Source organism: Streptomyces sp. BK022 (assembly GCF_004217355.1).
GTDB lineage: Bacteria > Actinomycetota > Actinomycetes > Streptomycetales > Streptomycetaceae > Streptomyces > Streptomyces griseoluteus.
Window position 1 is genome coordinate 1,140,091 of sequence record NZ_SHKU01000002.1, and the last position, 52,396, is coordinate 1,192,486.

Genomic DNA, 52,396 nt, shown 5'->3' on the forward strand with positions numbered 1-52,396 from the left:
GTGTGCCCGGTGACCGCGAGGTCGACATGGGCAAGGTCGAGGAGCACTTCGCCCCGGCCGCCGTCGAGCTGGTCACCGCCGAGGACTTCGTCGGCCGCCCCGACCTGGTGCGCGGCTACGTCGGCCCGCAGGGTCTGGGTGAGAAGGTCAGGTACATCGCCGACCCCCGCGTGGCCCCCGGCACCGACTGGATCACCGGCGCCAACAAGGAGCACACGCACGCCAGGAACGTCGTCGCGGGCCGTGACTTCGAGGTCGACGAGTACGTGGACGTCGTCGTCGTCCAGGAGGGCGACCCCTGCCCCCGGTGCGGCGCCGGGCTGAAGCTGGACCGGGCCATCGAGATCGGCCACATCTTCCAGCTCGGCCGCAAGTACGCCGACGCCCTCAAGCTCGACGTGCTCGGCCAGAACGGCAAGCCCGTCCGCGTCACCATGGGCTCCTACGGCATCGGTGTCTCCCGCGCCGTCGCCGCCCTCGCCGAGCAGACCGCCGACGAGCACGGCCTGTGCTGGCCCAAGGAGGTCGCCCCGGCCGACGTGCACGTGGTCGCCGCGGGCAAGGCGCTCCAGACCGAGCTGGCCCTCGACGTCGCCGAGAAGCTGTCCGCCGCGGGCGTCCGCGTCCTGGTGGACGACCGGGCCGGGGTGTCGCCGGGCGTGAAGTTCACCGACGCCGAGCTGATCGGCGTCCCCCAGATCCTGGTCGCCGGGCGCCGCTCCGCCGACGGCGTGCTGGAGCTGAAGGACCGCAAGACCGGTGAGCGCGAGGAGCTGACGGTCGAGGAGGCCATCGCCCGCCTCACCGCCTGAGCGGAAACGTGAGAAGGCCCGGCCGCACCACGCGGCCGGGCCTTCCTCTGTATCGCTACAGCCAGGTGGCGAACTCCAGCAGCAGGTCCGCGTCCTGCTCACGGCCGACCCGCCGGGCACGCACTCCGGACTCCACGGCCCGGAACAGCGTCCAGCCGCGCAGCCGCTCCTGGTCCACCTCCAGCGACTCCGCGAGCCGCTTGATCCGGCGCCGGGTCACCGCCGCGCCGGAGGGCACCGCGATCAGGTCCTCCACCCGGTCCCGCACCAGCCGGGCCAGGTCGAACGCGGACTCGCCGACCACCGGGTCCGGGCCCACCGCCAGCCACGGCAGACGCTCTCCGCCGAGCACCTTGCTCTGCCGGAACGTGCCGTGCAGCAGCCGGTGGTCCGGCGCCCCGGCCAGCAATTCCTCGCGCACCGCCAGCGCCGCGTCCACCAGGGGCGCCGAGTCGGGGTCCGTCAGGGCGCTCGCGGCCATCGCCTCGGCCTGCCGTCCCGTACGCTCGGCCACCGTCTCGAAGCGGTGCGCGCCCTCGCCGGCCGGCGGGTCCACCCACAGGCGGCGCAGCGTCCCGGCCGCCTCCAGCAGCGCCTTGGCCTCCGGCAGCGAGCGCACCGACACGTCCGGGTGCAGCCGCTCCAGCAGCAGAGCACCCTCCGCCACGTCCTCGGGCCCACCGTCCAGGAGCTGTACGGCACCCAGGCCGCCCCAGTGCGCCAGCGCGGCTCGCTCGCTCTCCGGCCGCGCGCGTGCGGGCGCCAGCTTCAGCACGGCGGGGCTGCCGTCCGCGCGCCGCACCAGCAGCACCAGGCTGCTCCGGCCGCCCGGCACCTGCACCCGGTCCACGGTCAACTCGCGTCCGGTGACGGCCCGTTCGGCCGCCTCGGGCAGTCCCGCCAGCCAGTCGTCACCGGGCGGCGCGGTCTCCCGGCTCGCCCGGACCAGTCGCCGGGGCGGTTCCAAAGCCATGCGCGAGTCGTTCCCCTTCTCCTGCGTCCGCCTGCTGTTCCCCACGGACCCCCGCAACCGAAGGCCCAGGGAAGGCTACGCCTTCCACGTACCCCCTCAGAGCCGCCGGTCCGGCCCGGGGGGCACGGCTGGGGTGCCCGCTCAGGCCGTCGGGGACCCGGAAGGAGCGGTGTCCGCCGCGCCGGCCCGGCCCGTGGTGTCGTCGGTGCGTTCCGCGAGGCCGGGGAAGGCGGGGGTACGGCCGGACCAGCGGGCCGCGCGTACCGCGGACTCGCGCAGGGACGCGGTGGCGGTGGTACGGCGGGAGCCGCTGGTGGCGCGGACCAGGTCGGCGTAGACCCCGGCGAGACGTTCCTCCAGCTCCGCGGCGAGGCGCAGCGCGGCCGAGGAGTCCGCCACCGAGAAGGGCAGCGCGTACGCGGGGCTCGCCGCCACCGGCTCCCCGCCCAGGTCGCGGACCGAGCGGGCCAGGGTGTCGCGGGCCGCGCGGTGGGCGTCGTAGGCGGAGCGGGCCTCGCCCCGCCGGGGCGTGCCGATCCGGCCGCCGACGACCCCGTAGCCGTACACCGCCGCGTGCTCCGCCGCCAACGCGGCCTGGAGAGCGGTCAGTTCGGCCTGCTTCGTCTTCTCGCCGTCACTCACTTCGCCGCCTCCGTCAGCAGATAGGCGTGCGCGGCTCCGGCCGCCGACACCGATGCCATCAGCCGGGCCAGCTCGCCCGGCACCTCCAGCAGCGCCGCCGCGCGCCGGTCCGCCACGGTCCGCTCGGCGGACGCCAGCGAGGTCAGCGCCTCCTTGCGGTCGGCCGACGCGGTGGGCGCCGGCGAGGGCGACTTCGGCGCCTTCGCGCCCTTCGGCGTCTTGCCGGCCGGCGTCTCGGGCGCGCCGCCGAAGGCGTCCCGGTGCGCGGCCACCGCGGCCCGCAGCGGGGACAGCCGGTCGGCGAGCGCCGGGTGCGCGTCGAGCACCGCGTCGTAGCGCGCCAGCAGGTCGGCGCTGTCCCGCGCCGCCCGCGCGCGGGCGCGGGTGGCCGCCGAGGCCGCGCGCTCGGCGGGGTCCGAACCGGCCGAGCAGCCCGTCAGCAGGGCCGTGGCACCGGCCAGGGAGGCGAGCAGGGTTCTTCTGCGCGGCCCCGAACGGGCGCGCGGCGATGGGGAGTACGACACGGCAGACGTCCTCGGGGAACTCGTACGGGGAGGGACGGGGCAGACGCGGGGGCGAGGCGGGGGAAGGCACCGGAGAGCGGGGCCCTTCGAACAGGCCGCCCGCCCGTGATCACCGTACCCGCGCCCCGTCCCCGCACCACTCACCGGCACCGTTCCTCACCCCCGGCCGCCCACCGGACGGACGCGCGGGAGGTGCGGGCCCGCCGAGGGTGGACGGCAACACCCATCGCGACCGGATACCCTTTGACCAGACACGCGACCATCCCACAACAGCACACGCGGCCGAGGAGTCACCCGGATGAGCACCACCCAGAGCGAGAGGCTGCGAGAGCTGCTCGAACCGCTCGTCACCTCCCAGGGGCTGGATCTCGAGGAGATCGCCGTCGACTCCGTCGGACGCAAGCGTGTGCTGCGCGTGGTCGTCGACTCCGACACCGGAGCGGACCTGGACCGGATCGCCGATGTGAGCCGCGCGCTCTCGGCGAAGCTCGACGAGACCGACGCGATGGGCGACCAGGCGTACGACCTGGAGGTCGGCACCCCGGGCGCCGAGCGCCTCCTGACCGAACCCCGCCACTACCGGCGCGCCGTGGACCGGCTGGTGAAGTTCCAGCTCGCCGACGGCGGCGAAGTGGTCGCGCGCATCCTCGGCACGGACGACGAGGGCGTGGACCTGGAGGTCCCCGGTGTGAAGGGCCGCAAGGCCACCAACCGCCGGCTGACCTTCCCGGAGATCGCCAAGGCGCGGGTGCAGGTCGAGTTCAACCGCAAGGACAAGACGGACATGAAGGAAGAGGAGGAGGCGTAGCCGTGGACATCGACATGAGCGCCCTGCGGGGCTTGGTCAGGGAGAAGGAGATCTCCTTCGACCTGCTGGTCGAGGCGATCGAGTCGGCCCTCCTCATCGCGTACCACCGCACCGAGGGCAGCCGCCGCCACGCGCGCGTGGAGCTGGACCGCCAGAGCGGTCACGTGACCGTGTGGGCGAAGGAGGACCCGGAGGACGTCGAGGAGGGGCAGGAGCGCCGCGAGTTCGACGACACCCCCTCCGGGTTCGGCCGGATCGCCGCCACCACCGCCAAGCAGGTCATCCTGCAGCGGCTGCGCGACGCGGAGGACGACGCCACGCTCGGTGAGTACGCCGGCCGGGAGGGCGACATCGTCACCGGCGTGGTCCAGCAGGGCCGCGACCCGAAGAACGTGCTGGTGGACATCGGCAAGCTGGAGGCCATCCTGCCGGTGCAGGAGCAGGTCCCCGGCGAGACCTACCAGCACGGCATGCGGCTGCGTTCCTACGTGGTCCGCGTCGCCAAGGGCGTGCGCGGCCCCTCGGTCACCCTCTCGCGCACCCACCCCAACCTGGTGAAGAAGCTCTTCTCCCTGGAGGTGCCGGAGATCGCGGACGGCTCGGTGGAGATCGCCGCCATCGCCCGCGAGGCCGGCCACCGCACCAAGATCGCCGTGCGGTCCACCCGTTCGGGCCTGAACGCCAAGGGCGCCTGCATCGGCCCGATGGGCGGCCGGGTGCGCAACGTGATGGGCGAGCTGAACGGCGAGAAGATCGACATCGTCGACTGGTCGGACGACCCGGCCGAGATGGTGGCGAACGCCCTGTCACCCGCTCGGGTGAGCAAGGTCGAGGTCGTGGACCTCGCCGCCCGCTCCGCGCGGGTCACCGTGCCGGACTACCAGCTGTCGCTGGCGATCGGCAAGGAGGGCCAGAACGCCCGGCTCGCCGCCCGCCTCACCGGCTGGCGTATCGACATCCGGCCGGACACCGAGCAGGTCAACGACTAGCTCGGCCCGTCCGCCGACGCGATCCGGTCCGGGGCCTGCCTTGATCACCGAAAAGATCAGGACAGATCCCGACCGGATCGTGACCGTTCACCACACTGCAACTGTTCGATCTCTGCCCCAAAGGGGTGAGGTCGGTACGGGGAGGTAGACTTAACCGTGTCTGGCCGGACGCACACCCGAGCATGCCCTGAACGCACCTGTGTGGGGTGCCGGAAGCGAGCGGCCAAGAACGATCTACTGCGGATCGTGATGATCGAGGACGCCTGCGTCCCCGATCCTCGCGGTACGCTGCCCGGCCGGGGTGCTTATGTACACCCGGCACCGGTCTGTCTGGACCAGGCGGTTCGCCGCCGGGCGTTCACGCGGGCACTGCGCGCCCCGCGAGCGCTCGACACAAACGCGTTGCGCCGATACGTCGAGCAGACAACAGTTGCCGAACAGGCAACACCGTAAGAAGTGCCGCCCGGAACACCGCGGCGGCCTGGTACCTCGCGAGTCGAAAGCAGGTCGAGATTGCGATGAGCACTCGATGAGTACGCGATGAGTACGCCCATGAACTAGCGACGGTCCGGCATCACCCGGACCTCAAAGGAGCGAAGTGGCTAAGGTCCGGGTATACGAACTCGCCAAGGAGTTCGGTGTCGAGAGCAAGGTCGTCATGGCCAAGCTCCAGGAACTCGGTGAATTCGTCCGTTCGGCGTCTTCGACGATCGAAGCGCCTGTCGTACGCAAGCTGACCGACGCCTTCCAGGGCGGTGGCAACGGCAAGTCCGCCGGCAAGCCCGCCCCGCGCAAGGCGACCCCCAAGCCCGGCGCGCCCTCCCCGGCGCAGTCGGCACGTCCGGCTGCCCCGAAGCCGGGCGCCCCCAAGCCCGCCGCGCAGCAGCCCGCTGCCCCGGCGGCTCCCTCGGCTCCCGCGCCGGCCGCTTCCGGCCCGCGTCCGGTGCCGGGTCCCAAGCCCGCGCCGCGCCCGGCCCCGGCCACCCCGGAGTTCACCGCTCCGCCGGCCGCCCAGGCTCCGCAGGCCCCCGCCGCGCAGGGTCCCGCCACGCAGGCCCCGCGTCCCGCCGGCGCCCGTCCCGGCGCCCCCAAGCCCGGTGGCGCCCGTCCGGCCGCTCCCGGCCAGGGCGGTCAGGGTCAGGGCCAGTCGGGCCGTCCCGGCCAGGGTGCCCAGCGCCCCGGTGGCCAGGGCCAGCGCCCCGGCGCCCGTCCGGCCGGTCCCCGTCCGGGCAACAACCCCTTCACCTCCGGTGGCTCCACCGGAATGGCGCGCCCGCAGGCGCCCCGTCCGCAGGGCGGCCCCCGTCCGGCCGGCGGTCCCGGTGCCCCCGGCGCCGGTCCCCGTCCGCAGGGTCCGGGCGCTCAGGGCGGCGGTCCCCGTCCGCAGTCCCCGGGCCGTCCCGGTCCGTCGCCCGCCGGCATGCCCCGCCCGCAGGGCGGCCCGCGTCCCGGCCCGGCCGGTCCGCGTCCGAACCCCGGCATGATGCCGCAGCGTCCCGCTGCGGGTCCGCGTCCCGGCGGCGGTGGCCCCGGTGGCCGCGGTCCCGGTGCCGGCGGTCGCCCCGGTGGCGGCGGCGGTCGTCCGGGCGGCGGCGGCTTCGCCGGTCGTCCGGGTGGCGGTGGCGGTGGCGGCTTCGCCGGCCGTCCCGGTGGTCCCGGTGGCGGTGGCGGCGGCTTCGCCGGCCGTCCCGGCGGTGGCGGCGGTGGCCGTCCCGGCTTCGGCGGTCGTCCCGGTGGTCCGGGTGGCCGTGGTGGCACGCAGGGCGCCTTCGGCCGTCCCGGCGGTCCCGCGCGTCGCGGTCGCAAGTCGAAGCGTCAGAGGCGCCAGGAGTACGAGGCCATGCAGGCCCCGTCGGTCGGCGGCGTGATGCTGCCTCGCGGCAACGGACAGACCGTCCGCCTGTCGCGCGGTGCGTCCCTCACCGACTTCGCGGAGAAGATCAACGCCAACCCGGCGTCGCTCGTCGCCGTGATGATGAACCTCGGCGAGATGGTCACTGCCACGCAGTCCGTCTCCGACGAGACGCTGCAGCTCCTCGCCGGCGAGATGAACTACATCATCGAGATCGTCAGCCCGGAGGAGGAGGACCGCGAGCTGCTCGAGTCCTTCGACATCGAGTTCGGCGAGGACGAGGGTGGCGAGGAATACCTCGTGCCGCGTCCGCCGGTCGTGACCGTCATGGGTCACGTCGACCACGGTAAGACCCGACTGCTGGACACCATCCGCAAGACGAACGTCGTCGCGGGCGAGGCCGGCGGTATCACGCAGCACATCGGTGCGTACCAGGTCACGACCGAGGTCAACGACGAAGAGCGCAAGATCACCTTCATCGACACCCCGGGTCACGAGGCGTTCACCGCCATGCGTGCCCGTGGTGCGAAGTCGACCGACATCGCCATCCTGGTGGTCGCGGCCAACGACGGCGTCATGCCGCAGACGGTCGAGGCGCTGAACCACGCCAAGGCGGCCGACGTGCCGATCGTGGTCGCGGTCAACAAGATCGACGTCGAGGGCGCCGACCCGACCAAGGTGCGCGGTCAGCTCACCGAGTACGGTCTGGTGGCCGAGGAGTACGGCGGCGACACCATGTTCGTCGACATCTCCGCCAAGCAGGGCCTCAACATCGAGAGCCTGCTCGAGGCCGTGGTCCTGACCGCGGACGCCTCGCTCGACCTGCGGGCCAACCCGGAGCAGGACGCGCAGGGCATCGCGATCGAGTCCCACCTCGACCGCGGCCGCGGCGCCGTCGCGACCGTCCTGGTCCAGCGAGGCACCCTGCGGGTCGGCGACACCATGGTGGTCGGCGACGCGTACGGCCGTGTCCGCGCGATGCTCGACGACAAGGGCGAGAACGTGGAAGAGGCGGGTCCCTCGACCCCGGTCCTCGTCCTCGGTCTCACCAACGTCCCGGGCGCCGGCGACAACTTCCTGGTCGTCGACGAGGACCGTACGGCCCGTCAGATCGCGGAGAAGCGGGCGGCGCGCGAGCGCAACGCCAACTTCGCCCGGCGCGGTGTCCGGTTCTCCCTGGAGAACCTGGACGAGGCCCTCAAGGCCGGTCTGGTGCAGGAACTCAACCTCATCATCAAGGGCGACGCGTCCGGTTCGGTGGAGGCCCTCGAGTCCTCGCTGCTCCAGCTCGACGTCGGTGAAGAGGTCGACATCCGCATCCTGCACCGCGGTGTGGGTGCGGTCACCGAGTCCGACATCAACCTGGCGACCGGCTCCGACGCCATCGTCATCGGCTTCAACGTCCGCGCTGCGGGCCGCGCGGCGCAGATGGCGGAGCGCGAGGGTGTCGACGTCCGGTACTACTCGGTGATCTACCAGGCCATCGAGGAGATCGAGGCGGCCCTCAAGGGCATGCTCAAGCCGGAGTACGAGGAGGTCGAGCTCGGCACGGCGGAGATCCGCGAGGTCTTCAAGTCGTCCAAGCTGGGCAACATCGCCGGTGTCCTGGTCCGGTCGGGCGAGGTCAAGCGCAACACCAAGGCGCGCCTCCTCCGCGACGGCAAGGTCATCGCGGAGAACCTCAACATCTCCGGTCTGCGTCGCTTCAAGGACGACGTCACCGAGATCCGCGAAGGCTTCGAGGGTGGTATCAACCTCGGAAACTTCAACGACATCAAGGTCGACGACGTCATCGCGACCTACGAGATGCGCGAGAAGCCGCGAGCGTAACGCTGCGCTGTGCGTCGGCCGACGGGTCCTGGACCTGTCGGCCGACGCGCCGTCCCTGGGGGCTCCGCCCCCAGACCCCCGTTCACCTACCCGTTCCACCCGTCCCGGTCGGCCGTTCAGCCGACAGTGTCGGGTGGCGGGTGGGCACAGGCCGGAGGTCTGGGGGAGGAGCCCCCAGGTGGCGCGGAAACCCTGTCGAGCCACCGGCGGGTAAGCGGTACGGTGCTTAGACCACCGATCCCGTACCGGCGGGTCAACCGGTTACACATGTACGTGGGGACTCTGTCCTTCGACCTCCTCCTCGGCGACGTCCACTCGCTGAAGGAGAAGCGCTCCGTCGTCCGCCCGATCGTCGCCGAACTCCAGCGGAAGTACTCCGTGAGCGCGGCCGAGGTGGACCACATGGACCTGCACCGGCGAGCGCTCATCGGCCTCGCCACGGTGTCCGGCGACGCGGCGCACCTCACCGACGTACTGGACCAGTGCGAACGGCTGGTCGCCGCCCGCCCCGAAGTGGAGCTGCTGTCCGTGCGACGGCGCTTCCACGGCGACGACGACTGACCGAAGAAACGCGACGAACGCGAAGAAGAAGAAAGAACGGGAGACGGACCAGTGGCCGACAACGCTCGGGCGAAAAGGCTGGCGGACCTCATCCGTGAGGTGGTGGCCCAGAAGCTGCAGCGTGGGATCAAGGACCCGCGGCTCGGCTCGCACGTCACCATCACGGACACGCGGGTCACGGGTGACCTGCGGGAGGCGACCGTCTTCTACACGGTCTACGGCGACGACGAGGAGCGGCAGGCCGTCGCCGCCGGCCTGGAGAGCGCCAAGGGCATCCTGCGCTCCGAGGTCGGACGTGCGGCCGGGGTGAAGTTCACGCCGACGCTGACCTTCGTCGCGGACGCCCTGCCGGACACGGCCCGCAACATCGAGGACCTCCTCGACCGGGCCCGGCAGTCCGACGCCCAGGTGCGCGAGGCGTCCTCGGGCGCCGCGTACGCCGGTGGCGCGGACCCGTACCGCAAGCCGGAGTCCGACGACGAGACGGACGACGCCGCAGAATGACAGCCAAGCCCACCCCGCCCGACGGCCTTGTCATCGTGGACAAGCCGTCGGGCTTCACCTCGCACGACGTGGTCGCCAAGATGCGCGGGATCGCCCGGACCCGCCGCGTCGGCCACGCCGGCACCCTCGACCCCATGGCCACCGGTGTCCTCGTCCTCGGTCTGGAGCGCGCGACCAAGCTCCTCGGGCACCTCGCCCTGACCGAGAAGGAGTACCTGGGCACCGTCCGGCTCGGCCAGAACACCCTCACCGACGACGCCGAGGGGGAGATCTCCTCCTCCACGGACGCGTCCAGGGTGACCCGTGAGGCGATCGACGCCGGGATCGCCAAGCTCAGCGGCGACATCATGCAGGTGCCGTCCAAGGTCAGCGCCATCAAGATCGACGGTGTGCGCTCCTACAAGCGGGCCCGTGAGGGCGAGGACTTCGAGATCCCGGCCCGGCCGGTGACGGTCTCCTCCTTCACGGTGTACGACGTCCGGGACGCGGTCGCCGAGGACGGCACCCCCGTGCTCGACCTGGTCGTCTCCGTGGTCTGCTCCTCCGGCACCTACATCCGCGCCCTCGCCCGAGACCTGGGCGCCGACCTGGGCGTCGGCGGCCACCTCACGGCGCTGCGCCGGACGCGGGTCGGCCCGTACAAGCTGGACTCCGCGCGGACCCTGGACCAGCTCCAGGGGGAGCTGACCGTGATGCCGGTCGCCGAGGCCGCCTCCGCCGCGTTCCCGCGCTGGGACGTGGACGCCAAGAGGGGCAGGCTGCTGCTCAACGGCGTCCGGCTGGAGATGCCCGAGGTGTACGCGGGCGCCGGTCCCGTCGCGGTGTTCGACCCCGAGGGCCGCTTCCTCGCGCTGGTCGAGGAGCAGAAGGGCAAGGCCAAGAGCCTCGCCGTCTTCGGCTGAGCGGGTCTTGTGCCCGTGGAGCGGCGGTCACGGGGTACATGCCACATCCGCCGCTCCACGGTCCCCCCTCGGTTCCCCCACCCCTGAGGTCTATCCACTCCGCACGGCCGATTCACCCGTCCGGCCGGGCGCTCGGAGTGAACCGGGGGAGCGGAAGGGGGCGCTTTCTCCCCGTGCCCTGTTCCGGTGATCATCGCGCGCCTACCGTCGAGGCGAGACGAGGGCGCACGGCTGGGGAGGCGGGACGATGGCGGGAGAGGGGCCGCGACCGGGGAGCGGCGGCTTGGGTGACGGCGCGGACGCCCTGGTGCAGATCCGCGATCTGTCCGGGCGGCTGCGCGGCGTCGGCTTCCTCGCCGACCACCAGGGCACCCTGCTCACCAGCCACGAGGCCGTCGAGGGCGCGGACCGGCTCGTGCTGCGCGCGGCCGACGACCGCACGCGCGCGGTCGACGCCGAGGCCGTCGTGCCGCTGCCGCGCCACGGGCTCGCGCTCGTCCGTACCGAGAACCTGGGCGTCGCCCCGCTGCCGCTGACCGTGCGCGACCGGATCGAGGCGGGCACCTACGTACGTCTCGCCGCCGGCGGCTGGCGCGAGGCGCGGGTGCTCACCGCCGCCCCGGCCGCCTGTCCCGTCGGGGACGGCGGCCTGGTGCTCAACGACGCCCTGGAACTCGCGCTCGGCACCGCGGCCCGCGACGCGCTCCGGCCCGGCGCGGGCACCACCGGCGGCCCCGTCCTCGACGCCCGCACCGGCGCGGTCCTCGGCGTCCTCGGGGCCTCTCTGCGCTCCACCGACCGGGACTGCGGCTTCGCCGCTCCCGTACGCCCCGCCGACGAGACGGACCCCGAGCTCACCGCGCTGCTCGTCCGCAACGCGACCACCGTCCCGGCCTACGGCGCCGATCTCAACCTCGCCGGGGTCCTCCAGCTCTGCGCCGCCTCCGTCAGCCAGGACGGCCCGCCCGGCACCCTGACCGGGCTGCCCAAAATCGTCGGACGGGCCTCGGTGGCAGCGGAGCTGGACGACTTCACGGCGGGTCCGCACGCCGTGCTCGCGCTCACGGGTGACCCCGGCAGCGGCCGTACGACCGAGCTGGCGGCGCTCGCCGCTCGGCGCCGGCAGAGCGAGGCCCCGGCTCCCACACTGTGGCTGCGCGGGGCCGACCTCGGGGACACCGACGACTCCGTGGCCGACGCCGTCCGCCGCGCGCTGGAGCGGGCCGCGCCCGTGGCCGCCGCATCGGGGCCGGCCCGCCCCGCCGACCTCGCCGGCCTCGACCCCGAAGAGCCGGCCGCGCTCGCCGCCCGCGAGGGGCGCCCGCTGCTGCTCTGTCTCGACGCCCCCGAGGAGATGCCGCCCGCCCTACTGCCCGCGTGGGCCGCAAACACCGCCGCGTGGCTGCGCGCCACCGGGGCCCGGCTGGTGCTGGCCTGCGGGGAGGAGTTCTGGGAGAGCGTCGCCGAGGAGTTCCCCGCGCGCCTGCGCCTGACCGGGCTCACCCGCCAGGAGGCCCGCACCGCCCGCTCCCGGTACGGCGTCCCCGAGGGCGCCCTCTGCGAAGCCGACGCCCGGCACCCGCTCGCCCTGCGCCTGCTGTCCGAGCTCCCGGTCGACGCGCCCGCGCGCCCGCTGGACCGGCACGATCTCTTCGCGGCCCACCTCGACCTGGCCTGCCTCCGCGTCGCCGAGCGGATCGCCGCCGCCGACGGCCTCGACGACACCGCCGTACGACGCCTCGCCACCCGGGTCGCCGGGCAGGTGCACGAGGCCGCCCGGCACGCGCTCGGGCACGGGCGGGGCGTGCTGGACCGGGAGAGCTTCAAGGCCGTCTTCCCGCCCGGACGCGCCCCGGCCCGGCTCGGCGGGGGCACCGGCTGGGCGTCGGCCGTCCTGGAAGAGGGGCTGCTGGTCCGCTCCGGGGGCGGATACCGGTTTGCCCACGAGGAGTTCGCGGACTGGGTGCAGGGCACGCATCTCGACCTGGACGAGGCACTGCACGTCCTGGTCCACCGCCCGCGCGCCGAGCGGCCGGCCGGGGTGATGCCGGTGCCGCGCCACCGGATCGGGCCCGTGGTCCAAGCCCTGCTGCTCCTCGGGCGCCGTAGTGGAACCCGTCAACTCGCCTTCCGGCTGCGGGAACTGGCCGACGCCCTGGATCTCGACCCCGGGTCCTGGTGGGCCGCCCGGCTGCTTTCCCGGACCCTGCTGCGCACTCCGGACGCGCTGCCCTATCGGGAGGAGCTGCGCTTCCTGGCCGACCGGATCGTGGCCTGGCGGCGCGCGGGGCGGGCGGTGCCCGCGGAGTTCGGGGCCGCCTTCTGGACCGCGCTCGCGCTGCCCGACGCCGAGCGGTTCGCCCTGCTGCGGCGGCTGGTGCCGGCCGACCCGGCGGTGGCCGAGGGGGCGGGGGAGCGGTATCTGGACGCGGCGGCCCGGCTGCTCGCCGCCGACCCGGCCGCCGGGCAGCCGCACCTCACCCGCTGGTTCGAGGACGAGCGCCCGCTGCCCGCCACCCCGCACGCCACCGTGGCCACCGCCGCCCAGGCCCTTCTGCACACCCACCGCCACGGCGCGCTCGACCACCTCACCGAGGCCCTGATCGACAGCGGCCACCGCAGAGCCGTCGAACTCCTCGCCGTCCTCGCCGAGGACGAACCCTCCGCCGCCTGCCGCGCCGTCGACCGCTGGGCGAGAGACGAGGACCCCGGCCGCCGGGCCACCGCCCTGGTCCTCGCCCGCCGCACCGCGCCCCACACCGGCACGAGCGCCGACCACACCCTGTTGCGCCGCGCCGCCCACGCCCTGCTGGCCCGTCCCGCCGACCGCGCCCTGCACGGCGGCGCACTGGCCCTGCTGGTCGTCGACCCGGTCAGCCGCGACCAGCACCTGCCCAGGGCGCTGCGCCACTTCACGGCCGGCGACCGCGGCCTGCCGCCCACCGCGCTCCTCCCGGCCCTGACCACCCACCCCGACACCGTGCTCGACGCCTTCCGTGCCCGGCTGCGCGGCGGCCCCGACCTCGCCGTCACCCTGCGCGCGCTCGCCGAGGTCACCGACCCGGCGCCCGCCCGCCGTATCGCCGCCCTGGTCCGGGAGACGGTCGCGCCCCGCGCCGAGGCGGCTCCTTACGTCGCCGAGTACGTCGACCGCCGCCTCGGCCACGGCCCCACCGCCCGCACCGAGCTGCTGCCACTGCTCACCGGGCTGCTCGGCAAGGGCTTCGAGCCGGCCCGCGCCGCCCTGGCCGCCGTACTCGTCGCTCCCGGCACCCCGGCCACCACCCCGCTGCGCCGCGAACTCCTGGACCGGCTGCTCGCCCACGAACGGGACCCCGAGGTGCTGGTCGCGGTCCTGCGCGCGGCCGCCACCCTCGTGGACAGCGACGGCGCGGGCCCGGCGGCGCAGGAGGCGCGGGGGCTGATCCACCGCACCGCCCGGCTCCTCGGCCGTACTCCCGGGGGCGGCGACCACCGGCTGACCGGCCTCGTCCGCGAGCTGCCCGGCTTCGGCGCCCGGCTCGCCCGCTGGCTGACGGAGGCGCCGCAGGAGTGGTCCGCCGTCCTCGGCCCCGGTGTCCGGCGCGCGATCGAGGAGCGCGCCGGGACGCCCGTACCCGCGTGAGCAGGGGTTTTCCGCGTGCGTCCGGTCACAGGGGGCGTACCGATGCGGAGCCCGGTGACCTGGCATGGCACTCTTGGACCTGCACAAGAGTCAGACACGGACACGGGTTCGAGGAGCGGTCACAGTGCAGCGCTGGCGTGGCTTGGAGGACATCCCCCAGGACTGGGGGCGCAGCGTCGTCACCATCGGGTCGTACGACGGTGTCCACCGCGGCCACCAGTTGATCATCGAGCACGCCGTCGACCGCGCCCGCAAGCTGGGCGTCCCGGCCGTCGTGGTCACCTTCGACCCGCACCCCAGCGAGGTCGTACGGCCCGGCAGCCACCCCCCGCTGCTGGCCCCGCACCCGCGCCGCTGCGAACTGATGGCGGACCTCGGTGTGGACGCGGTGCTCGTCCTGCCGTTCACCCCCGAGTTCTCGCAGCTCTCCCCGGCCGAGTTCGTCGTCAAGGTCCTGGTCGACAAGCTGCACGCCAAGGCCGTCGTGGAGGGCCCGAACTTCCGCTTCGGGCACCGCGCGGCGGGCACCGTGGACTTCCTCGCCGAGCAGGGCCGGGTCTACGACTTCGAGGTGGAGATCGTCGACCTGTACGTCACCGGGGAGGCGGGCGGCGGCAAGCCGTTCTCGTCCACGCTGACCCGCAACCTGATCGCCGAGGGCGATGTGGCCGGCGCCCGCGAGATCCTCGGCCGCCCGCACCGGGTGGAGGGGGTCGTGGTCCGGGGCGCCCAGCGCGGGCGTGAACTCGGCTTCCCCACCGCCAACGTGGAGACCCTGCCGCACACCGCGATCCCCGCCGACGGCGTCTACGCCGGATACCTGTACGCCCAGGGCGAGACGATGCCGGCCGCGATCTCGGTCGGCACCAACCCGCAGTTCGACGGCACCGAGCGCACGGTGGAGGCCTACGCCATCGACCGCGTCGGCCTCGACCTGTACGGGATGCACGTCGCCGTCGAGTTCCTCGCCTATGTGCGCGGCCAGGCGAAGTTCGACTCGCTGGGCGACCTGCTGGTCCAGATGGGCGCGGACGTGGAGCGCTGCCGGGAGATCGTGGCCGCGGACGCGTAGGACCCGGGGACATGAAAGGGCGGCCGGTGCCGGGCACCGGCCGCCCTTCGCCGTCTCCGGCTACTGCTGCGGCGGCGCCTGCGGGGGCTGCGGGGGCTGCGCCTGAGGGGGCTGCGCCTGAGGCGGGCCCGGGTACGGGTACTGCTGCGCACCGGGGTGCGGGGGGTACGGGTGACCCGGCTGCGGCTGCGGCTGCGGCTGCTGTTGCGGCGGGTACGGGTACTGCTGCTGGCCCGGCACGAACGGCTGGGGCTGCTGCTGCGGCTGCGGCTGCTGCGGCGGATAGGGCTGGCCGGGAGCCTGCTGTCCCGGCATTGGCGGCGCGGCGACCGGCGGCGGGTTCCCGTCCCGGGTCCACAGCCCGTGCGCCTGCTGGTGCCGTACGAAGTCCTCGGCGACCATCGCCGCGAGCGTGAAGTACGCCTCGCGCACCTTCGGCCGCATCATGTCGAGGTTGACCTCGGCACCGGCCGACAGATGCTCGTCGAACGGCACCACGACCACGCCCCGGCAGCGCGTCTCGAAGTGCGCCACTATGTCGTCGACCTTGATCATCTTTCCGGTCTCGCGAACCCCGGAGATGACGGTGATCGAACGGGAGACCAGGTCGGCGTAGCCGTGCGCGGACAGCCAGTCCAGGGTGGTGCTGGCGCTGCTCGCGCCGTCCACCGAGGGCGTGGAGACGATGATGAGCTGGTCGGCGAGGTCCAGCACCCCGCGCATCGCGCTGTAGAGCAGCCCGGTGCCGGAGTCGGTCAGGATGACCGGGTACTGGCGGCCGAGCACGTCGATCGCGCGCCGGTAGTCCTCGTCGTTGAACGTGGTCGACACGGCCGGGTCCACGTCGTTGGCGATGATCTCCAGACCGGAGGGCGCCTGCGAGGTGAACCGGCGGATGTCCATGTACGAGTGCAGGTGCGGGATCGCCTGCACCAGGTCACGGATGGTCGCGCCGGTCTCCCGGCGCACGCGGCGTCCGAGGGTGCCCGCGTCCGGGTTGGCGTCGATGGCGAGGATCTTGTCCTGCCGCTCGGAGGCCAGGGTGGAGCCCAGCGCGGTGGTCGTGGTCGTCTTGCCGACGCCACCCTTGAGGCTGATCACCGCTATGCGGTAGCAGGACAGCACCGGGGTGCGGATCAGCTCCAGCTTGCGCTGCCGCTCCGCCTCCTCCTTCTTGCCGCCCAGCTTGAACCGGGACGCTGCCGCCGCGGGACGCCCGCTGCGCGTCTTCTGCCGCTTGTTGTTCAGCAGACGGTCGGAGGACAGCTCCACGGCCGCGGTGTAACCGAGCGGCGCGGCTCCCGGATGCGTGGGCTGCCGCTGGTCGTGCTGCACGGGCTGCGGCCATGCGGCCCCGGCGCGGGGGTCGACGGGCGGCTGCCCCCCGGGCCCCGGCGGGAAGCCGTAACCGGGCTGCGGGGCAGGCGGGTTGGGCTGCGGGGAGTCGGTCTGCTGCTGGGGGAAGCCGTAACCCGGGGGAGGGGTGGGGGCGGCCGGGGGCTGCCCTGGGGCACTCTGCTGCGGGAAGCCGTAACCGGCGGGCGGGGCAGGGGGGTTGGGCGGCTGGGGGGAGTCGGTCTGCTGGTGGGGGAAGGCGGTGGCCGGGAGCGGGGTCTCGGTGGCCGGGGGCTGCCCAGGGGCACTCTGCTGCGGGAAGCCGTAACCGGCGGGCGGGGCAGGGGGGTTGGGCGGCTGGGAGGGGCCGGTCTGCTGGTGGGGGAAGGCAGGGGCGGGCGGCGGGGTGGGGGCCGTCGGCTGCTGCTGTTGCGGGAAGCCGTAACCAGGCTGCTGGGCAGGAGGGCTGGGCTGGCCGGGGAAGCCGTAACCCGGCGCCGGGGGCGGCTGCGGGGCGCTCTGCTGCTGGGGCGGGAAGCCGTAACCGGGCGGCGGGGCGGGCTGGTCGGGGGCCGACTGGTCCCACGCGGCCGGGGCGGGCTGCGGCGGGACGGGCGGCTGCTGCGGAGGCGCGGGCGCGTGCGGCGGCTGACCCGGCATGGGACCGGCCTGCGCGGGCCACTGCGCCGCCGGGGCGGGCGCGGCGGGCTGGTACGACGGGGGCAGCGGGGGGACGCCACCCTGAGGAGGGGCGGGCGGGGGAGTCCAGGCGGCGGGGGTCTCGGCGGCAGTGGGCTCCGCAGCCGGAGTTTCCGAGGTGTCCTCGTGCTCGGCGTCGGCCTCAGGGGCTTCGGCCTCCTGCTCGGCCTCGTCCTCGGTGGGCTCGTCCTGGGCGGACTCCGCCTCGGCCCGGCCGTCCTCGTCATGGGTCTCAGCGGCAGCGGACGGCTCGTCGTCGCCGTCCGCGGCAGAGGCAGAGGCAGCATCCGCGTCCGTAGCCGCGCTTGGCTCACCCTCGGCGTTCTCCTCGCCGCTGTCCGCCGCCTCGTCCTCGGCCGCCTCCCGCTCCGCGATCTCCCGCTTCAGCGCGGCAGCGGAGAAGCGCATGGTGGCGCCGCTCTCCAGGTCCCCGTTCTCCGGCTCGGGGCCCGGCCCGGCGGGCGCCGAAGCGCTCTCGGGCTGCTGCGCCTCGAACCCCGCGGGCAGCGGCGCCGCCGGAACCGGATTACCGGCCGGCGGCACGGGCGGCGGGGTGTGCGGCGTACCTGACCCGGACGCCGGGGCGAACGGCACACCGGGAGCCGGCGGCGTCGCCGGGAACGGTGGCACCGGGCCGGGTTCACCGGAACCGTGCGTACCCCCACCGGCCGAACCGCCGGAGGCGGACGCGTTCTGCGTGTACCAGGCGGGCGGCGCGTAATCGATGGTGAACTCGCCCGTGTTCTCGACCGCCGACTCCGCGTCGGGCTGGTCGTCGTCGGGTGTGGCCCAGCCCCCGCGCATACCGTCCCGATCGCTGCTCACAGTTCCTCCTGGTGTGGTCGAGCACTTTCATCGCGTGCCGGGGCGACCGGGCCCTACAACGGTCCGGTCCACCGGTGCTCCCCCCAGGGACGGCGCCCGTCCGCAGGTTTCGGCATCGCGCCCGCGCCCAGCCTAATCACCACGAGCCCCACCCCGGCAGGCCCGGTTCATACCCGGAACGCTCACAACACGAACAAAGCGGGCGAGAAAGGTCGGTTCAGTCCATCCGGCGCGGGTTGCCCAGCAGCCCGACCTCGGCGTCGGTGGGCTGCGTCAGCACGTACTGCCGGTCCCGGTCGGTGCACCACAGGGTGACCCCGTCGGGCAGACCCGGCAGCGACTCGACCTCGGCCCGCGACAACCCCATCGTGCGCCCCAGCTCGGCCGCCTCGTCCGGCGAGACCCGCTGGATGCCGGTGAGCCGCGCCTGGCGCAGCAACCGGGGCGCCACCGGGGAGAGATACGGCAGCAGCGTCACCACCGACTGCCAGGGCCCCGCCGCAACCCGCCCGCGCGGCGGCCGCATCCCGCAGTCCCGCACCACCAGCACCGGCGTGCCCGCGGAGGCGCCCTGCGGAGGTACCCGGCCCACCTCGTACACCGAGAGCCCGTTCTGCCCGCCGCCCATGGCGTGCACCATCTGCATCCACGCCTGCGGCCGGCCGGTCTCCACCGCGACCCGCGCGCCCGTGGCCGCCGTGCGCAGCGCCAGCACCTGTGCCGTCCAGAGGCCGCCGATCAGCACCACGTCGTACGGGGTCGGCCGGTTGACGCCCAGCACCGCCGGGCGGCCCTCGGTGTCCACCCCGGCCACCACTCCGTCGTCCCCGATGGGCAGCGCGAGCGCGTCCAGTTCGGCGGCGGGCAGGAGGTGCCGTCCGTGCCGGGGGCCGAGCAGCCCGAACCCCTGCCGCAGCCGCTCCCCGGCCCGGCGCAGCCCGGACCCCGCGCGCGTGGGCGCTTCCGGGACGGTGGCCGTCCGCGTGTTCGTCATCGCGCGCCTCCCAGCGGCAACGTGGCCAGCATTCCCGGCAGTTGCTCACGGTCCAGCCGGGCGAGCCCCGCACCGGCGTGCCGGGCCGCGCCCTCCAGCGAGCGGCGCGCGGCCACGAGTTCGTCGTCGCTGCGTCCCGTCACCCGCAGGTGACCGGTCAGCGCGACCTCCTGCCGCTCCGCCCGCGCCAGGGTGAGGCTGAACGTGGTGGCCAGCGCGGGGGTCGCCGTGACCAGCGCGACGAACTGCGGCAGCGTCTCGCCCCGTTCACCGCCCAGCCGGGGCCAGCGCCGTATCCAGTACGTGGTGTGCCGACGGTTGTCGCAGCGCCAGCCGCGCCCGGACTCCTCGGTGCGCCGCTCGCGCCGCTCACCGCGCCCGGCCTCGGCCGTGACCAGCGGGTTGGCGGAGGCGGAGGTGGCGAGCGCGCCGATCAGCTCCTCCTCGTCGAGGATGGTCGCCCGCATGCCCGCGCCCGTCAGCCGGCTCGCCAGATGGTCCGCGACCCGCGCCACGCACTTCTGCGCCCCCGTCAGTCCGCCCCCGCGCGCCGCTACGGCCTCCGCGCACAGCTCCGGGTCGAGCTTCAGCGCGATCCAGGTGATCCGGACGGCCGGAGCGCCCGTCTGCTCCTGCAGCGGCAGGTAGTTGGCGACGGCGACCGACTGCTGGGGGAGGTGCAGTGCGGGCGCCGGCTGGGTGTGCAGCACCACCTGGGCGGACTCCAGCCGGATGCCGTCGACCTCCAGGGCGTCCCGCACCAGGGCCAGGGGCAGCGGCTGGCGGTTGCGGTCGGCGCGCAGTGCCGTCGCGTCGGCCTCCACCTGGAGGACGGCGGTGAGGAACGTGCCGTCACCCACCATGCCGACCGGGCGCCGGTCGCGTCCCCCGTACGAGTAGGTCCGCAGCGCGGGTTCGCATTCGAGCGCGGGCACCAGCGCGGGCTCCGTGCCCGGTGGGACGGGCGTGTTCCGGGCGCGTTGTTGACGCGCCCTCAACGCCCGTGCCGTGACCAGCCATTCGGGCAGCGTGCGGCCTCGGCGGCGCACCACCGCCAGCAGCACCAGCGCCAGCGCGACCAGCCCCGCGGGCATCAGCGCGAACGGTGAGATCACCCAGCCGACGACCAGGACGGCGACGGCCAGCTCCAGCAGCACGAGCCGTTGCAGGCGAAACGATCCGACCTGCCCACCCGTCGTACGGAAGTGGGTCCCGGAAGGAGTGGCCGGGCGCGGCGGCACGGCCGGGGCGCCGCCGGACTCCGGCCCGGGCGCGCGCGGCTCTTCGGCCCGCGCCCGGCCCCGCAAGCGCGACCGCGTAACGGAAGCCATCACCGAATCCCCCCGTATCACTCACAACTCACGGGTCCCGGCATCCCATTCGGGTCCCTTCAAGGCCCCGGTACCCTACCCGCTCCACCAGCACCGGCGGCCACCATGCATAGTAGAGGGCCGGTCTGACATCGCGGCGCGGGACCGGTGCCCGCCACTGCGACAACGGGGAGAAGCAGGCACTTATGGCATCACGGCGGGATGAACTCAACGCCTACACGTTTGCGAAGAGGCGCACCCTCGCGGCCTTCCTCCAGCCGTCGCCGTCCGGGACCGAGGAGGGCGCCCCCAAGCCGCTGCGTGCCGTCGTACCCACCCTGGTGGCGGGCGCGCTGACGCTGGCCGTGTTCGGCGCCTGGGGCATGTTCCAGCCCACCGCCCCCGCCGGCTGGGACGAGCCCGGAACCCGGGTCATCGTCGGCAAGCAGTCCACCACCCGGTACGTCGTACTGAAGACGGGGAAGACCACACGCCTGCACCCGGTGCTCAACCTCGCCTCCGCCCGCCTGCTGATGAACGACGCCGGCTACCAGGTCATCCAGGTCAGCGACAAGATCCTCGACTCCGGCAAGCTGTCGCGCGGCCCCATCCTCGGCATCCCCTACGCCCCCGACCGGCTCCCCGCCGCCGACGACGCCGGCACCGCCAAGCGCTGGGCCGTGTGCGAACAGCCGGGCGGCAAGGGCGAGACCGTCCAGCAGGCCACCTTCGTCCTCGCCGCGCGGGACGCCCCCAGGACGGACGGCGCCGACCGCCTCCACGGCGGTGACGTCCTCTACGTCAAGACCCGCACCGGCGCCCGCTACCTCGTCGACGCCCACGGCACCGCGTACGCCCTCACCGGCACGGAGAACGACCTGCTGACCAACGCCCTCGTCGGCACCCGGCAGCCCCAGACGGTCACCAAGGAATGGCTCGCCACCCTCCACCAGGGCGCCCCCATCCGCTTCCCGCGGCTGCCCGCGAACGTCGGCGACCCCGCCGGGGTGCCCGGCCAGCTCTCCGCCGAGGAGAACAGGGTCGGCATGGTCCTGCGGACCGAGACCGGCGAGGGCACCAAGAACTACGTGGTGCTGCCCGGCAAGGTGCAGCCCGTCAGCGACTTCACCGCCTGGCTGCTCATCACCTCGCCCCAGACCGGCAAGCTCAACATGAACAGCCAGGCCCGCAGCGTCGGGCTCCAGGACTTCACCGCCGACCCCACCCCCTTCGCCGGACAGCCCGCCGACTGGCCCCAGCAGCAGGCCGTCCGGGTCAACGCGGCCGACTCCGCCTCCGGCCGCGACACCGTGTGCAGCGTGCTCCGCGAGGTCTCCGGCGACAACACCACCACCCTGAGCACCTGGGCCGGCAAGGACTACCCGGCCGAGATCACCGCCGACGGCACCAGCACCTACGTCACCCCCGGCACCGGCCTGCTCTACACCCAGAGCCAGGGCACCGCGACCACCGCGGGCGGCCTCTTCCTGGTCACCGACACCGGCCTGCGCTACGCCGTCCAGAACAACGGAGACAGCGACAGCCGCACCTCCGACATCGGCGCGCAGGCCAAGAAGTCCGCCGACGGCACCCCCGAGCCCAGCGAGGCCCAGGTCAAACTCGGCTACGAGAACGTCCGGCCCGCCAAGGTGCCCGCCGACTGGTCCGAACTGCTCGCCAAGGGACCCCGCCTCGACACCAACGGCGCCCGCCAGCCGCAGGGTTCGTGAGCGCGCACCTCCCACGCGACGACAACACGATGAGGAGCGCCGTAGGAGTGCTGCCCGCGAAGGCAACCCTGCTGACCGCCGCCGTACTGCTGACCACCCTCGGCACCGCCCCGCCCGCACCCGCCCTCCACCTGGACGGCAGCGGCGAGTGCACCTACCCCGCCAAGACCGTCAAGGGCACCCCCTGGTCCCTCCAGCGCGTGCTGCTGGACGAGCTGTGGCGCGGCACCGACAAGGGCAAGGGCGTCCGGGTGGCCGTCATCGACACCGGCGTCGACACCAGGAACCCCCAGCTCGCCCCGGCCGTCGACAAGGGGCTCGGCCGCGACTTCCTGACCAAGGGCAAGGGCGCCGACCCCACCGACGACCAGGTCGGGCACGGCACCAAGGTCGCCGGGATCATCGCGGCCCGTCCCCGCGCGGGCACCGGGTTCGTCGGACTCGCCCCCAACGCCACCATCATCCCGATCCGGCAGAACGACGCGCGGAACAGCGGCGACTCCGACTCGATGGCCAGGGCGATCGACCACGCGGTGGCCAAGGGCGCCGGTGTCATCAACATCTCCCAGGACACCACCAAGCCGCTCTCCGGCACCTCCGCCCTCGCCGAGGCCGTACGCCGGGCCCTCGCGCACGGGGTCGTGGTGGTCGCCTCCGCGGGTAACGACGGCCTCGACGGCAAGGTCAAGAACACCTACCCGGCCGCCTTCCCGGGTGTCCTCGCCGTCGCCTCCTCGGACCGCAACAACGAACGCGCCCCCTTCTCCCAGGCGGGCTCCTTCGTCGGCGTCGCCGCTCCCGGTGTGGACATCCTGTCCACCGTCCCCGGCGGCGGCCAGTGCACCGACAACGGCACCAGCTTCTCGGCGCCCTTCGTCGCAGGCGTCGCCGCGCTCCTCAAGGAGAAGCACGGCGACTGGAGCCCGGCCCAGATCGTCACCCGCATCGAGCAGACCGCCGAACGCTCGGTCAACGGCCACGACAACTTCGTGGGCTGGGGCGTCGTCGACCCCGTACGCGCCGTCCAGGACTCCGACCTCGCCGCCGCACCGGCCAGCCCCACGCCCGACCCCGGCCTGTCCAAGGCCCCCGTGCCCGACGTGGCGCCCTTCTCGCTGGCCGAGTCCCGCGAGGAGCGCGACCGGCGCTACGCGACCTACGCGCTGGGTGTCGCCGTCGTCCTCGTCGCCGTCATCGCGGGCACCGCCATCGTCACGCGCGACCTGCGCCGCCGCCGCAGGAACCCCGCAGCGTGAGCCACGGCGCAGCCGCCTGCTGGGCCGAGGGTAGATCGTGCACGAGCACAACTGAGGTGACGGCTCGGCCGGCGCGGAGGACCCGGTACGTCCCCCGCCCGTGCCCCTACTCGGACGCGGCCTCGCGCGCCCTCTCGGTCTCCTCGACCGCGTTGAGGCCGCCGTTGCGCTCGGTGGGCGTCAGGTCGAACTCCCCGTCGCGGGCGCCGAGTACGAAGGCGTGCCACTCGGCCGCGGTGTAACGCAGCACGGTCTCGGGTTCGAGCGAGGACCGCATGGCCACGGCACCGTCGGGGAGGTGGGCGATCTCCACCCGCTCCTCGTGCTCCTCGGCCCCGGGCGCGCAGTGCCAGGCGACGCCGGAGATGTCGAGGGCGTACAGCTCGTCGCGCTCACGATCCTTGCGCGCCTTCATCTCCTCAGCCGTCTCCGTCATGGCGCGGCGACCCCTCTCCCACGTTTCAACGCATCGTGCCGACAGTAGCCGTCACGGTACCGGTAGCCGGAACTCCCGTATGTTGACTTTGCAGTTGGAAGGGCCACTCGGAATGACTAGAGTGGCTCCGGGTGCCACGACTGTGGTACCGCACGGGGGCGGTGCGACGCTGCGGCACGCGGCGCGTGAACACGCAGCAGGGCTTGCCCGCCAGGAGGGCCGGGACATCGGTTCCGGCGGACCCGTCGCGGTGGTGAAGGTCACCGTCGCAGCAAGAGGAGGGCAAGAACGTATGGCTTCGGGCGTTGACCTCAGCGCACACGCGCTCACCGGACTCGCGAACGACATCCGGGACTTCCACCACACGGTGAGCGAGCGCGTGACGTCCCTCAACCGGGTCGTCGACATGATCCAGGCCGGCTGGAAGGGCGCGGCGGGCAAGGAGTTCGACACCGTCCAGCAGGGTGTGAACAGGAACCTCAAGAAGCTCCAGGACGACCTCGTCGACCTGGAAGAGGCGATGCGGGCGAGCGTGGGCGGCTTCACCGACCAGGAGCAGGAGCGGATCTCCGACATCCGCAAGGTCGACAACTCCTACGAGGTCAAGAGCCGCATCACGGACCTCGCCTGAATTCCGCCGCATCCACGAGGGAGTAACGCATCATGAGCTACTCAGCAGACCGCACCGCAGTCAATTACGACACCGTCACCCAGGCCGCCAGCGACGTCCGCAACACGGCCAAGAGCCTGTCCGAACAGCTCGAGACCCTCATGCGCCGCGTGAAGGCCGTCGCCGAGACCTGGGAGGGCGAGGCGAAGACCGCCTACGCCGAGATCCAGCGCGACAGCAGCGAGCAGATGGACCAGATGACCCACAAGCTCGCCCGCATCGCCAAGCTCCTCGACGACTCGGTCGTCGGCTACCAGGACACGGACCAGGGGAACGCGGCCCGGTTCCGGATGCTGATGGGCTGAGCCCGGGCCCGAGCCGCAGAGCCGGGCCTGAGTCTTGAAAGGGGCGCCACGCATGCGTGGCGCCCCTTTGACGTTCACTCGGACGAGCTATGTCAGTGGGGCCCGTAGAGTCCTGAGATCGCTTGCGGCGGGCTCTGTGACAGGTCGGTTCCCTGGCAGCCGACCTGCCGGGCCATCTTCAGCGCGGCAGTGTTCGCCACCAGCATCTGGGCGTCGACTTCACTCCTGCCCGACAGCTTGACCTTGCTCTCCCGCTCCAGGCGCGCGTTGATGATGATGCTCTTCTTCTCGGGCTTCGTCATCCGGCAGTGGAAGTAGATGGAGACCGCTCGGTGCAAGGACGCCGCTGAGGCGCCGGTCCGGTAATACGTGTAGTCCTTGAAGAACGCAGGTTGCGGCTTCAGGACGACCAGAGCCTCTCTGAAATACAGAGTGACGAGCGGATAACCACCTTCGGGCGCCCTCAGAAGGCACTCGGGTACCTCCCACAAATCTTCGTGCTCGTTGTACTTGCCGTCTGCGGCACGAAGTTTCGCGATCGCTTCCGCGGGTTCGGACAAGTCTTCGTTGAAGCGCTCGGTGCCGGCCAGTTTCGCCAGCGCCGATGCCACGGCAGGCGCACGGGCGAACCGCCCACACACCTCATTGGCCCGGACTCCCGCGTCCTCGTCACCGGCGCCACAGGCCGAGACCGTCATAGCCAGAGCGACAGCCGACCCCGCGAAGCGAAAAGCGCGCGGTATGGAGACTGCCCGGCGCCTCATGCCCACTTGACGGTCCCCAAGCGCTCCGCGTCCTCGCAGCGGGCTCCCGACTGTGCGTGGGCGGCGAGTGCGCGGGCCACCTCGGCGGCATCGGACCGGTTGGTGTCCGCGTCACCTCCTCGGTCGAGCTTCGTGACCTCGACACTGAGGTTGGGCTTGACGGTCAGTTTGGAACCGGCGGGATCGCACGGCAGGTAGATGGCGGCGGAGAAGGGCGAAGCCACGCCTGATCCTGCTCTGCCGAGTGTGAACGACTTGTAGTCCTTCTTGCTTCCGATGTCGCCGTTCTTCTCCAGATCCGTCCGCCAGTCACTGACGGAGCCACTATCAGTCAGCTCCGCGGACAGAAGGAGCCTGCCCCGTCCGTTGACCTGCACGGAGCACGAATAGCTGTAGGAGTTGGTGACCGAGCCCTTTTCGGTCGCGGTTGAGCGGACTTTCTCACCGGACCCGACAAGCCGACTGAAAGCCCCGGAGGCGCTGTCACTCGTATTTACCTCGGGGCAAGCGCTGTCTGCCGAGATCGTCTGCTCGGTTCCATCAGGAGCCAGGAAATAACCTGCGGAGCCACCGACCACCAGAGCCAGCGCCGCCGCGACCGCAAGATGTGTTGCTGTGAATTGCCTAGACATGAAAACGGTCCTGCCTTCTGGTGGTGCTACTGGCCGCTGCTCTGAACTTCGCCCTTGAGGTACTTCTGTACGTTGCTCTGCCCCGCGCGGAAACCATCGTCGACCGCGGAGTCGGAGATCTCCTTGTACAGCCGGAAGCTGGGGTCGTGCCGCAGGGTGGTAGCGGCGAGGGAATCCCTTGTGGTCTGAGCGGTGTCTTCCTTGAGCACTTCCCAGTGCTGGCCGTCTCGATAGATCTGACCGTCCAGCCTGTCCCGGTTGGCGCCCTGCACAATGCCGTTGATGATCTCTCCGCTGGCGGTACCCGCCAGACCACTCGCGACGGCTCCTCCTGGCCCGCTGAAGGCGGACGTGCCCAGACCGATGCCGATGCCGGCCAGACTTCCTGCCCAGGTTCCCGCTTTTCCGAGAGCGGTGTTGTAGGCGCTGTCACCCTCGACCAGCTTGTGCTCGAGGGCGTAGTCCCGGCCGGAGCCGATGACGCCTTCGATTTCCCCGGCGTCTCTGCTGATCGACGTGATGGTCTGCGTGAGCGCCTGGTGGTGGTCCGGCGAAAGCGTATTCACGTAGGCGCCTGGATGGTTCATGTGGTATTCGAGAATGCTCGCCGTGTACTGGTGCTGTCCGAGGTTCACGGCTGCGTATCCGTCCGGATCCTGACCGATGGTGTGCAGGAACCGCGTCACGTCTTGTTCCTGTAGATCGGCGTCCGATCCCTTGTGTGGGAACAAGGTAGCGATGTCGCCCTTGTGCGGGTCGATCGCACGGTGAATGTCCGGCATGTACTCGGCGGAGATCTGCCCGAGACTCTCCGCCATGCCGTCACGCACCAGGTCCGGGTGCTTGGACATGTTGGTGACCAGGCGGTTCATGATGTCGGCCTGCTCGGCGGAGTGGACAGATGTCGCGGCGGACGGGCCGGCTTCGTAGTTGTGCCCGGTCGTGGCGGCCTCCAACGCGTGCCCCAGGGAGACGAAGCCCGGCAACTGCTGCTTCTGGTCCGGGCTCGGCACGAAGCTCGCGCTGTCCTGGGGCCAGATCCTGGGGTCGGGCCCCTTCTTGGTCTCGACGCCGGTCAGGTAGTTGAAGTGTTCCTTGTCGTGGAAGAACTCGGTCGAGGCGTGCGGGTTGTGCCCCAGGGCCTCAAGGAACCCCGTCATGGGATCCTTGCCGTCATCGTTCTTCGCCGCTCCAAAGTTGAGGGCGTCGTAGTACTGCCCGCCGTGCGACCACAACTGCGGGGCGTCGGTGTCCTTCTCGTAGTCGATCAGCTTGTTGCCGTAGTCGTTCAGGAACTTCTGGTCGAACTCCCCATGACGCATGAGGCTGCTCGTGATCTGGAAGCCGTACGGCCCCGTGGTGTCCCTGGTCCGGTCACTGATGAACTGCTGATCGCCGAGTGCGATCACGTCTTTCTTCCACCGCTGCATCTCCGCACTGTTGGAGTGCGTGGCCTCCGCGAGAGTGAGGCCCAGGTTCTTCTGGAGGTCCTTGAGCGTCGCCAGTTCCTTCTTGGGCATGTTGCCCTGGTGGGAGTCGACGATCGCGGACCAGTAGGTCATGGTGCCCTTGCCACCCATGCCGGTCGCCACCTTCTCGGCGAAGAGCTTGTCGCCGGTGTGCTCCTTGAGCAGGTGGTTGGCATGGGCGAGTTCGCTGGGTGAGGCGTGAGCGCCCTTCCTGGAGAGGGCGACGAACTCCTGGGCGTCCTGGACCGCCTTCGCGTCCCTGAGGGACTTGTAGTCGGTGCCGGAGAAGTTGTGCTCGTCCTTGCCGACCAGCGTGACCAGCGCCCGGGAAGCGACTTCGTCCGCCTCGGTGGCCTTGTCGATGGCGGCCTTGATGTCGGCTCGAACGTGGTCGAAGTCCGCCTGCTTCGGATCGGGCCCTTCATAGTCCTTCCCGCGGCGGTCGGGGTGGACGAGGTAGCTCACCGATCCGTCGGTGCCGATACGGATTCCCTTGGCGGGAGCGTCCGCGACGATGGCCCCAAGCTTTTTCTTCGACGCCTTGAAGTCGGCCAGCGCGTCCCGGAGGATGTTCCGGATGCTCTCCGCTTCCTTGGCCGCGTCGCCGAATTCCTTGGCGGTCTTCTTGATGAAGGGGCGGGTGATGCCGGCGTTCTGGCCCTTCCAGTCCGCCTTCTCCGCCTTGTGCTGCATGCCTTTCTCGGCCTTCTCCTGCAGCGTCTTCAGTTTCTTGACGGTCTCCGTCCAGTCGTTCACGGCGTCCTGCATGCCGCCCAAGCGGGCATGGAGGAGATCGTCGAACGCGACCATGCTCAGTTTTCCTTACTTGAAATGCTTGTCGATTTCCTCGACGGAAAGATTGGTCTTGAGGGTTTCCTCATAGTTCTTGTGCGTCCACACCGTGTCCTCCAAGTGGTTGTGGATATGCGCACACGCACTGAGCAGCGCCTCCGCCTGCGAACGCCACGTGTCCCACGCGGAGTACAAGGCGGAGCCGGTCTTGAACCCGTCGTCGGTCAACTGGGTCGAGGCGGTGCCGGTGGCGGCGCCGGCGTGGAAGGCGTCGGTCTCGAGGTGGTGGAACAACTCCTGCGCGTCATTCCCCACGGCCTTCAGATCCGGCGAAGTGACGGTGTAATCGGAGGCACCCCCGCCTGCGTCTCCTGCCGCCACATGATTGAGCTGCATACTGCTCTGCTGCCGGGCCGTAGCGGTGTTACGCGCCTGACCCCACATCGCGTCGAATGACATGGCGTGTTTCTAGTCTTTCTGGAGCGGCAGGTACTTCATCGTTGCCGGGTCTGGGAACTTGATGTCGTTCTCGCATTTGAGGAGCTCGGACATCTTTTCAGAAGAACGGAAGAGGGTGCGGAACCGGGTTTCGGGACTGAGATCCAGGGTGCTGAAAAAACTCCCGGTAACCGAAAACGAGGAATCCCTATTCTTGGTCTGGCATGGGTAGTAGACGTCGGCGCTGCCTGCCTCCATCGTGGCCTGCATGCCGTTTCCCAGCTTGTAGGCCCTATAGGAACTGTAGCTCTGCTCCTGGTCTTCCGGGAAGAGGCTTTTCAGTCCGGGCGTGAATTTGATGTACAGAGCGTCGGACCTCAACTCGGGCGAGTTGCTCCTGGAAATGCGGCAGGCGTACGCAGCGTGATCCTCGTCGAGCAGGGCTTTTGCCGCAGACGCGTGCGACGTCGATTTAGCTGAGACATGCAGGTCGTCGAAGTCACTGCTCGTCCGGGCCTCATTGATCGCGCTTGAGTCGATGATCCCATCACATGCCGTCTTCAAAGCCTCGGCGCCATGGGGTGAACTGTCCGCCCCGCAGCCCGCACTCGTCAGCAGCGTAAGCGTTATGCCGAGGGTGGCTACGCGGAGCCGCTTCACAGGCCTCCTCCGTCCCTGCGGTCCGCGGTGTTCGCCCCGCGGTCGTAAGCATTCAGCACGTCTTCCGTGAAGTCCCTGCCGTGCTTCTCCTGCATGTAAAGAAGGGCCGGTTTCGTTGCGCGCAGCACACCGAGATCGGTGAAGCGGGTGGCCGTCATCCTGTTCTTGTCAGATAGATCGGCCTCCCTTTCCTTCACCTCCCTGCCCACGTCGATACCCCATTGTGTTTCCACTGCGGCACCAGCGCCCTCGACCAGAGTAGGAACCGCAAAGGCTGCCGCAGCCGACATGGCAGGACCGCCCACCGGAAGCAGAACCAACCCGGTTGCCAACCCGATTCCCTGGCTGATACCGAACTTTTTCCATTCGGCCGACTCGGCGAGCTTGTCATTGATTTTATCGGTGGCGTCCTTGTATTCCTTGTTCACATTGGAGATGCGACCTTCATCCAAGACGCCGTGAACGTAGCCGCCGTTCCTGAGGATTTTGTGCGCATCGTCCGGTGAGTCCCCATGAGCCTCGAGCGCGCCCAGGGTGAATGCTTGCTGCCCGGACGAGAGGATCTTGTATCCGTCTTCTCCTTGAGCCACGTTGTAGAGGAAATTGCTTGCCGTCGACTGCTCCAGTCGGAGGTGGCCATTACCGCTGTGGTTGTAGAGATCATCGCGGCCTTCGACAAAACCACGACCGCCCTCGTCGATTGTGGACCAGTTGAGGTCATCCAAGTATCCAGCGCCCATCCGGCCCAAGCTGGCATCAATTCCTGGTTTGTGTTCGACGAACTCGCCGTCCTTGGCAACCGTCACGGCCACTTGCTCCATTATGTTTGCCGTGCGGCCATCACGGTGCAACGTCATGTCCGGCTCGTCGTACGGCTTACCCAGGGTTGCCGCTTCGAGGGCGTGACCCAGTTCGTCATAACCGTAACCCTTGTGATCCTTGGCGAATGGGTTGCCGTTCACCCACTCGCGATCTTCCAGGAGGTATTTCAAATCAGGGTCGGCCTTGTACGTGTGGTCCCAGTCCTTCGAGTAGAAGAGATCCTTCGCGGCGTCCGGGTTGTGCCCCAGCGCCTCCATGTATCCCGCCATCGGGTCGACGCCCTGGTCGTTCTTCGAATCGAAGTTCAGATATGGCGAAGGATCGCCCTCGGCCCGCCACAGTTCGTTCGGTTTGTCATCCTTGTGGGACTTCTCGTAGGCGATGAGCTTGTGGCCGTAGTCGTTGAGGAATTCGCGGTCGTAGGAGCCGTACCGCATCAGGCTGCTCATGACCTGGAACCCGAAGGGACCCTTCTGGGTCGTGCCGCGGGCCATGTCGAGGTAGTCGATCTGGTGGGAGCCCTGGGTGAGGACGTCCCGTTTCCAGTGGTCCATGGCGGGGCTGTCGACGTGGGACGCGGTGGCGAGGGTGAAGCTCAGGGACTTCTGGATGTCGGCGGAAGCCTTGGTCTGCGCGTCGCCCGTTTGAACCCGGTCGGCGATCCGCGTCCAGAGTTCGAGCGTCCCCTTGCCACCGAGATGGGTGGCGAACTTCTCCGCGAAGTAGGGATCGCCCTCGTGCTGACTGAGCAGGGTGTTGATCCGGCGCAGCTCGGCCGGGTCGAGGGAGTCCAGCGCGGACGCCATCCCCAGCTTGCTCCGCTTGCCGGTCAGCTTCTCCAGTTCCCGCAGGTCCCGGTCCGCCTGCTCGCGCCCCTTCTTGGCAGCGGCGATGCTGTCGTACGTGTTCGGGTTGAAGCCCTTGCCGCGGCCGTTGTGATCCTGGGTGAGCGCCCAGTGCAACGTCTCGTCGGCCTCCGCCGCCGTGTCGAGCGCGGAGCGGATGCCGCTGCGGTACGCCTGGAGAGACTCCTGGTAGCCCTTGTTCAGCGCGGCCACGTTCTCGGTCGGAGTGTCCGCCGGCGGATCGAAGTACACCTCGCCGGACGGCTTGATCGAGAGGTACCTGTCGCTCTCGATGTCATGCGTGAGGTTCTTCAGCTTCTTCTGCGCGCCGGCGAGGACCTCGTGGGCGTCGTCCAGGAGCTTGTAGACGTCCTGGGCCTCGTCCGCCGCGGCGGTGATCTGCTTGCCGACGTACCGCACCTTGCCGAGTGCGGCGGTGGCGCCCTCGCCCTTCCAGTCCGAGCCCTCCAGGTCCTTCTCCACCGTGTTGGAGTACTGCGTGTGGACCTTCTTGAAGCCCTCTGGCAGCTTGCGCCACTTGTTCACCGCCTCGGACAACTCGGTGAAGTCGGCGTGGAGAAGGGTGCGGTAGTCCAGCATGTGATCCCCGTTCGTGCCCGTTACTTCAGGCGTTCCCTGCTGTGGCGGGCCTTTTCCTGCTGCTCGCGGGCGGCGTACTCGTTTGCGCTGGTGCGGAGGGCGCCGGCGACGTCGTTCTTCAGCAGGCTCTCCACGTAGTCGACCTGGCCGCGCCACCTCGTCATGAACGTCGTGAACGCAGGGCCCGACTTGAAGCCCTTGAGACTGCCGGCCACCTGACCGGTCTCCTTGCTCGCGGCGTCGTCCGTCTTCACGAACTCGGTGCGGGCGGTGTCGGCGCTCTTCGCCCGGTGACGGAGGAAGCCGGCGTCGGCGACCAGCTTCTTCCCCTCGGCGGCCCCACCCGGGTCCGCCGGGACGTGATTCAGCTGCATGCCGCTGTGCTGCCTGGCGGCCGCCGTGGTCCGCGCCTGGCCCCACATCTCATCGAACGACATGTACGTCTTCTCTCTCCGGGGCCGTAGGCACTGGCTCGCTCACGGGTTCTGCTCCGTGCGGTGCGGGTTGTCCGTGGGGGTGGGGACGTACGGGGGGTAGGCAGGCGGGGGCGGCGTCACGGGCGTCCGGCGCCGGGAGCGCAGCACGCCGATGGTGACCACCGCCCCGATCAGAAGAGCGCCCGCTACGGCTACGCCGGTCCAGAGAAGGGCGTTTCCACCCTCACTCGGCTTCGGCACCGCCTTCTCCTGCTTGGCGGGCGCCGTGGGCTTGGATGGCTTGGGGGAGGGGGACTTGGCGGCGGCTGCGGCCAGGTCCGGGAGGGGGTAGACGTCGGCGGGGCCGGGGTCCACGGTCTCGGTGAAGGCGCGCCGGGGGCGTACGGCGCCGTAGCCGAGAAGATCGGTCCTGTTAGCGCCGTTCGCGGGCTTGGCCAGCGTCTTCAGCATGACGCGCAGGACCTGGTTGTTGGTCCAGTCGGGGTGCGCCGACCAGATGAGAGCGGCAGAGGCCGAGGCTATCGCGGTGGCGTCGCTGGTGCCTTGTGACTCGCAGAGCTGAGTCCTCGAGGTACAGGCGTGAAACATGTCCACGCCAGGAGCGACGATGTCGACCTCAGGTCCCCTCTGGGAAAACGCAGCCACCTTGACATCCCGATCGACCGCCCCAACTCCGACCACGCCAGGCGTTGAGGCCGGGTAAGAAGGCAGGTTCTCCTTGTCGCCCCTGTTGCCGACCCCTGCGAAGAGGAGCTTCCCCTTGGACAGGGCGTATCTGACGGCAGCCTCGAGTTCCGGAGTGCCGACGTCGTGGCTACCACGTGAGTCACTTAGCGCCAGTGACATGTTGATGATCTGCGCCTTGGAGTCGGCGGCGTAGCGGATCGCCTGTGTCAACTTCTCCGAGTACACAGTATTGGCGTCCCCCCGACCGCTGACCTCCTCGCTGTCCAGCATTCGGATGGGCAGGATCTTCGCTCCCGGCGCGAGCCCGTACGAAGCGTTTGCTCCACCGCGCGCTCCCGTCGCGGCGATGATCGCGGCCATCGACGTGCCGTGGCCTACGACATCGGTGTGCTCGTCGCCGCGCAACGAGGAGAAGTCCGTGCCGTCAAGGACCTGACCCTTGAGATCCGCTAGCGAGCCATCGACCCCGGAGTCAATGAGGGCAACTGTCATTCCGCGCCCCGTACTGGACTTCCAGATCTCGGGTGCGCGCATGGCGTCGAGGTACCACTGCTCCGCTCGGATGGACTCCGCCTGCGCGGGACCGGCCGAGAGACCGACGAGCAGCAGGCCGAGAGCGGCCGCCGCTGTGGAGGAGACTCGACGGCGCTGCATGCCTCTGGTACGCATGTACCTTCCTGGGTTGATTGGTGCGGACTCAGTCGACCACCGGGGGCAGAGTCCGGCGCCCGTCTCTGGTCCAGGTCTCCTCGTCTTCCACGAGGTAGTCCGGTCGCTTGTCGTGCTCTGAAGACTTGCGCGAGTCGGCGGGCCTGCCTGGGGTACCGGTGCGACCGACCTGGGAGGTCTGTGCTTGGTCGGCGCCCCTGGCTGACGGGCGAACGAGCCCGGAGCCTCCCGAGGTGAAGGGACGACCGCCGGGCCGACCCGGCTGGCCGGAACGCCCACCGAGAACCCCTCCCGTCTCGGACCCGAGTCGGCGACCGGCGCCGCCCATGGCTCCTGCGGAGCGAGCTCCTTGCGCGGAGCCGGGTGTGATGGCGCGACCGAGAGGGGTGCGGCCCTGCCCGTTCTCGCTTCCGATGACGGTTCCCCGGGGAATCCCGTTCGCTGGCCGACCAGTTGCGCTGACCGGTCTGCCGCCGACGATCCCCGTGTCCCGAGGCATGCGTGTCATACCTTCGATCGGCTTCGCCAGACCGGGCACCTGCGGGAGCCGGCCGGCGCCGGGCGTGCGGAACGGCAGCTCGGCACCGGGGGCGCGGCCACCTCCGGCGAAGGTCGGCGGCAAACCGACCGGCAGCCCCGGCGGAGCCATGTCACGCTGCGGCAGAGTCGGACCCACCGACGGCGCCGTGACTGGTGGCGCCGAGGTGCGTGGAAGCGTATCGGCGCTGTCGATGTTCAGGGACACGGGCTCAGGACGACTCGCCGTGTGACCACTTGAACGCGTCGGGGCATCGAGGCCAGGGCCTGCCGTGGCGTGGTGTACGGCAGCAGGCTGCGAGCTTCCCCTGGAGCCGGCCGTAGAGCTGACCGCACCGGAATAGTCGTGTCCGGCGTACTCGGTCGACCTGCCAGGGACCATCTTCTCGTCACTGACCCACCACTCAGCATCTCCCGTCCGCCCCGACGCCGGCGCGAACGTAGGAGGCGTGATGCTGTTTATCTGCATGGCTGAATGCTCATATGACTCCGCCAGCTTCCGCATCTGCTGGATGGCGTCCTGGCGGGTCGCGTCAATATGTGTCTGGGCGGCGGTCGCGTCGGAGTGGGCCGTCTCGGCTGCCTTACGGGCGTCAGGGTCGTTCCGCGCCCCCGGCTGCCTCGCCGCGTCGATCGTCTTGTGGGCGTCGGCCAGCACGGCCTTCGCCTTCGTCGTCTCCGAGGTGTCCGGCATGGATGCCTTCGCTGCGGCGATGGCCTGCGAGACCTCGCTCATCCACTGCGACGCCGCCCCCGCGTAATCGCCGAGCCGGAGGGTGGCACTTGCGGTGTGCCCGCCCCAGTCGCGGAAGGAGTCACCGGCCTTGCCCTGCCACTCAAGGCCCTTGACGTGCTTCATGAGGTCGTCGCCGATCTTGGTGATCGTCGACGAGGCATTATGCAGCTTGGTGGCGAGATGGGCCGCAGACTCCTGGTCGGCGGAGTCGAGCATGGCCGCGAGCTGCTCATGCGTCATGGACTCGAAGTCCGTACGGCTGGGCTTCGGCTGCTTCTGCTCGCTCACGACAATCCCTCCTTGACGTGTCCTGCACCCGCCGAGTCCTTCGCGCCCCGCGCATAAGGATCCCGAGCCGCGTCGTAATACTTCTCCGCCTCCGCGTTCACCGCCCGCATCCGCGCCTTGATGTCCTCGTCGAGGTTCTCGTAGCCCACGCGGGAGGCGTGGACCGCGAGGCTCATGCTCTCGATCTGGGCGCTGAGGGCCTTGGAGAGGTTCTCCAACTCGTCGTGGACGATGGTGTACGAGTCGTGGAGGAACTGCGCCTCCTTGAAGGTGGCCGCCCCGAGCTGGGCCCGCGGCAGCCGGTCCTCGCCGACCTTGCCCGGTGCCGCCTCCGACTTGTCCAGCTCGACCAGCAGCGCGTCGACCCGCTTCTTGAAGCTCTTCATGGCGTTGTGCTGGATGTCCAGCGCCATCGCCGGATTGACCCCCGCCAGGGTGTCGAAGCCGGTCCCCGTGTCAGGAACCTTGCCGCCCCCGTCCGAACTCACCTCAGCCGCCTCCCCGTTCTCCCCGTGTCATCCCCGCCCCTTCGCTCGTTCGAACGCAGGAACGGGGGTGGTTTCCATCGATCACTCTAATGGCGTTGCGGAAGCAACCCCAGTTGAATAAGGGACGTTCCGCGCTTGCGGGAAACGAACACGCCACGCCCCGGCGGCATGGGACGCGCCCGTACCGTGCCGAGGATGTCGCCCTCGCTGGGGTCGCCCGAAAGAACGACGCCCTGTGCGCCCAGCTCCTTCACCCGCTGCATGAACGACTCGTACATCGCACGTGAGGCACCCGCCTGACTGCGGGCGATGACGAACTTCACGCCGACGTCCCGCGCGAACGGCAGGTGCTCGACCAACTGACTCAGCGGATTACCGGAGTTGGTCGTCACCAGCTCGTAGTCGTCGATGATGACGAAGAGCTGCGGGCCGCTCCACCAGCTGCGGTCGCGCAACTGCTGCGGGGTGATGTCCGGCTTCGGCGCGCGCATCTCCATGAACTGCCGGATCGCGTCCATGTGGACCTGCATCGCCGAGGCCATCGGCGCGTACTCCAGCAGGTGCTCCTCCCCGACCGCCTCCAGCATGGTGCGCCGGTAGTCGCCGACGACGATGCGGGCCTCGGCCGGGGTGTACCGCTCGGCGATCTGCTTGGCGATCAGCCGCAGCAGATTGGTCTTGCCGGACTCGCTCTCCCCGAAGACCAGGAAGAACGGGTCGGTGTCCAGGTCGACGAAGACCGGCTCCAGGCTGGCCTCGTCGATGCCGATCGCGATGCCCGCCTGCGGGAACTCGAAGCCCTTGGGAAGCTGGTCGGCCGGCAGCTTGCGCGGCAGCAGACGCACGGTCGGAGCGGCGGGTTCCTCCCAGCCGGCCTTGACCCGCTGGACCAGCGCGGCCGTCGCCTCGGACAGGTCGGCCGCCGACGAGGAGCCGTCGACGCGGGGGAGCGCCGTCATGAAGTGCAGCTTCTCCGCGACCTGGCCGCGGCCGGGCACGCCCGCCGGGACGTTGACCGCGACCTTGCGGTCGAACTCGGAGTCCATCGGGTCGCCCAGCCGCAGTTCGAGCCGGCTGAGGATCTGGTCCTTGAGGGCCGCGCGGACCTCCATGTACCGAGACGCGGAGACGACGACATGGATGCCGTAACCGAGACCCCGGCCCGCGATGTCGTTGACGACGCCTTCCAGGCCCTCGTACTCCGTCTTGAAATTGCCCCAGCCGTCGATGACCAGGAACACGTCCCCCCACGCCTCGCCCGGCAGCTCGCCCGCCGCGCGGCGCCTGCGGTACGTGGCGACGGAGTCGATGCCGTTGGTGCGGAAGAACTGCTCGCGGCGGTTGAGGATGCCCGCGACCTCGGCGACCGTACGGCGCACCCGCTCCGGGTCCAGCCGGGACGCGACCCCGCCCACGTGCGGGAGGTCCGCCAGGGAGGACAGACCGCCGCCACCGAAGTCCAGGCAGTAGAACTGCGTCTCCAGCGGGGTGTGGGTCAGCGCGAACGAGGCGACCAGCGAGCGCAGCAGCGTCGACTTCCCGGACTGCGGGCCGCCGACGACCATCATGTGGCCGGCCGCGCCGGAGAAGTCCCGGTAGAGCACCTCGCGCTTCTGCTCGAAGGGCTTGTCGATCAGACCCAGCGGCACGGTCAGCGCGCCCGCGCGCGGGTACTCCGGCGCGTGCAGACCCCGCTCGGGCGAGACCGACAGCGCGGGCAGCAGGTGGTCCAGCGCGGGTGCCTCGTCCAGCGGGGGCAGCCACACCTGGTGCGCGGGCACGCCCTGGCCGTCGAGACGCTGCACGATCACGTCCAGCACCGTGTCCGCCAGCGCGTCGTCCTCCGCGCGCGCGGCCCGCGCCCGCTCCTCGGCGGGATCGGGCGCCACGTACGCCATCGGCACCGGCAGCGCCGTGAACCGCGCCGGACGGCGCTCCACGGGCGCGCTGCCCCCGGTGACCTCGGCGCCGCCCGCGCGGTAGGTGCCCGAGACGTACGCCGCCTTGAAGCGCGTCATCTCGTCCGTGCCGAACTTCAGATACCCGGAACCGGGCACCGACGGCAGGTGGTAGGCGTCCGGCACGCCGAGCGCCGCCCGCGACTCGGCCGCGGAGAACGTCCGCAGACCGACCCGGTAGGACAGATACGTGTCCAGACCGCGCAGCCGCCCCTCCTCGAGCCGCTGCGAGGCCAGCAGCAGATGCACGCCCAGGGAGCGGCCGATACGGCCGATCTGGATGAACATGTCGATGAAGTCGGGCTTGGCGGTGAGCAGTTCGCTGAACTCGTCGATCACCAGGACGAGCGAGGCCAGCGGCTCCAGCGGGGCACCGGCCGCGCGCGCCTTCTCGTAGTCGTGGATGTTGGCGTAGTTGCCCGCCGCCCGCAGCAGCTCCTGGCGGCGCTGGAGTTCGCCCCGGATCGCGTCGCCCATGCGGTCGACCAGGGTGAGGTCGTCGGAGAGGTTGGTGATGACGGCCGCGACGTGCGGCATCTGGGACATGCCCGCGAAGGTCGCGCCGCCCTTGAAGTCCGCGAGGACGAAGTTCAGGGTCTCCGAGGAGTGCGTGACCGCGAGGCCCAGCACCAGGGTGCGCAGCAGCTCCGACTTGCCGGAGCCGGTCGCGCCCACGCACAGGCCGTGCGGGCCCATGCCGTCCTGGGCGGCCTCCTTCAGGTCCAGCATCACCGGCTGGCCGTCCTCGCCGACGCCGATCGGCACCCGCAGCCGCTCCGACATGGAGCGCGGCCGCCAGGTGCGCCGTACGTCCACCGAGGCGGCGTCCCCGAGGCCGAGGAGATCGGTGAAGTCCAGGTTGGACAGCAGCGGTTCGTCGTCGTCCCCGCCGCCCATCCGCAAGGGGGCGAGCTGCCGGGCCAGCGCCTCGGCGCCGGGCAGCGACAGCCCGTCGGGCGTGCCCTCGAAGGCCACGTCGCCACCGGAGTCCAGCCGCAGCCGCTCCGGGCGCACCACGACGGAGAGGTCGCCGCGCGGGGTGTCCAGCTCGCCGGAGACGACCTCGACGATCGTCACGCCCTGGAGACCCTCGGCGGCCGCGAACACCGACGACGGCGGCACGATCCCGCCGTCGAGCACCACCAGGATGTGCGGCTGGTCCAGCAAGGGCTGCCCGCCCCGGCTGAACCGGGGCCGCTCCTCCAGCCGCCCGGCCAGCAGCTGCTCCAGCTCACCGAGGTCGTCGCTGAACAGCCTGCGCGTGCCCGCGCCGTCGAACTGGCCCGGCAACTGGCAGTGCGGCAGCCACTTCGTCCAGTCCCAGCGCTCCGCCGCGCCCCGCGAGGCCACCACGGCCACGGTCAGGTCGTCGGGGGAGTGCAGGGTCGTCGCCTGCGCCACCAGGGCGCGCGCCGCGGACTGGGCGCGCTCCGGGTCGCCGGAGACCGTCACGTGGTAGAAGGCGCGCAGCGACAGCGCCACCGGGAGGCCGTCCAACTGGCCGTGCACCGACAGGAAACGCTGCATGGCGCCCGCGCACAGCGGCTCCAGCTCGTCCACCGGCGCGGTCTGGGGCGCCATCAGGGGAGTGGCCAGCTGCTGCGGGCCCAGGCCGATCCGGACCTGTCCGAAGTCCTCGTCTGCCACGCGCCGTTCCCACACGCGGCTGCCCTCGGCGACCAGCGACCACAACTGTTCGGGGGCGGGGTGCAGATAGAGCTGGGCGTCCCGCTGACGCAGGGCGGTCCTGCGTACCGTGCGCCGCGTCTGGGCCAGGTAGCGGAGGTAGTCGCGGCGAACGTCGGCCATTTGCCCTTGCGTACCGCGACGGTGCCGGACGATCTGCGAGACCACCATCGCGGCCGTGGACACGAGCATGACGACACCCATGATCCGCATGAACGGATGGGCGTTCGGGGATGCGAAGTAGAACACCACGGAGGAGCCCATGCCGAGGGTCGGCAGGACCTGCATCAGCATGCCCTCCTGCTGCCCGCGCGGCAGCTCGGGAGGAGCCTCCAATTGCACCTCTTCCGAGGACACTTCGGGCGGCAGCGCACGAGGCGGGCGCTTGATGACGAGCTGGCTCACCGGAGCGTCAATCCTCCTGCGCGGACGATCGGTTGATCACCGGCACCCCCGTGGCGACGGTCGTCCTCCGCTTGCCGGCGATCCTACTGGTCACCACTGACACCGGGCCCCGGTAGGGTGACGCCCGCAGCGTGCGCATCCGCGAACAGGGGGTCTGTGAAGGTGACTACGACAGCGGCGACGGGATTCAGCAGGGTCACGGTCGTGGCACCCGACAGCCGTATCGACGTGGCGCTCCCGGTGGACATCGCCGTGGCCGACATCTACCCCGAGATACTGCGGCTGACCGGCCAGACCCAGGAGGTCGGCACCCCGGCCGGCTACCACCTGGTCCGCCGCGACGGCCGCGTCCTCGACAGCGCCCGCACCCTCGCCGACGAAGGCGTCCTGGACGGGGAGGTGCTGAGCCTGCGCCCCTTCGCCGAGTCCCTGCCGCCCGCCGTGTACGACGACGTCTCCGACGCCGTCGCCTCCGCCGTCGTCCGCGACCGGCACCTGTGGAGCGAGGACCTGCTGCGCGTCGCCGGACTCGCGGGCGGCGCCCTGCTCATCCTGCTGACCGGCTTCGTCCTCTGGTACGCCGACCCGGTCCGCCACGACATGCACGGCCTGCCCGGTGTCATCGCCGGCGGCCTCGGTGTGCTCCTCACCGCCTTCGCCGGGGTCCGCGCGCGGGTGTACGGCGACCGGGGCGCGGCCGTCGCCGTGGGCCTCGGCGCGCTGCCGCTGCTGATGATCGCCGGTTCCGGGGTCATCGGCGCACCGGCGGCCCAGGGTCCGGGCAAGCTCCAGTTCATGCTCGGCTGCGTGGCCGTGCTCATCGCCTCGGTCGTCCTGGTGGCGCTGACGCCCGGCGGGGACGCGCCCTTCGTCGCCGCGTCCTTCCTGGCGACCGCCGGCACCGTCGCCACCTTCGTGGCCCTGCTCGCCGACGCCTCCGCCACCGCGACCGCCGCCGTGTGCGCCCCGGCCGCCGTCGGCCTGGTCGCGTTCCTGCCCGGCCTCTCCGCCCGCTTCGCCCGGCTGCCCATCGGCTACGCCTCGCCGCACTCCGCCACCGACGACGCCTTCGACCCGGACAGCGCGCAGGGCGCGGACGCCGAACCGCTCGACGCCGACCTCGTCGCCGCCCAGGCCCGGCGCGGGCACGAGATGCTGCTCGGCCTGGTCGGCGGCACGGCGGCCCTGGTCGTCGCCTCCGCCGCCGTCCTCGGCTTCTGCGACAACGTCTGGGGTCAGCTCCTCGCGCTCACCACCGGCCTCGCCATGCTGATCCGCGCGCGGCTGTTCCGGTACACCGCCCAGGTGGCCTGCGTCCTGGTCGCCGGCCTCGCCGCCGTCGCGCTGCTGCTGCTCGGCCTCGCCCTGAACCCGCCCCACGCGGCTCTCACCGATTTCGTGCTCCACCAGGACCGCGGCGCCCTCGACCTGCGCACCGCCTGGCTCACGGCGGCCGTCGCCGCGGGCGCCGTACTGATCACCGCGATCGGCCTGATCGTCCCCGCCAAGGGCCTCTCCCCCTTCTGGGGCCGCTTCCTCGACCTCGCCGAGGGCGCCGTCCTGCTCGCCCTGGCCCCCCTGTGCCTCGCCACTCTCGGCGTCCTCGCGGACGTACGCTCGATGGTCGGCTAGGCACCGTGAAGAGGCCCCGGACAGCCCTGGTACCCTGAGTGACGGCCGTTCGTGTACGCACCCCCGGAGCATCCGCTCTGGAGGCCGCGCTCAGCGAGTCCCCGCCTCCCGAGTAACGGAAGCTCCCCCGAGATTCAGACCGGGGGCACTCGGCGGCAACCACCATGAGGAGTACGAGTGTCTCTCGACGCCGCTACGAAGAAGCAGATCATCGCCGAGTTCGGCCAGAAGGAGGGCGACACCGGCTCCCCCGAGGTCCAGGTCGCCATGCTGTCGCGCCGGATCTCCGACCTGACCGAGCACCTCAAGGCCCACAAGCACGACCACCACTCCCGCCGTGGTCTGCTGATCCTGGTCGGTCAGCGCCGTCGCCTGCTGCAGTACCTGGCCAAGAAGGACATCCAGCGCTTCCGCGCCCTGGTCGACCGCCTCGGCATCCGCCGCGGTGCGGCCGGCGCCAAGTAAGTCGCCATGAGGGAGCGGTTCCCGAGCTGTCGGGAGCCGCTCCTTTTTTGGCTGTACGGGCCCACCGCCCGTACCCGCTGTAGGTGCGGAAACGTGCGGACTGTCACTCCCCCTTTGTAGGGTGTTGGCACAACGCATCACGTACGACACAGAACGAGGAGACGCGCACCGCGCCGCCGCCGGTCCTCGGTAGTGGCCCCCAGGGGGAAAAGAGACCCTGGGTGCTTCGATCGAAGACCGGCCCGCACCAGACGGAGCGCTTCTCCCACCACCGTCCCCCCCGCCACACGGGCGAACGGGACGAAGACGAGGAGAGAACGCTAGTGGAGAACGAGACCCACTACGCCGAGGCCGTCATCGACAACGGTTCCTTCGGTACCCGCACCATCCGCTTCGAGACGGGCCGCCTGGCCAAGCAGGCCGCCGGCTCCGCCGTGGCGTACCTGGACGACGACACCATGGTGCTGTCGGCCACCACCGCCTCCAAGGCGCCCAAGGACCAGCTCGACTTCTTCCCCCTCACGGTGGACGTCGAGGAGCGGATGTACGCCGCCGGCAAGATCCCCGGCAGCTTCTTCCGCCGTGAGGGCCGCCCCTCCGAGGACGCGATCCTCACCTGCCGCCTGATCGACCGCCCGCTGCGCCCGTCCTTCAAGAAGGGCCTGCGCAACGAGATCCAGGTCGTCGCCACGATCATGGCGCTCAACCCGGACCACCTGTACGACGTCGTGGCGATCAACGCCGCGTCCGCGTCGACGCAGCTCGCCGGCCTGCCCTTCTCCGGCCCGATCGGCGGCGTCCGCGTCGCGCTGATCCGCGGGCAGTGGGTCGCGTTCCCGACGCACACCGAGCTCGAGGACGCCGTCTTCGACATGGTGGTCGCGGGCCGCGTCCTGGAGGACGGCGACGTCGCGATCATGATGGTCGAGGCCGAGGCCACCGACCAGACGATCAAGCTGGTCGAGGGCGGCGCCGAGGCGCCCACCGAGGAGGTCGTGGCCGCCGGTCTCGAGGCCGCCAAGCCCTTCATCAAGGTCCTGTGCCGCGCCCAGGCCGACCTCGCCTCCAAGGCCGCCAAGCCCGAGGGCGAGTTCCCGATCTTCCTGGACTACCAGGACGACGTGTACCAGGCGCTGAAGAAGGCCGTGCAGCCCGAGCTCGCCCAGGCGCTCACGATCGCCGGCAAGCAGGAGCGCGAGGCCGAGCTGGACCGCGTCAAGGCGCTGGCCGCCGAGAAGCTCCTGCCGGAGTTCGAGGGCCGCGAGAAGGAGATCTCCGCCGCTTACCGCGCGCTGACCAAGCAGCTGGTCCGCGAGCGTGTGATCAAGGAGAAGAAGCGCATCGACGGCCGCGGCGTCACGGACATCCGTACGCTCGCCGCCGAGGTCGAGGCCATCCCGCGCGTGCACGGTTCGGCGCTGTTCGAGCGTGGCGAGACCCAGATCCTGGGCATCACCACCCTGAACATGCTTCGCATGGAGCAGCAGCTCGACACCCTCTCCCCGGTGACGCGCAAGCGCTACATGCACAACTACAACTTCCCGCCGTACTCCGTCGGCGAGACCGGCCGCGTCGGCTCCCCGAAGCGCCGCGAGATCGGCCACGGCGCGCTCGCCGAGCGCGCTCTCGTGCCGGTGCTGCCGACGCGCGAGGAGTTCCCCTACGCGATCCGCCAGGTGTCCGAGGCCCTCGGCTCCAACGGTTCGACGTCCATGGGCTCGGTCTGCGCCTCCACCATGTCGATGCTGAACGCCGGTGTGCCGCTCAAGGCCCCCGTCGCCGGTATCGCCATGGGCCTGATCTCCGAGCAGGCCGACGGCGAGACGCACTACGTCACCCTCACCGACATCCTCGGTGCGGAGGACGCCTTCGGCGACATGGACTTCAAGGTCGCCGGCACCAAGGACTTCGTGACCGCCCTCCAGCTCGACACCAAGCTGGACGGCATCCCGGCGTCCGTCCTGGCCGCGGCCCTCAAGCAGGCCCGCGACGCCCGCCTCCACATCCTCGACGTGATGATGGAGGCCATCGACCGGCCCGACGAGATGTCCCCGAACGCCCCGCGGATCATCACCGTCAAGATCCCGGTCGACAAGATCGGTGAGGTCATCGGCCCCAAGGGCAAGATGATCAACCAGATCCAGGAGGACACGGGCGCCGACATCACGATCGAGGACGACGGCACGATCTACATCGGCGCGGTGGACGGACCGTCCGCCGAGGCCGCCCGCGCCACGATCAACGGCATCGCCAACCCGACGATGCCCGAGGTCGGCGAGCGCTACCTGGGTACGGTCGTGAAGACGACCACCTTCGGCGCGTTCGTCTCCCTGCTCCCCGGCAAGGACGGTCTGCTGCACATCTCGCAGATCCGCAAGCTCGCCGGCGGCAAGCGCGTGGAGAACGTCGAGGACGTCCTCGGTGTGGGCCAGAAGGTCCAGGTCGAGATCGCCGAGATCGACTCCCGCGGCAAGCTCTCCCTCATCCCCGTGATCGAGGGCGAGGACGGCTCGGACGACAAGAAGGACGACGCCGACCAGTGACGTCCCGTAGCTTCAAGGCGACGGCCCGCACCTCCTCGGAGGCGCGGGCCGTCGCCCGTACCCAAACCCTCATCAAGGGCCGAGACGGCATCGGCACCGTCCGCAGGACCACCCTCCCCGGCGGCCTGCGCATCGTCACCGAGACGCTGCCCTCCGTGCGCTCGGCCACCTTCGGCATCTGGGCGCACGTCGGCTCCCGCGACGAGACCCCCGCGCTGAACGGCGCCACGCACTACCTGGAGCACCTGCTCTTCAAGGGCACCGACAAGCGCTCGGCCCTCGACATCTCCGCAGCGGTCGACGCTGTCGGCGGCGAGATGAACGCGTTCACGGCCAAGGAGTACACGTGCTACTACGCACGCGTGCTCGACACCGACCTGCCGCTCGCCATCGACGTGGTGTGCGACATGCTGACCGGCTCGCTGATCCGCGAGGAGGACGTCGACGTCGAACGCGGCGCGATCCTCGAAGAGATCGCCATGACCGAGGACGACGCCGGCGACTGCGTGCACGACCTGTTCGCGCACACCATGTTCGGCGACAGCGCCCTGGGCCGCCCGGTCCTCGGCACGGTCGACACCGTCAACGCCCTCACCGCCGACCGCATCCGCCGCTTCTACAAGAAGCACTACGACCCGACCCACCTGGTCGTCGCGGCCGCCGGCAACATCGACCACGCCAAGGTCGTCCGCCAGGTCCGCGCCGCCTTCGAGAAGTCGGGCGCGCTGCGGGACAACGGCGCCCAGCCCATCGCCCCGCGCGAGGGCAGCCGCGCCATCCGCACCGCGGGCCGCGTCGAACTGGTCGGCCGCAAGACCGAGCAGGCCCATGTCATCCTCGGCATGCCCGGCCTCGCCCGCACCGACGACCGCCGCTGGGCCATGGGCGTGCTCAACACCGCCCTCGGCGGCGGCATGTCCTCCCGGCTCTTCCAGGAGGTCCGCGAGAAGCGCGGCCTGGCCTACAGCGTGTACTCCTACACCTCGGCCTTCGCCGACTGCGGTCTGTTCGGGGTGTACGCGGGCTGCCGCCCGAGCCAGGTGCACGACGTGCTGAAGATCTGCCGGGACGAGCTGGACCAGGTCGCCGCGCACGGTCTCAGCGACGACGAGGTCAACCGGGCCATCGGCCAGATGAAGGGCGCCACCGTCCTCGGCCTGGAGGACACCGGCGCGCTGATGAACCGTATCGGCAAGAGCGAGCTGTGCTGGGGCGACCACATGTCGGTGGACGACATGCTGGCCCGGATCGCCGCGGTGACCCCGGACGAGGTCCGTTCCGTCGCCCGCGACATCCTGGGACAGCGCCCGTCGCTGTCGGTCATAGGCCCGCTGAAGGACAAGCAGGCCGCCCGGCTCGACGACGCGGTCGCCTGACCCCCAGCCCCTCAACTGCGGTAAGGAAACGAAGAGATGAGCAAGCTGCGCGTGGCGGTCCTCGGTGGAGGCGGCCGTATCGGGTCCGAGGCGGTACGGGCCGTCGAGGCCGCCGAGGACATGGAGCTGGTCGCCTCCCTGGGGCGGGGCGACAAGCTGGAGACGCTGGTGGACGCCGGCGCCCAGGTCGCCGTCGACCTCACCACCCCGGCCTCGGTCATGGGCAACCTCGACTTCTGCGTGCGCCACGGCATCCACGCGGTCGTCGGCACCACCGGCTGGACCGACGAACGCCTCGCGCAGCTGAAGGGCTGGCTCGACCAGTCCCCGGAGACGGGCGTGCTCATCGCCCCGAACTTCTCCATCGGCGCCGTCCTCACCATGAAGTTCGCGCAGATCGCCGCGCCCTGGTTCGAGTCGGTCGAGGTCGTGGAGCTGCACCACCCCGACAAGGTGGACGCCCCCTCCGGCACCGCCACCCGCACCGCCCAGCTCATCGCCGAGGCCCGCCGCAAGGCCGGCACCGCCGAGGCCCCGGACGCCACGGTCACCGCGCTGGACGGGGCCCGGGGCGCCGACGTGGACGGAGTGCCCGTGCACGCGGTCCGGCTGCGGGGCCTGCTGGCCCACCAGGAGGTCCTGCTGGGCGGCGAGGGCGAGACCCTCACCCTCCGCCACGACTCGCTGCACCACAGCAGCTTCATGCCGGGCATCCTGCTCGGTGTGCGCCGGGTGGGGTCCGCTCCGGGCCTCACCTTCGGCCTCGAACACTTCCTGGACCTGGGCTGAGTACCCCCCCCTCATGCGCGCGAAGATCACTTACCTCGTCACGGCCGCCGTCCTGGTCTTCTACTTCGTCCTGGTCGGCAGCCGGGGCGTGATGCTCATCCAGTCCGGCACGCTCCTCACCGTCACCTTCGGCGTGGCGGTGCTGATCCTGCCGGTCATCGGCGTCTGGTTCCTCTGGAAGAACACCCAGTTCGTCCGCCGGGCCAATCAGCTGGCCGCCGAGCTGGAGGCCGAGGGCGGCCTGCCCGTCGACGAGCTGCGCCGCACTCCGGACGGCCGGATCGACCGCGACTCCGCCGACGAGGTGTTCGCCCGGCGCAAGGCCGAGACCGAGGCCGCCCCGGACGACTGGCGGAGCTGGTTCCGGCTCGCCGTCGCCTATCACGACGCCCGCGACACCCCGCGCGCCCGCAAGACGATGCAGCGAGCCATCGCCCTGCACGACGGCCGCCACATCCCGGCCTGACCCCTCAGCCGCGCCGGTACTCCGCGGCCCACGCCTCGATCGTGTCCGAGGCCCGGTCGAACCCGGCCGGGCGGTTCAGGAAGTCCAGCGAGTGCGTGGTCAGCAGCGGGGGCGTGTCGTCGGGGGCGCGGTCGTCGCGGACCAGCGTCAGCGCCTGCCCCTGCACCGTGCGGGGCAGGCCCAGCCAGCGCACCGGCTGCTGTGCCGTCCGCAGTGAGACCACGCGCTCCCAGGGCACTGTGCGCGTCACCAGGAAGCCGACCTGGCGCAGGCCGCGCGGGCTGACCCAGACGCCCATGCGCAGCACCCGCAGCGCGGCGACGACGATCGCCGCGGTGAGGACGAAGGTGATCCCGGCGGAGGTCGTGGTGCCGGTCAGGGCGGTGAGTACGGCCCCGAACAGCACGAACGAGGAGAACAGCAGCCCCAGCGCCGCCCCGCCCACCCGCCACGGGCCGGGACGGTACGGGCGCCGCCAGCGGTCCCGGTCGTCATAGGGCAGCGAGCTGTCGTCGGCCGCCTCGAAAGTGCGGTCGGCCGTCAGGAAGGGCAGGGGCACGGCTGTTCCTCGCAAGGTCCTCGCACGGGCTTGTGCCCGGTGAGGCTATCCGCCTGTGGCGGGGCTCACCAGCCGTGGACGGCCACAAGGGTCAGTGGCCCGGCGCCGCCTGCGACTGACCGGCCGGCGGCGCGGACGGAGTGGACAGCGCGGGCATGCCCACTATCAGCGCGCCCACTATCCCGGCGACCAGCGTCAGTACGAGCAGCGACCGTCCGGCGCGCTCACCGCGGGACGGCCGCTCGGGGGGCGGAGGAGTGACATTGCCGCGGAACCTGTCGGCCTCGGCGATGAAGGCGAAGGGTACGGGCTCACGACGACGGAACATCTGGGGTGGGTCTCCTTCCGGGGGTCTGCGACCTCACCCCTTCAGACGACGGAGTGACCCAAAAGGTGCCCATGTCCGGAAAACCGCTGGATGCGATTTTTGAGGTGAGGTGTTGCTCTGACCGGTGCGCGTGCCCCGTATGGTGGCTGCAAACCGCAGAAGTGATGGAAGGACCTTTGTGACCACCCCCGAGCCGCTCACGCTCCGTAGCGACGTCACCGTCGAGCTGGTGAAATCCAGCGCCTCCGACAGCGACGTCCTCTTCGCCGCCCGTGTCTCCACCCTCGGCGAGCAGTCCCTGGACGAGCTCCAGAAGGACCCCGAGCGCTCCAAGGGCCTCATCAACTACCTCGTGCGCGACCGGCACGGCAGCCCGTTCGAGCACAACTCGATGACCTTCCTCATCAGCGCCCCGATCTTCGTCTTCCGCGAGTTCATGCGGCACCGCGTGGGCTGGTCCTACAACGAGGAATCGGGCCGCTACCGGGAGCTGCAGCCCGTCTTCTACGTCCCGGACACCTCCCGCAAGCTGGTCCAGGAGGGCCGCCCGGGCAAGTACGTCTTCGTCGAGGGCAGCCCCGCCCAGTACGACGCGGTGCGCGACACCCTGACGGAGTCCTACGAGCAGGCGTACGCCTCCTATCAGAAGCTGCTCGCCGAGGGTGTCGCCCGCGAGGTCGCCCGCGCGGCCCTCCCGGTCGGCCTGTACTCCTCGATGTACGCCACCTGCAACGCCCGCTCCCTGATGCACTTCCTGGGGCTGCGCACCCAGCACGAGCTGGCCAAGGTGCCGTCCTTCCCGCAGCGGGAGATCGAGATGGTGGGCGAGAAGATGGAGGCCGAGTGGGCCCGTCTGATGCCGCTCACCTACGCCGCCTTCAACGCCAACGGCCGCGTCGCTCCGTAACCCTGTTCCCCCGCGCGGAACGGATGTACGGATCAGCCTCCCGAAGTGTCCGTATTGCGGCATTTAGAGAAGTTCATCTAGCCTGATCAAACGGACCCGGCACTGCTTGAACCCCCGAGCAGGCAGTGCCGGGCTCCTTGTCGGCCGGGAGTTTGACCCGCGTTTGTCCTGACTTTCCCGACACCCCACGGGCAGACCATGGATCGAGTACCGAGTAGCGTGTCACCCATGGCTCCGACCTCCACTCCGCAGACCCCCTTCGGGCGGGTCCTCACCGCCATGGTCACGCCCTTCACGGCGGACGGCGCACTCGACCTCGACGGCGCGCAGCGGCTCGCCGCCCACCTGGTGGACGCAGGCAACGACGGCCTGATCGTCAACGGCACCACCGGCGAGTCACCCACCACCAGCGACGCGGAGAAATCGGACCTCGTACGAGCCGTCGTGGAAGCGGTCGGCGACCGCGCCCGCGTCGTGGCCGGAGTCGGCACCAACGACACCCACCACACCCTCGAACTGGCCCGCCAGGCCGAACGCGACGGCGCGCACGGCCTGCTGGTCGTCACGCCGTACTACAACAAGCCCCCGCAGGAGGGCCTGTACCGCCACTTCACGGCCGTCGCCGACAACACCGGCCTCCCGGTGATGCTCTACGACATCCCCGGCCGCAGCGGCGTCCCGATCAGCACCGAGACCCTGGTCCGCCTCGCGGAGCACCCCCGGATCGTCGCCAACAAGGACGCCAAGGGCGACCTCGGCCGCGCCAGCTGGGCCATCGCCCGCTCCGGCCTCGCCTGGTACTCCGGCGACGACATGCTGAACCTCCCCCTGCTCTCCGTCGGCGCGGTCGGCTTCGTCTCCGTCGTCGGCCACCTCGTCGCCCCCGACCTGCGCGCCCTCGTGGACGCCTACACCTCGGGCGACGTCGTCAAGGCCGCCGAGATCCACCAGAAGCTGCTCCCGGTGTACACCGGCGTCTTCCGCACCCAGGGCGTCATGACCACCAAGGCCGCGCTCGCCCTGCTGGGCCTGCCGGCCGGTCCGCTGCGCGCCCCCATGGTCGAGTGCTCCCCGGAGGAGATCGCCCAGCTCAAGATCGATCTTGCTGCCGGCGGGGTACAGCTCTGACAACAGACTTCAGCACCATCCGAGCCACACAACCGCATCACACAACAGCACAGCGGGCGCAGCGGCGTCCCGCCCCCCTTACGACAACCGCACGCACTGAACGTCATGCGCGCCACGTGCCCACCGGTACGTGGCGCGTGTGGTCAGGAGAGTCTTTTGAGTCATCCGCACCCTGAACTGGCCCCGCCGCCGCCGCTCGCCAAGGGCGGCCTGCGCGTCACCCCCCTCGGCGGTCTCGGTGAGATCGGCCGGAACATGACGGTCTTCGAGTACGACGGCCGTCTGCTGATCGTCGACTGCGGCGTGCTCTTCCCCGAGGAGGAGCAGCCCGGAATCGACCTGATCCTGCCGGACTTCTCGTCCATCCGGGACCGCCTCGACGACATCGAGGGCATCGTCCTCACGCACGGTCACGAGGACCACATCGGCGCGGTCCCCTACCTGCTGCGCGAGAAGCCGGACATCCCGCTGATCGGCTCCAAGCTGACCCTCGCCCTGATCGAGGCCAAGCTCCAGGAGCACCGCATCCGCCCGTACACCCTGGAGGTGGAGGCGGGCGACCGTGAGCGGGTCGGCCCCTTCGACCTGGAGTTCGTCGCGGTCAACCACTCCATCCCGGACGCCCTCGCGGTCGCCATCCGCACCCCGGCCGGCATGGTCGTGCACACCGGCGACTTCAAGATGGACCAGCTCCCGCTGGACGGCCGCCTCACCGACCTGCACGCCTTCGCGCGCCTGAGCGAGGAGGGCATCGACCTCCTCCTCTCGGACTCCACGAACGCCGAGGTTCCCGGCTTCGTCCCGCCCGAGCGTGACATCTCCAACGTGCTGGACAACGTCTTCGCGGGCGCGCACAGCCGCATCATCGTGGCGAGCTTCGCCAGCCATGTGCACCGCATCCAGCAGATCCTGGACACCGCCCAGAAGTACGGCCGCAAGGTCGCCTTCGTCGGCCGCTCCATGGTCCGCAACATGGGCATCGCGCGGGACCTCGGCTACCTGAAGGTCCCGCCGGGCCTGGTCGTCGACGTCAAGCAGCTCGACGACCTGCCGGCCGACAAGGTCGTCCTGGTCTGCACGGGCTCCCAGGGTGAGCCGATGGCGGCCCTGTCCCGCATGGCCAACCGGGACCACCAGATCCGCATCGTCGAGGGCGACACGGTCATCCTGGCCTCGTCCCTCATCCCGGGCAACGAGAACGCGGTCTACCGCGTGATCAACGGCCTCACCCGCTGGGGCGCCAACGTCGTGCACAAGGGCAACGCCAAGGTGCACGTCTCGGGTCACGCTTCCGCGGGCGAGCTGCTGTACTTCTACAACATCTGCCGCCCGAAGAACCTCATGCCGGTCCACGGCGAATGGCGCCACCTGCGGGCCAACGCCGAGCTGGGCGCCGCGACCGGCGTCCCGCACGACCGGATCGTCATCGCCGAGGACGGCGTCGTCGTCGACCTGGTCGAGGGCAAGGCGAAGATCGCGGGCAAGGTCCAGGCCGGTTACGTCTATGTCGACGGCCTCTCGGTCGGTGATGTGCGCGAACCCGCGCTGAAGGACCGCAAGATCCTCGGAGACGAGGGCATCATCTCGGTCTTCGTGGTGATGGACGCGTCCACGGGCAAGATCACCGGTGGTCCGCACATCCAGGCCCGCGGTTCCGGCATCGACGACGGCGCCTTCGCGGAGGTCCTCCCGAAGATCACGGAGTCGCTGGAGCGGTCCGCCCAGGACGGCGTCGTGGAGCCCCACCAGCTCCAGCAGCTCATCCGGCGGACGCTCGGCAAGTGGGTCTCGGACACCTACCGCCGGCGCCCGATGATCCTCCCGGTCGTCGTCGAGGTCTGATCCACGACGCGCTGACCTGCACTGGGGCCCCTCGACACCGGTCGAGGGGCCCCAGTCGTATCGCCCGGGGGAACGCCTGCTCGAAAAAATCTTGACAGCACGGGTTGACACCCCCCTGGCCGATCCGTAGAGTCCTTGGTCTGCCCCGGAGCCGTAACGGTTCCGCGGTGGCACCTCGCCGCGTAAGCGGCACTCAACCACCAGTACGACCATCCCCCTGGGATTGCTTTCGGCACGTCCGAATTCAATTCGAATGGGAACCGGCGGCCCGATTAGGAACTGCCGGGGATGATCCGCTAAGGTTTGAGACGTCGGAACGGCCCAGCGGGCCGGGAAGACAACCCCCTCTGACTGGGAATCAGACGCCGAAAGGATCTGATAGAGTCGGAACCGCCGGAAAGGGAAACGCGAAAGCGAAGAACTGGAAAGCACCGAGGAAATCGGATCGGAAAGATCTGATAGAGTCGGAAACACCGAAGGGAAGCCCGGAGGAAAGCCCGAGAGGGTGAGTACAAAGGAAGCGACCGTTCCTTGAGAACTCAACAGCGTGCCAAAAATCAACGCCAGATTTAGTTGATACCCCGTCTCCAGCATCTGCTGGGACGAGGTTCCTTTGAAAAAACACAGCGAGGACGCTGTGAACCATCGGACTATTCCTCCGGTGGTTCCGCTCTCGTGTGTGTCGTCCCGATTACGGGAAAACATTCACGGAGAGTTTGATCCTGGCTCAGGACGAACGCTGGCGGCGTGCTTAACACATGCAAGTCGAACGATGAACCACTTCGGTGGGGATT

43 protein-coding genes and 1 rRNA gene (1 of these 44 cut by a window edge) are annotated in these 52,396 nt (G+C 70.6%); 24 read left to right on the forward strand and 20 right to left on the reverse strand.

Annotation, left to right across the window (positions count from 1 at the left end; all coding sequences use genetic code 11):
- On the forward strand, positions 1-812 hold the final stretch of the coding sequence (locus EV284_RS11335) for a proline--tRNA ligase (RefSeq protein ID WP_130332823.1). It extends 892 nt beyond the left edge of the window; the window shows 812 of its 1,704 coding nt (coding positions 893-1,704); its start codon lies off the left edge, out of view; its stop codon occupies positions 810-812.
- Positions 813-867: 55 nt separating this feature from the next.
- On the opposite strand, the gene EV284_RS11340 is transcribed toward EV284_RS11335, so the two are convergent.
- The 3 genes from EV284_RS11340 to EV284_RS11350 all read right to left on the reverse strand — a co-directional run bounded on the left by EV284_RS11340 (position 868) and on the right by EV284_RS11350 (position 2,951).
- Positions 868-1,785 (reverse strand): aminoglycoside phosphotransferase family protein, encoded by a 918-nt coding sequence (locus EV284_RS11340; RefSeq protein ID WP_130332825.1) that lies wholly within the window; start codon positions 1,783-1,785, stop codon positions 868-870.
- 141 nt (positions 1,786-1,926) lie between these two features.
- On the reverse strand, positions 1,927-2,427 hold the full coding sequence (locus EV284_RS11345) for a ferritin-like domain-containing protein (protein ID WP_130332827.1): 501 nt from the start codon (positions 2,425-2,427) through the stop codon (positions 1,927-1,929).
- A complete protein-coding gene (locus EV284_RS11350; protein WP_130332829.1) occupies positions 2,424-2,951 on the reverse strand; it encodes a hypothetical protein in 528 nt (175 codons plus the stop codon). The genes EV284_RS11345 and EV284_RS11350 overlap by 4 nt, the downstream gene beginning before the upstream one ends.
- 298 nt (positions 2,952-3,249) lie before the next feature.
- On the opposite strand from EV284_RS11350, the gene rimP reads away from it, so the two are divergent.
- The 9 genes from rimP (at position 3,250) to EV284_RS11395 (ending at position 15,094) form a co-directional block, all read left to right on the forward strand.
- The gene (rimP, locus tag EV284_RS11355; protein ID WP_130332831.1) at positions 3,250-3,759 is read left to right on the forward strand and encodes a ribosome maturation factor RimP; all 510 of its coding nucleotides are present in this window, start codon (positions 3,250-3,252) and stop codon (positions 3,757-3,759) included.
- Between the two features lie 2 nt (positions 3,760-3,761).
- Entirely contained in the window at positions 3,762-4,748 is a 987-nt protein-coding gene (gene nusA / locus EV284_RS11360; RefSeq protein ID WP_130332833.1) for a transcription termination factor NusA, read from the forward strand.
- 156 nt (positions 4,749-4,904) lie between these two features.
- Entirely contained in the window at positions 4,905-5,201 is a 297-nt protein-coding gene (locus EV284_RS11365) for a YlxR family protein (protein WP_078858668.1), read from the forward strand.
- 145 nt (positions 5,202-5,346) lie between these two features.
- Entirely contained in the window at positions 5,347-8,430 is a 3,084-nt protein-coding gene (infB, locus tag EV284_RS11370) for a translation initiation factor IF-2 (RefSeq protein WP_130332834.1), read from the forward strand.
- Between the two features lie 267 nt (positions 8,431-8,697).
- Complete coding sequence (locus EV284_RS11375) at positions 8,698-8,991, forward strand: DUF503 domain-containing protein (protein WP_030817206.1); 294 nt, start codon at positions 8,698-8,700, stop codon at positions 8,989-8,991.
- Positions 8,992-9,042: 51 nt separating this feature from the next.
- Complete coding sequence (gene rbfA / locus EV284_RS11380) at positions 9,043-9,495, forward strand: 30S ribosome-binding factor RbfA (RefSeq protein WP_030817204.1); 453 nt, start codon at positions 9,043-9,045, stop codon at positions 9,493-9,495.
- On the forward strand, positions 9,492-10,397 hold the full coding sequence (gene truB / locus EV284_RS11385; RefSeq protein ID WP_130332836.1) for a tRNA pseudouridine(55) synthase TruB: 906 nt from the start codon (positions 9,492-9,494) through the stop codon (positions 10,395-10,397). Before rbfA ends, truB begins: the two co-directional genes overlap by 4 nt.
- 247 nt (positions 10,398-10,644) lie before the next feature.
- The gene (locus EV284_RS11390; protein ID WP_130332838.1) at positions 10,645-14,022 is read left to right on the forward strand and encodes a serine protease; all 3,378 of its coding nucleotides are present in this window, start codon (positions 10,645-10,647) and stop codon (positions 14,020-14,022) included.
- Positions 14,023-14,146: 124 nt separating this feature from the next.
- Positions 14,147-15,094 carry a bifunctional riboflavin kinase/FAD synthetase gene (locus EV284_RS11395; protein WP_130332840.1) on the forward strand — a complete coding sequence of 316 codons (948 nt, stop codon included), beginning with the start codon at positions 14,147-14,149 and terminating at the stop codon, positions 15,092-15,094.
- Positions 15,095-15,154: 60 nt separating this feature from the next.
- On the opposite strand, the gene EV284_RS11400 is transcribed toward EV284_RS11395, so the two are convergent.
- The 3 genes from EV284_RS11400 to eccE all read right to left on the reverse strand — a co-directional run bounded on the left by EV284_RS11400 (position 15,155) and on the right by eccE (position 20,278).
- A complete protein-coding gene (locus tag EV284_RS11400) occupies positions 15,155-17,953 on the reverse strand; it encodes an SCO5717 family growth-regulating ATPase (RefSeq protein WP_165425503.1) in 2,799 nt (932 codons plus the stop codon).
- A gap of 217 nt (positions 17,954-18,170) precedes the next feature.
- The gene (locus tag EV284_RS11405; protein ID WP_130332842.1) at positions 18,171-18,947 is read right to left on the reverse strand and encodes a hypothetical protein; all 777 of its coding nucleotides are present in this window, start codon (positions 18,945-18,947) and stop codon (positions 18,171-18,173) included.
- Positions 18,944-20,278, reverse strand: coding sequence for a type VII secretion protein EccE (gene eccE, locus EV284_RS11410; protein WP_207228998.1), 1,335 nt, complete (start codon positions 20,276-20,278; stop codon positions 18,944-18,946). The genes EV284_RS11405 and eccE overlap by 4 nt, the downstream gene beginning before the upstream one ends.
- Positions 20,279-20,463: 185 nt before the next feature.
- Between eccE and eccB the strand changes: the two genes are divergently transcribed.
- Together eccB and mycP (EV284_RS11420) are read left to right on the forward strand one after the other, a co-directional pair.
- Positions 20,464-21,987 carry a type VII secretion protein EccB gene (eccB, locus tag EV284_RS11415; RefSeq protein ID WP_130332846.1) on the forward strand — a complete coding sequence of 508 codons (1,524 nt, stop codon included), beginning with the start codon at positions 20,464-20,466 and terminating at the stop codon, positions 21,985-21,987.
- Between the two features lie 29 nt (positions 21,988-22,016).
- Entirely contained in the window at positions 22,017-23,243 is a 1,227-nt protein-coding gene (gene mycP / locus EV284_RS11420; RefSeq protein ID WP_130332848.1) for a type VII secretion-associated serine protease mycosin, read from the forward strand.
- Positions 23,244-23,349: 106 nt separating this feature from the next.
- Here mycP (EV284_RS11420) and EV284_RS11425 read toward each other — a convergent pair whose 3' ends face one another.
- Complete coding sequence (locus tag EV284_RS11425) at positions 23,350-23,679, reverse strand: DUF397 domain-containing protein (RefSeq protein WP_130332850.1); 330 nt, start codon at positions 23,677-23,679, stop codon at positions 23,350-23,352.
- Positions 23,680-23,971: 292 nt separating this feature from the next.
- On the opposite strand from EV284_RS11425, the gene EV284_RS11430 reads away from it, so the two are divergent.
- Positions 23,972-24,310, forward strand: coding sequence for a WXG100 family type VII secretion target (locus tag EV284_RS11430; protein ID WP_030816816.1), 339 nt, complete (start codon positions 23,972-23,974; stop codon positions 24,308-24,310).
- A 32-nt stretch (positions 24,311-24,342) separates the two neighbouring features.
- On the forward strand, positions 24,343-24,654 hold the full coding sequence (locus tag EV284_RS11435) for a WXG100 family type VII secretion target (protein ID WP_130332852.1): 312 nt from the start codon (positions 24,343-24,345) through the stop codon (positions 24,652-24,654).
- Between the two features lie 92 nt (positions 24,655-24,746).
- Here EV284_RS11435 and EV284_RS11440 read toward each other — a convergent pair whose 3' ends face one another.
- From EV284_RS11440 to eccCa, 11 genes are all read right to left on the reverse strand, one after another.
- Positions 24,747-25,352, reverse strand: a complete 606-nt coding sequence (locus tag EV284_RS11440; protein WP_130332854.1) for a hypothetical protein — start codon at positions 25,350-25,352, stop codon at positions 24,747-24,749.
- Positions 25,353-25,414: 62 nt separating this feature from the next.
- Positions 25,415-26,050: a hypothetical protein gene (locus EV284_RS11445; protein WP_130332856.1), complete on the reverse strand. Its 636-nt coding sequence runs from the start codon at positions 26,048-26,050 to the stop codon at positions 25,415-25,417.
- Between the two features lie 26 nt (positions 26,051-26,076).
- Complete coding sequence (locus EV284_RS11450; RefSeq protein WP_130332858.1) at positions 26,077-28,329, reverse strand: DUF6571 family protein; 2,253 nt, start codon at positions 28,327-28,329, stop codon at positions 26,077-26,079.
- Positions 28,330-28,341: 12 nt separating this feature from the next.
- Positions 28,342-28,770: a hypothetical protein gene (locus tag EV284_RS11455; RefSeq protein ID WP_130332860.1), complete on the reverse strand. Its 429-nt coding sequence runs from the start codon at positions 28,768-28,770 to the stop codon at positions 28,342-28,344.
- 9 nt (positions 28,771-28,779) lie between these two features.
- Positions 28,780-29,409 (reverse strand): hypothetical protein, encoded by a 630-nt coding sequence (locus tag EV284_RS11460; RefSeq protein WP_130332862.1) that lies wholly within the window; start codon positions 29,407-29,409, stop codon positions 28,780-28,782.
- A complete protein-coding gene (locus EV284_RS11465) occupies positions 29,406-31,676 on the reverse strand; it encodes a hypothetical protein (protein WP_130332864.1) in 2,271 nt (756 codons plus the stop codon). Before EV284_RS11465 ends, EV284_RS11460 begins: the two co-directional genes overlap by 4 nt.
- 20 nt (positions 31,677-31,696) lie before the next feature.
- Positions 31,697-32,113 carry a hypothetical protein gene (locus EV284_RS11470; RefSeq protein ID WP_130332866.1) on the reverse strand — a complete coding sequence of 139 codons (417 nt, stop codon included), beginning with the start codon at positions 32,111-32,113 and terminating at the stop codon, positions 31,697-31,699.
- 39 nt (positions 32,114-32,152) lie between these two features.
- A complete protein-coding gene (gene mycP / locus EV284_RS11475) occupies positions 32,153-33,469 on the reverse strand; it encodes a type VII secretion-associated serine protease mycosin (RefSeq protein WP_130332868.1) in 1,317 nt (438 codons plus the stop codon).
- Between the two features lie 28 nt (positions 33,470-33,497).
- Positions 33,498-35,030: a hypothetical protein gene (locus EV284_RS11480; protein WP_242625642.1), complete on the reverse strand. Its 1,533-nt coding sequence runs from the start codon at positions 35,028-35,030 to the stop codon at positions 33,498-33,500.
- Positions 35,027-35,518: a hypothetical protein gene (locus EV284_RS11485; RefSeq protein WP_130332870.1), complete on the reverse strand. Its 492-nt coding sequence runs from the start codon at positions 35,516-35,518 to the stop codon at positions 35,027-35,029. The genes EV284_RS11480 and EV284_RS11485 overlap by 4 nt, the downstream gene beginning before the upstream one ends.
- An 86-nt stretch (positions 35,519-35,604) precedes the next feature.
- The gene (eccCa, locus tag EV284_RS11490) at positions 35,605-39,567 is read right to left on the reverse strand and encodes a type VII secretion protein EccCa (RefSeq protein WP_130332872.1); all 3,963 of its coding nucleotides are present in this window, start codon (positions 39,565-39,567) and stop codon (positions 35,605-35,607) included.
- A 162-nt stretch (positions 39,568-39,729) separates the two neighbouring features.
- On the opposite strand from eccCa, the gene eccD reads away from it, so the two are divergent.
- The 6 genes from eccD (at position 39,730) to EV284_RS11520 (ending at position 46,838) form a co-directional block, all read left to right on the forward strand.
- Positions 39,730-41,199: a type VII secretion integral membrane protein EccD gene (gene eccD / locus EV284_RS11495; protein ID WP_165425504.1), complete on the forward strand. Its 1,470-nt coding sequence runs from the start codon at positions 39,730-39,732 to the stop codon at positions 41,197-41,199.
- Positions 41,200-41,376: 177 nt separating this feature from the next.
- The gene (gene rpsO / locus EV284_RS11500; RefSeq protein ID WP_030816847.1) at positions 41,377-41,664 is read left to right on the forward strand and encodes a 30S ribosomal protein S15; all 288 of its coding nucleotides are present in this window, start codon (positions 41,377-41,379) and stop codon (positions 41,662-41,664) included.
- 323 nt (positions 41,665-41,987) lie between these two features.
- A complete protein-coding gene (locus EV284_RS11505; protein WP_130332876.1) occupies positions 41,988-44,207 on the forward strand; it encodes a polyribonucleotide nucleotidyltransferase in 2,220 nt (739 codons plus the stop codon).
- Positions 44,204-45,583: a pitrilysin family protein gene (locus EV284_RS11510; RefSeq protein ID WP_130332878.1), complete on the forward strand. Its 1,380-nt coding sequence runs from the start codon at positions 44,204-44,206 to the stop codon at positions 45,581-45,583. The genes EV284_RS11505 and EV284_RS11510 overlap by 4 nt, the downstream gene beginning before the upstream one ends.
- Positions 45,584-45,619: 36 nt before the next feature.
- A complete protein-coding gene (gene dapB / locus EV284_RS11515; RefSeq protein WP_130332880.1) occupies positions 45,620-46,372 on the forward strand; it encodes a 4-hydroxy-tetrahydrodipicolinate reductase in 753 nt (250 codons plus the stop codon).
- 13 nt (positions 46,373-46,385) lie between these two features.
- On the forward strand, positions 46,386-46,838 hold the full coding sequence (locus EV284_RS11520) for a hypothetical protein (protein ID WP_130332882.1): 453 nt from the start codon (positions 46,386-46,388) through the stop codon (positions 46,836-46,838).
- Positions 46,839-46,842: 4 nt separating this feature from the next.
- Here the strand turns inward: EV284_RS11520 and EV284_RS11525 are convergent, their stop codons facing one another.
- Together EV284_RS11525 and EV284_RS11530 are read right to left on the reverse strand one after the other, a co-directional pair.
- Positions 46,843-47,397: a hypothetical protein gene (locus tag EV284_RS11525; RefSeq protein ID WP_130332884.1), complete on the reverse strand. Its 555-nt coding sequence runs from the start codon at positions 47,395-47,397 to the stop codon at positions 46,843-46,845.
- Between the two features lie 91 nt (positions 47,398-47,488).
- The gene (locus EV284_RS11530; RefSeq protein WP_130332886.1) at positions 47,489-47,725 is read right to left on the reverse strand and encodes a hypothetical protein; all 237 of its coding nucleotides are present in this window, start codon (positions 47,723-47,725) and stop codon (positions 47,489-47,491) included.
- Between the two features lie 178 nt (positions 47,726-47,903).
- Between EV284_RS11530 and thyX the strand changes: the two genes are divergently transcribed.
- The 4 genes from thyX to EV284_RS11555 form a co-directional block, all read left to right on the forward strand.
- The gene (gene thyX, locus EV284_RS11535) at positions 47,904-48,632 is read left to right on the forward strand and encodes an FAD-dependent thymidylate synthase (RefSeq protein ID WP_130332888.1); all 729 of its coding nucleotides are present in this window, start codon (positions 47,904-47,906) and stop codon (positions 48,630-48,632) included.
- Between the two features lie 228 nt (positions 48,633-48,860).
- Positions 48,861-49,760 (forward strand): 4-hydroxy-tetrahydrodipicolinate synthase, encoded by a 900-nt coding sequence (gene dapA, locus EV284_RS11540; protein WP_030816863.1) that lies wholly within the window; start codon positions 48,861-48,863, stop codon positions 49,758-49,760.
- 156 nt (positions 49,761-49,916) lie between these two features.
- Positions 49,917-51,602, forward strand: coding sequence for a ribonuclease J (locus EV284_RS11545; RefSeq protein ID WP_130332890.1), 1,686 nt, complete (start codon positions 49,917-49,919; stop codon positions 51,600-51,602).
- A gap of 704 nt (positions 51,603-52,306) precedes the next feature.
- Positions 52,307-52,396 (forward strand): 16S ribosomal RNA (locus EV284_RS11555); the annotation flags it as partial.

Excerpts from the sequence above, each read along its gene's own strand:
- EV284_RS11340 (WP_130332825.1), bottom strand. The coding sequence starts at position 1,785 with ATGGCTTTGGAACCGCCCCGGCGACTGGTCCGGGCGAGCCGGGAGACC.
- rimP (WP_130332831.1), top strand. The coding sequence starts at position 3,250 with ATGAGCACCACCCAGAGCGAGAGGCTGCGAGAGCTGCTCGAACCGCTC.
- EV284_RS11375 (WP_030817206.1), top strand. The coding sequence starts at position 8,698 with ATGTACGTGGGGACTCTGTCCTTCGACCTCCTCCTCGGCGACGTCCAC.
- truB (WP_130332836.1), top strand. The coding sequence starts at position 9,492 with ATGACAGCCAAGCCCACCCCGCCCGACGGCCTTGTCATCGTGGACAAG.
- EV284_RS11390 (WP_130332838.1), top strand. The coding sequence starts at position 10,645 with ATGGCGGGAGAGGGGCCGCGACCGGGGAGCGGCGGCTTGGGTGACGGC.
- EV284_RS11405 (WP_130332842.1), bottom strand. The coding sequence starts at position 18,947 with ATGACGAACACGCGGACGGCCACCGTCCCGGAAGCGCCCACGCGCGCG.
- eccE (WP_207228998.1), bottom strand. The coding sequence starts at position 20,278 with ATGGCTTCCGTTACGCGGTCGCGCTTGCGGGGCCGGGCGCGGGCCGAA.
- eccB (WP_130332846.1), top strand. The coding sequence starts at position 20,464 with ATGGCATCACGGCGGGATGAACTCAACGCCTACACGTTTGCGAAGAGG.
- mycP (WP_130332848.1), top strand. The coding sequence starts at position 22,017 with ATGAGGAGCGCCGTAGGAGTGCTGCCCGCGAAGGCAACCCTGCTGACC.
- EV284_RS11425 (WP_130332850.1), bottom strand. The coding sequence starts at position 23,679 with ATGACGGAGACGGCTGAGGAGATGAAGGCGCGCAAGGATCGTGAGCGC.
- EV284_RS11430 (WP_030816816.1), top strand. The coding sequence starts at position 23,972 with ATGGCTTCGGGCGTTGACCTCAGCGCACACGCGCTCACCGGACTCGCG.
- EV284_RS11435 (WP_130332852.1), top strand. The coding sequence starts at position 24,343 with ATGAGCTACTCAGCAGACCGCACCGCAGTCAATTACGACACCGTCACC.
- EV284_RS11440 (WP_130332854.1), bottom strand. The coding sequence starts at position 25,352 with ATGACGGTCTCGGCCTGTGGCGCCGGTGACGAGGACGCGGGAGTCCGG.
- EV284_RS11445 (WP_130332856.1), bottom strand. The coding sequence starts at position 26,050 with ATGTCTAGGCAATTCACAGCAACACATCTTGCGGTCGCGGCGGCGCTG.
- EV284_RS11450 (WP_130332858.1), bottom strand. The coding sequence starts at position 28,329 with ATGGTCGCGTTCGACGATCTCCTCCATGCCCGCTTGGGCGGCATGCAG.
- EV284_RS11455 (WP_130332860.1), bottom strand. The coding sequence starts at position 28,770 with ATGTCATTCGACGCGATGTGGGGTCAGGCGCGTAACACCGCTACGGCC.
- EV284_RS11465 (WP_130332864.1), bottom strand. The coding sequence starts at position 31,676 with ATGCTGGACTACCGCACCCTTCTCCACGCCGACTTCACCGAGTTGTCC.
- EV284_RS11470 (WP_130332866.1), bottom strand. The coding sequence starts at position 32,113 with ATGTCGTTCGATGAGATGTGGGGCCAGGCGCGGACCACGGCGGCCGCC.
- mycP (WP_130332868.1), bottom strand. The coding sequence starts at position 33,469 with ATGCGTACCAGAGGCATGCAGCGCCGTCGAGTCTCCTCCACAGCGGCG.
- dapB (WP_130332880.1), top strand. The coding sequence starts at position 45,620 with ATGAGCAAGCTGCGCGTGGCGGTCCTCGGTGGAGGCGGCCGTATCGGG.
- EV284_RS11520 (WP_130332882.1), top strand. The coding sequence starts at position 46,386 with ATGCGCGCGAAGATCACTTACCTCGTCACGGCCGCCGTCCTGGTCTTC.
- EV284_RS11530 (WP_130332886.1), bottom strand. The coding sequence starts at position 47,725 with ATGTTCCGTCGTCGTGAGCCCGTACCCTTCGCCTTCATCGCCGAGGCC.
- dapA (WP_030816863.1), top strand. The coding sequence starts at position 48,861 with ATGGCTCCGACCTCCACTCCGCAGACCCCCTTCGGGCGGGTCCTCACC.